The 57,671-nt window shown below is 56.6% G+C and carries 51 protein-coding genes, 1 tRNA gene and 2 pseudogenes (2 of these 54 cut by a window edge); 27 read left to right on the top strand and 27 right to left on the bottom strand.

Annotated elements, in window-relative coordinates; translation table 11 throughout:
- The 3 genes and pseudogenes from yeaW to KHQ23_RS10575 all read left to right on the top strand — a co-directional run.
- Positions 1–354: the 3' end of a carnitine monooxygenase, oxygenase subunit YeaW gene (gene yeaW, locus KHQ23_RS10585; protein WP_002898571.1), read on the top strand. It extends 771 nt beyond the left edge of the window; 354 of the gene's 1,125 nt are visible here — the last part of the coding sequence; the start codon falls outside the window, past its left edge; the stop codon is at positions 352–354.
- Positions 355–372: 18 nt separating this feature from the next.
- Positions 373–1,821, top strand: a pseudogene (locus tag KHQ23_RS10580) (NAD-dependent succinate-semialdehyde dehydrogenase).
- Positions 1,822–1,878: 57 nt separating this feature from the next.
- Positions 1,879–2,844: a PDR/VanB family oxidoreductase gene (locus tag KHQ23_RS10575; RefSeq protein ID WP_004224047.1), complete on the top strand. Its 966-nt coding sequence runs from the start codon at positions 1,879–1,881 to the stop codon at positions 2,842–2,844.
- A 169-nt stretch (positions 2,845–3,013) separates the two neighbouring features.
- On the opposite strand, the gene KHQ23_RS10570 is transcribed toward KHQ23_RS10575, so the two are convergent.
- Positions 3,014–3,202: a hypothetical protein gene (locus KHQ23_RS10570; protein ID WP_020804576.1), complete on the bottom strand. Its 189-nt coding sequence runs from the start codon at positions 3,200–3,202 to the stop codon at positions 3,014–3,016.
- A 64-nt stretch (positions 3,203–3,266) separates the two neighbouring features.
- Here KHQ23_RS10570 and KHQ23_RS26305 point away from each other — a divergent pair, with 64 nt between their 5' ends.
- Together KHQ23_RS26305 and KHQ23_RS26300 are read left to right on the top strand one after the other, a co-directional pair.
- Positions 3,267–3,554, top strand: coding sequence for a hypothetical protein (locus tag KHQ23_RS26305; RefSeq protein ID WP_004176625.1), 288 nt, complete (start codon positions 3,267–3,269; stop codon positions 3,552–3,554).
- A complete protein-coding gene (locus KHQ23_RS26300; protein WP_064141509.1) occupies positions 3,533–4,153 on the top strand; it encodes a cyclic diguanylate phosphodiesterase in 621 nt (206 codons plus the stop codon). The genes KHQ23_RS26305 and KHQ23_RS26300 overlap by 22 nt, the downstream gene beginning before the upstream one ends.
- 149 nt (positions 4,154–4,302) lie before the next feature.
- Here KHQ23_RS26300 and KHQ23_RS10560 read toward each other — a convergent pair.
- Positions 4,303–4,390 (bottom strand) — tRNA-Ser (locus KHQ23_RS10560).
- Between the two features lie 119 nt (positions 4,391–4,509).
- On the bottom strand, positions 4,510–6,162 hold the full coding sequence (locus KHQ23_RS10555) for an ABC transporter substrate-binding protein (protein WP_004210999.1): 1,653 nt from the start codon (positions 6,160–6,162) through the stop codon (positions 4,510–4,512).
- 269 nt (positions 6,163–6,431) lie between these two features.
- Between KHQ23_RS10555 and yccA the strand changes: the two genes are divergently transcribed.
- Positions 6,432–7,091 (top strand): FtsH protease modulator YccA, encoded by a 660-nt coding sequence (yccA, locus tag KHQ23_RS10550; RefSeq protein ID WP_032434248.1) that lies wholly within the window; start codon positions 6,432–6,434, stop codon positions 7,089–7,091.
- A gap of 88 nt (positions 7,092–7,179) precedes the next feature.
- Positions 7,180–7,509: a sulfurtransferase TusE gene (tusE, locus tag KHQ23_RS10545; RefSeq protein WP_002898457.1), complete on the top strand. Its 330-nt coding sequence runs from the start codon at positions 7,180–7,182 to the stop codon at positions 7,507–7,509.
- Here the strand turns inward: tusE and yccX are convergent.
- The 3 genes from yccX to KHQ23_RS10530 are packed head-to-tail and all read right to left on the bottom strand — an operon-like array spanning position 7,506 to position 9,196.
- Positions 7,506–7,787 (bottom strand): acylphosphatase, encoded by a 282-nt coding sequence (yccX, locus tag KHQ23_RS10540; RefSeq protein ID WP_004150835.1) that lies wholly within the window; start codon positions 7,785–7,787, stop codon positions 7,506–7,508. The two genes, tusE and yccX, sit on opposite strands and share 4 nt — an antisense overlap.
- A gap of 48 nt (positions 7,788–7,835) precedes the next feature.
- Positions 7,836–8,624 carry an AraC family transcriptional regulator gene (locus tag KHQ23_RS10535; RefSeq protein WP_004183586.1) on the bottom strand — a complete coding sequence of 263 codons (789 nt, stop codon included), beginning with the start codon at positions 8,622–8,624 and terminating at the stop codon, positions 7,836–7,838.
- Between the two features lie 17 nt (positions 8,625–8,641).
- Positions 8,642–9,196, bottom strand: a complete 555-nt coding sequence (locus tag KHQ23_RS10530; RefSeq protein WP_032434247.1) for a YbhB/YbcL family Raf kinase inhibitor-like protein — start codon at positions 9,194–9,196, stop codon at positions 8,642–8,644.
- A gap of 190 nt (positions 9,197–9,386) precedes the next feature.
- On the opposite strand from KHQ23_RS10530, the gene rlmI reads away from it, so the two are divergent.
- Together rlmI and hspQ are read left to right on the top strand one after the other, a co-directional pair.
- Positions 9,387–10,589, top strand: coding sequence for a 23S rRNA (cytosine(1962)-C(5))-methyltransferase RlmI (gene rlmI, locus KHQ23_RS10525; protein WP_004141630.1), 1,203 nt, complete (start codon positions 9,387–9,389; stop codon positions 10,587–10,589).
- 59 nt (positions 10,590–10,648) lie between these two features.
- Positions 10,649–10,966: a heat shock protein HspQ gene (hspQ, locus tag KHQ23_RS10520; RefSeq protein ID WP_002898441.1), complete on the top strand. Its 318-nt coding sequence runs from the start codon at positions 10,649–10,651 to the stop codon at positions 10,964–10,966.
- Positions 10,967–10,996: 30 nt separating this feature from the next.
- On the opposite strand, the gene KHQ23_RS10515 is transcribed toward hspQ, so the two are convergent.
- The gene (locus KHQ23_RS10515) at positions 10,997–11,410 is read right to left on the bottom strand and encodes a CoA-binding protein (RefSeq protein WP_004144085.1); all 414 of its coding nucleotides are present in this window, start codon (positions 11,408–11,410) and stop codon (positions 10,997–10,999) included.
- A gap of 154 nt (positions 11,411–11,564) precedes the next feature.
- Between KHQ23_RS10515 and mgsA the strand changes: the two genes are divergently transcribed.
- On the top strand, positions 11,565–12,023 hold the full coding sequence (gene mgsA / locus KHQ23_RS10510) for a methylglyoxal synthase (protein WP_002898432.1): 459 nt from the start codon (positions 11,565–11,567) through the stop codon (positions 12,021–12,023).
- A gap of 11 nt (positions 12,024–12,034) precedes the next feature.
- Here mgsA and helD read toward each other — a convergent pair whose 3' ends face one another.
- Positions 12,035–14,089, bottom strand: a complete 2,055-nt coding sequence (gene helD / locus KHQ23_RS10505) for a DNA helicase IV (protein ID WP_004179218.1) — start codon at positions 14,087–14,089, stop codon at positions 12,035–12,037.
- Positions 14,090–14,213: 124 nt separating this feature from the next.
- Here helD and KHQ23_RS10500 point away from each other — a divergent pair, with 124 nt between their 5' ends.
- Together KHQ23_RS10500 and yccS are read left to right on the top strand one after the other, a co-directional pair.
- Complete coding sequence (locus KHQ23_RS10500) at positions 14,214–14,660, top strand: YccF domain-containing protein (RefSeq protein ID WP_002898425.1); 447 nt, start codon at positions 14,214–14,216, stop codon at positions 14,658–14,660.
- Between the two features lie 17 nt (positions 14,661–14,677).
- Positions 14,678–16,813, top strand: a complete 2,136-nt coding sequence (gene yccS, locus KHQ23_RS10495; RefSeq protein ID WP_073553330.1) for a YccS family putative transporter — start codon at positions 14,678–14,680, stop codon at positions 16,811–16,813.
- A gap of 13 nt (positions 16,814–16,826) precedes the next feature.
- Here yccS and KHQ23_RS10490 read toward each other — a convergent pair whose 3' ends face one another.
- The gene (locus KHQ23_RS10490) at positions 16,827–17,423 is read right to left on the bottom strand and encodes a TfoX/Sxy family DNA transformation protein (protein ID WP_004179217.1); all 597 of its coding nucleotides are present in this window, start codon (positions 17,421–17,423) and stop codon (positions 16,827–16,829) included.
- Between the two features lie 348 nt (positions 17,424–17,771).
- Here KHQ23_RS10490 and sulA point away from each other — a divergent pair, with 348 nt between their 5' ends.
- Complete coding sequence (sulA, locus tag KHQ23_RS10485) at positions 17,772–18,281, top strand: SOS-induced cell division inhibitor SulA (RefSeq protein WP_002898418.1); 510 nt, start codon at positions 17,772–17,774, stop codon at positions 18,279–18,281.
- Between the two features lie 352 nt (positions 18,282–18,633).
- A complete protein-coding gene (gene ompA / locus KHQ23_RS10480) occupies positions 18,634–19,704 on the top strand; it encodes a porin OmpA (RefSeq protein WP_002898408.1) in 1,071 nt (356 codons plus the stop codon).
- Positions 19,705–19,835: 131 nt separating this feature from the next.
- Here the strand turns inward: ompA and matP are convergent, their stop codons facing one another.
- Positions 19,836–20,288, bottom strand: coding sequence for a macrodomain Ter protein MatP (gene matP / locus KHQ23_RS10475; protein ID WP_002898404.1), 453 nt, complete (start codon positions 20,286–20,288; stop codon positions 19,836–19,838).
- 185 nt (positions 20,289–20,473) lie between these two features.
- On the opposite strand from matP, the gene KHQ23_RS10470 reads away from it, so the two are divergent.
- Positions 20,474–22,231 (top strand): Lon protease family protein, encoded by a 1,758-nt coding sequence (locus KHQ23_RS10470; protein WP_032434243.1) that lies wholly within the window; start codon positions 20,474–20,476, stop codon positions 22,229–22,231.
- Positions 22,232–22,300: 69 nt separating this feature from the next.
- Positions 22,301–22,819: a bifunctional 3-hydroxydecanoyl-ACP dehydratase/trans-2-decenoyl-ACP isomerase gene (fabA, locus tag KHQ23_RS10465; protein WP_002898398.1), complete on the top strand. Its 519-nt coding sequence runs from the start codon at positions 22,301–22,303 to the stop codon at positions 22,817–22,819.
- Between the two features lie 68 nt (positions 22,820–22,887).
- Here fabA and rmf read toward each other — a convergent pair whose 3' ends face one another.
- The 6 genes from rmf to rlmKL form a co-directional block, all read right to left on the bottom strand.
- Positions 22,888–23,055: a ribosome modulation factor gene (gene rmf, locus KHQ23_RS10460; protein ID WP_002898396.1), complete on the bottom strand. Its 168-nt coding sequence runs from the start codon at positions 23,053–23,055 to the stop codon at positions 22,888–22,890.
- Positions 23,056–23,309: 254 nt separating this feature from the next.
- On the bottom strand, positions 23,310–23,873 hold the full coding sequence (pqiC, locus tag KHQ23_RS10455; protein ID WP_002898392.1) for a membrane integrity-associated transporter subunit PqiC: 564 nt from the start codon (positions 23,871–23,873) through the stop codon (positions 23,310–23,312).
- Positions 23,873–25,510, bottom strand: coding sequence for an intermembrane transport protein PqiB (gene pqiB, locus KHQ23_RS10450; RefSeq protein WP_002898390.1), 1,638 nt, complete (start codon positions 25,508–25,510; stop codon positions 23,873–23,875). Before pqiB ends, pqiC begins: the two co-directional genes overlap by 1 nt.
- Positions 25,500–26,768 (bottom strand): membrane integrity-associated transporter subunit PqiA, encoded by a 1,269-nt coding sequence (pqiA, locus tag KHQ23_RS10445; protein ID WP_004147849.1) that lies wholly within the window; start codon positions 26,766–26,768, stop codon positions 25,500–25,502. Before pqiA ends, pqiB begins: the two co-directional genes overlap by 11 nt.
- Before the next feature lie 14 nt (positions 26,769–26,782).
- Complete coding sequence (locus tag KHQ23_RS10440) at positions 26,783–28,690, bottom strand: ABC transporter ATP-binding protein (RefSeq protein WP_073553331.1); 1,908 nt, start codon at positions 28,688–28,690, stop codon at positions 26,783–26,785.
- Positions 28,691–28,702: 12 nt separating this feature from the next.
- Positions 28,703–30,808 (bottom strand): bifunctional 23S rRNA (guanine(2069)-N(7))-methyltransferase RlmK/23S rRNA (guanine(2445)-N(2))-methyltransferase RlmL, encoded by a 2,106-nt coding sequence (gene rlmKL / locus KHQ23_RS10435; protein WP_004147847.1) that lies wholly within the window; start codon positions 30,806–30,808, stop codon positions 28,703–28,705.
- Between the two features lie 99 nt (positions 30,809–30,907).
- Between rlmKL and KHQ23_RS10430 the strand changes: the two genes are divergently transcribed.
- The gene (locus KHQ23_RS10430; protein ID WP_032434241.1) at positions 30,908–32,017 is read left to right on the top strand and encodes a YcbX family protein; all 1,110 of its coding nucleotides are present in this window, start codon (positions 30,908–30,910) and stop codon (positions 32,015–32,017) included.
- Here KHQ23_RS10430 and zapC read toward each other — a convergent pair.
- Together zapC and pyrD are read right to left on the bottom strand one after the other, a co-directional pair.
- Complete coding sequence (gene zapC, locus KHQ23_RS10425; protein WP_002898308.1) at positions 32,014–32,556, bottom strand: cell division protein ZapC; 543 nt, start codon at positions 32,554–32,556, stop codon at positions 32,014–32,016. The genes KHQ23_RS10430 and zapC overlap by 4 nt on opposite strands.
- A gap of 169 nt (positions 32,557–32,725) precedes the next feature.
- A complete protein-coding gene (pyrD, locus tag KHQ23_RS10420; RefSeq protein ID WP_002898303.1) occupies positions 32,726–33,736 on the bottom strand; it encodes a quinone-dependent dihydroorotate dehydrogenase in 1,011 nt (336 codons plus the stop codon).
- A gap of 249 nt (positions 33,737–33,985) precedes the next feature.
- Between pyrD and ssuE the strand changes: the two genes are divergently transcribed.
- The 5 genes and pseudogenes from ssuE to ssuB all read left to right on the top strand — a co-directional run bounded on the left by ssuE (position 33,986) and on the right by ssuB (position 38,230).
- Complete coding sequence (ssuE, locus tag KHQ23_RS10415) at positions 33,986–34,561, top strand: NADPH-dependent FMN reductase (protein ID WP_002898296.1); 576 nt, start codon at positions 33,986–33,988, stop codon at positions 34,559–34,561.
- A pseudogene (locus KHQ23_RS10410) lies at positions 34,554–35,553 on the top strand (sulfonate ABC transporter substrate-binding protein). The gene ssuE and the pseudogene KHQ23_RS10410 overlap by 8 nt, the downstream one beginning before the upstream one ends.
- On the top strand, positions 35,513–36,658 hold the full coding sequence (gene ssuD, locus KHQ23_RS10405; protein ID WP_002898293.1) for an FMNH2-dependent alkanesulfonate monooxygenase: 1,146 nt from the start codon (positions 35,513–35,515) through the stop codon (positions 36,656–36,658). Before KHQ23_RS10410 ends, ssuD begins: the two are co-directional and overlap by 41 nt.
- A gap of 10 nt (positions 36,659–36,668) precedes the next feature.
- On the top strand, positions 36,669–37,460 hold the full coding sequence (gene ssuC / locus KHQ23_RS10400) for an aliphatic sulfonate ABC transporter permease SsuC (RefSeq protein ID WP_032434239.1): 792 nt from the start codon (positions 36,669–36,671) through the stop codon (positions 37,458–37,460).
- Positions 37,457–38,230 carry an aliphatic sulfonates ABC transporter ATP-binding protein gene (gene ssuB / locus KHQ23_RS10395; RefSeq protein ID WP_004150838.1) on the top strand — a complete coding sequence of 258 codons (774 nt, stop codon included), beginning with the start codon at positions 37,457–37,459 and terminating at the stop codon, positions 38,228–38,230. Before ssuC ends, ssuB begins: the two co-directional genes overlap by 4 nt.
- Positions 38,231–38,434: 204 nt before the next feature.
- Here ssuB and pepN read toward each other — a convergent pair whose 3' ends face one another.
- Positions 38,435–41,050 (bottom strand): aminopeptidase N, encoded by a 2,616-nt coding sequence (pepN, locus tag KHQ23_RS10390; protein ID WP_038989498.1) that lies wholly within the window; start codon positions 41,048–41,050, stop codon positions 38,435–38,437.
- Positions 41,051–41,376: 326 nt separating this feature from the next.
- Between pepN and pncB the strand changes: the two genes are divergently transcribed.
- Entirely contained in the window at positions 41,377–42,579 is a 1,203-nt protein-coding gene (pncB, locus tag KHQ23_RS10385; protein WP_002898217.1) for a nicotinate phosphoribosyltransferase, read from the top strand.
- Between the two features lie 42 nt (positions 42,580–42,621).
- Here the strand turns inward: pncB and KHQ23_RS10380 are convergent, their stop codons facing one another.
- The 4 genes from KHQ23_RS10380 to dpaL form a co-directional block, all read right to left on the bottom strand.
- Positions 42,622–43,788: a M20 aminoacylase family protein gene (locus tag KHQ23_RS10380; protein WP_004179190.1), complete on the bottom strand. Its 1,167-nt coding sequence runs from the start codon at positions 43,786–43,788 to the stop codon at positions 42,622–42,624.
- Positions 43,789–43,806: 18 nt separating this feature from the next.
- Positions 43,807–45,045: a Zn-dependent hydrolase gene (locus KHQ23_RS10375; RefSeq protein WP_004141764.1), complete on the bottom strand. Its 1,239-nt coding sequence runs from the start codon at positions 45,043–45,045 to the stop codon at positions 43,807–43,809.
- A gap of 24 nt (positions 45,046–45,069) precedes the next feature.
- Positions 45,070–46,359 carry an aromatic amino acid transport family protein gene (locus tag KHQ23_RS10370; RefSeq protein WP_004176676.1) on the bottom strand — a complete coding sequence of 430 codons (1,290 nt, stop codon included), beginning with the start codon at positions 46,357–46,359 and terminating at the stop codon, positions 45,070–45,072.
- Positions 46,360–46,481: 122 nt separating this feature from the next.
- Positions 46,482–47,693, bottom strand: a complete 1,212-nt coding sequence (gene dpaL, locus KHQ23_RS10365; RefSeq protein WP_004199498.1) for a diaminopropionate ammonia-lyase — start codon at positions 47,691–47,693, stop codon at positions 46,482–46,484.
- A gap of 311 nt (positions 47,694–48,004) precedes the next feature.
- On the opposite strand from dpaL, the gene KHQ23_RS10360 reads away from it, so the two are divergent.
- The 4 genes from KHQ23_RS10360 (at position 48,005) to KHQ23_RS10345 (ending at position 53,091) form a co-directional block, all read left to right on the top strand.
- Positions 48,005–48,466 carry an Lrp/AsnC family transcriptional regulator gene (locus KHQ23_RS10360; RefSeq protein WP_002898209.1) on the top strand — a complete coding sequence of 154 codons (462 nt, stop codon included), beginning with the start codon at positions 48,005–48,007 and terminating at the stop codon, positions 48,464–48,466.
- A gap of 175 nt (positions 48,467–48,641) precedes the next feature.
- A complete protein-coding gene (gene asnS, locus KHQ23_RS10355) occupies positions 48,642–50,042 on the top strand; it encodes an asparagine--tRNA ligase (RefSeq protein ID WP_004211425.1) in 1,401 nt (466 codons plus the stop codon).
- A 591-nt stretch (positions 50,043–50,633) separates the two neighbouring features.
- Positions 50,634–51,713: a porin OmpK35 gene (gene ompK35, locus KHQ23_RS10350; RefSeq protein ID WP_004141771.1), complete on the top strand. Its 1,080-nt coding sequence runs from the start codon at positions 50,634–50,636 to the stop codon at positions 51,711–51,713.
- A gap of 187 nt (positions 51,714–51,900) precedes the next feature.
- Positions 51,901–53,091, top strand: coding sequence for an amino acid aminotransferase (locus KHQ23_RS10345; RefSeq protein ID WP_002898202.1), 1,191 nt, complete (start codon positions 51,901–51,903; stop codon positions 53,089–53,091).
- A gap of 68 nt (positions 53,092–53,159) precedes the next feature.
- Here the strand turns inward: KHQ23_RS10345 and KHQ23_RS10340 are convergent, their stop codons facing one another.
- The 4 genes from KHQ23_RS10340 to mukB form a co-directional block, all read right to left on the bottom strand.
- Positions 53,160–53,807: an MBL fold metallo-hydrolase gene (locus tag KHQ23_RS10340; protein ID WP_004211427.1), complete on the bottom strand. Its 648-nt coding sequence runs from the start codon at positions 53,805–53,807 to the stop codon at positions 53,160–53,162.
- Between the two features lie 13 nt (positions 53,808–53,820).
- Positions 53,821–54,372 carry a YcbK family protein gene (locus tag KHQ23_RS10335; RefSeq protein WP_002898198.1) on the bottom strand — a complete coding sequence of 184 codons (552 nt, stop codon included), beginning with the start codon at positions 54,370–54,372 and terminating at the stop codon, positions 53,821–53,823.
- 302 nt (positions 54,373–54,674) lie between these two features.
- Positions 54,675–56,465: a L,D-transpeptidase gene (gene ldtD / locus KHQ23_RS10330; protein WP_004211429.1), complete on the bottom strand. Its 1,791-nt coding sequence runs from the start codon at positions 56,463–56,465 to the stop codon at positions 54,675–54,677.
- Between the two features lie 200 nt (positions 56,466–56,665).
- On the bottom strand, positions 56,666–57,671 hold the final stretch of the coding sequence (mukB, locus tag KHQ23_RS10325; RefSeq protein ID WP_023328689.1) for a chromosome partition protein MukB. It continues 3,443 nt past the right edge of the window; only the last 1,006 of its 4,449 coding nucleotides appear in the window; its start codon lies beyond the right edge, outside the window — the gene reads right to left on this strand; the stop codon is at positions 56,666–56,668.

Genomic DNA, 57,671 nt, shown 5'->3' with positions numbered 1-57,671 from the left:
GCCGCGTTTCACGGTTTCTGGCTGTGGCCGTGCACCATGTTCAACGTCACGCCGATCAAGGGCATGATGACCGTTATCTATGAATTCCCGGTGGATGAAGAGACCACTCTGCAGAATTACGACATCTATTTCACCAACGAAGAGCTGACTGACGATCAGAAAGCGCTGATTGAGTGGTATCGCGACGTGTTCCGCCCGGAAGATTTACGCCTGGTGGAAAGCGTACAGAAGGGGCTGAAGTCCCGCGGCTATCGCGGCCAGGGGCGCATTATGGCGGATAACAGCGGCAGCGGTATCTCCGAGCACGGGATCGCGCATTTCCACAATCTGGTCGCCCAGGTGTTCCAGCCGTAATCGTTGAAGGAGCTTGCTATGTCTGTGTTTCACTCAGATCTGTTTCGCCAGCAGGCGCTGATTGCCGGAAGCTGGCGCGACGCCGCCGACGGCACGACGCTTGCCGTCAGCAATCCTTCCACCGGCGCGACGCTCGGCCAGATCCCCAATATGGGGCGTGCGGAAGCGCAACAGGCAGTGGATGCCGCCGCGGCCGCGCTGCCGGGCTGGCGCGCGTTCACCGCCGCCCAGCGCGCCGCGCTATTGAAAAACTGGCACCGCCTGATCCTCGAAAACAAGACCGCGCTGGCGCAGATCATGACCGCCGAGCAGGGCAAGCCGCTGGCGGAAGCGGAAGGCGAAATCGCCTATGCCGCCTCGTTTATCGAGTAGTTTGCCGAACAAGGGAAACGCGCCAACGGCGAGATAATCCCCTCCCCCGGCGCCGATAAACGCCTGATGGTGATCCGCCAGGGGGTAGGCGTCTGCGCGGCGATCACCCCGTGGAACTTCCCGGCGGCGATGATCACCCGGAAGGCCGGCCCGGCGCTGGCCGCGGGTTGTACGATGGTGATTAAGCCGGCTAACGAAACGCCGTTTACCGCGCTGGCGATGGCGGAGCTGGCGAATCAGGCCGGGATCCCGCAGGGCGTCATTAACGTCGTTACCGGCCAGTCGCGAGAGATTGGCGCGGTGTTCACCGGCGATGAGCGGGTGCGTAAGCTCTCCTTTACCGGTTCGACCGAAGTTGGCCGCGTGCTGATGCGCCAGTGCGCGGAATCCATCAAAAAGCTCTCCTTAGAGCTCGGCGGTAACGCGCCGTTTATCGTCTTTGACGACGCCGATATCGATAAAGCGGTCGAGGGCGCGCTGATCGCCAAGTTCCGCAACGCCGGGCAAACCTGCGTCTGCGTCAACCGCTTCTATATTCATCGCGCCGTCTACGACCAATTCTGCGATAAGTTCGTCGCTCGCGTCGCCGCCCTGAAAGTGGGCGATGGCAGCGAGTCCGATGTACAGATTGGCCCGCTGATCAACGCCGACGCCGGGCGCAAAGTGCAGTCCCTGCTCGACGACGCCCTGAGCCGCGGCGCCACGCTGTTAACCGGCGGTAAAGCGCATCCGCTGGGCGGTAATTTCTTCACCCCTACGGTGATCGGCGACGTACAGCCGGGGTCACTGCTGCTGCAGGAAGAGATTTTCGGCCCGGTGGCGGCGCTGGTGAAATTTGACGATGAGCAGCAGGTCATCGAGCAGGCGAATAACACCATCTACGGCCTCGCCTCCTATTTTTACAGCAACGATGCCGCCCGTATCTGGCGCGTCTCCGAGCAGCTGGAATACGGCATGGTCGGCATCAATACCGGACTGATTTCCAACGAAGTCGCACCGTTTGGCGGGGTAAAGCAGTCCGGTCTTGGCCGCGAAGGGTCGGAACACGGAATCGAAGATTACCTGGAGATGAAGTATCTCTGCCAGGGGTTGTAAATGTGCTCTCCCGGCGATGGCGCTAGCCACGCCGGGATTTTTTGATGGAGTTCAGCGATGTCTGATTATCAAATGTTTGAGGCGGTCGTTCGCGATGTTGAACAGATCACCCCTCTTGTGAAGCGTTTTACGCTGGTGTCGCCGACCGGCGCCCCGCTGCCGGCATTCAGCGGCGGCAGCCATATTATCGTCCAGATGCAGGATGGCGAGCAGCGCTACAGTAACGCCTATTCGCTAATGAGCTCGCCGCTGGATACCACCAGCTGGCAGATTGCGGTGCGTCTTGAGTCGCCTTCCAAAGGCGGCTCGCGTTTTATGCACCAGCGGGTGCGCCCGGGCGATACCCTGACGGTGTCCACGCCCAACAATCTGTTCGCCATCGAACCACAGGCGCGAAAACATCTGCTGATCGCCGGCGGCATCGGCATTACGCCATTCTTATCGCATATTCCGGAACTGGAACAGCGGCAGGCCGACTGGCAGCTGCATTACTGTTTTCACGACGCCGACAGTAATGCTTTCGTCGATACGCTTCGCGCTGCGCCATGGCGCGATCGGGTCAATGTTCATGTATCAGCGCTCGGCAGCCGTCTCGACCTACCGCGCCTGTTCGCCGACCTCGAGCCAGGAACCCACGTGTATACCTGCGGCCCAGCGGCGCTTAACGAGGCGGTGAAAGCCGCCGCCGAACGCCATCAGGTGCCCGCCAGCCAGTTGCACTTTGAGCAGTTTATCCTTGAGGATAAAAGCGGAGAGGCATTTACCCTGGTGCTGGCGCGTTCCGGACGCGAATTTACCGTGCCGCAGGATATGACCATTTTGCAGGTGATCGAGAATAACAAAGCGGCAAAGGTCGAATGCCTGTGCCGAGAAGGGGTGTGCGGCACCTGCGAAACGATGATTCTGGAGGGGGAAGCCGACCACCGCGATCAGTATTACAGCGAGGAAGAGAAAGCCAGCCAGCAGAGTATGCTGATCTGCTGCTCACGCGCTAAAGGCGGCCGGTTAGTGCTGGATTTGTAAAGCGCACACCGGCAAAACGGCGGTGAGATGGACTGACCCCGCGGAATTGTTCCAACGTACTACCACTCCATGGCGACGAGGTCAGTGGCGCGGATACTATCGGCTTCATCCTCCGCCTGATTAGCTTTCTGTGCGGCACCGGCGATAGCCGGCGCCGCCTGCTCAGGGATTAGCCGCTAAATACCCGCGCCTTGCCGCTGACCGTCAGTCGCACCATCGCGCCGGGCTGCCACGCGGCCTGGCTGACGGTGCGATCGCCAAGAAACAACGCCGTCTCTTCATCCACCGGCTGCGAGTGATTGCCTTTTCCCTGGCGCTGATAGTATTTCTTGCTGGCGTGTTCGTCATTAACTGGCAACCGGGTCCTGACACTTAGCCCTGAGTCTTTGCCTGATGACCCTCTGTTACTGCTCCCGGCCAGAATGATGGTCAATAAGCGGCCGGTGCTGATCTATCAGACGCGCTTAGCGCCGATCAGGGTGATTGTCACGATCAGCGACATCCATCTGCGCGATGCGCTATATAGCGATACCGATGACAACGGGCTGGCACTCTGGGTGCAGAACCAAATGATTGCCAGATATGGCGATGTTAAGCCGCTGGCTGCGGACCCACACCAGGAGGTATTTACCTCGCCCGCTGGCAAAACAGCACGACGCCAGCGCGCTCGCCCGCGGAATTTATTCCGTTGGCCGAACGTACCGGCTTAATTATTCCCCTAACCCGCAGCCTGATGGCGCAGGTCAACGCGCAGATGAGACCACTCTTTAGTAAACTACCGGATGGGTTTCATATTGGCCTGAATATCAGCGTGTCACATATTAACGCGCCGACGTTTATCGATGACTGCCTGCACTATCAGCGCGGCTTTGAGGGTAAAGCGGTGAAGCTGATGCTGGAGATCACGGAGCAGGAGCCGCTGTTGCTCAACGGGGCGGTTGTGGACAAGCTCAATACGTTACACTCCCGCGGGTTTTCCATCGCGCTGGACAACTTTGGCACCGGCTATTCCGGGCTTTCCTGTCTCCACGAGCTGGTTTTCGACTATATCAAAATCGATCAGAGTTTTGTCGGCCGGGTAACCGGGGAGGCGCCGACAAGCAAGCTGCTGGACTGCGTGATAGAGATGGCGCGGACGCTGTCACTGCGCATCATTGCCGAGGGCGTCGAAACCGAGGCCCAACGGGATTATCTTAATCGCCAGAATATTCATCTGCTGCAGGGCTACTATTTCTGGAAGCCGATGCCCTACGTCGCGCTGGTCATGCTCCTGCTGAGCAAACCGAAGGCGCGGATTGTCGAAGAATAAGCGGGCGTTGTGAAAAGTCCTGCCATGCGACGGGCTATGTATCCGTCAGCGCTGTGGGAATGAAAACGTCGTCGGTCGCTGTCCGGGTCATGCACGACCGACCGGACAAAGCAAGAAGGGGTTACCTTTCGGTAACCCCTTCTTTTATATGGCGGAAGCGCAGAGATTCGAACTCTGGAACCCTTTCGGGTCGCCGGTTTTCAAGACCGGTGCCTTCAACCGCTCGGCCACACTTCCGGTGTGAGGCGCACTATAAACACCTCGACGGATGCTGTAAAGCATCATTTTGATCAACTGCCTTAAAAACAAACAATTTTGTGTTATTCGTCTGAATTTCAGGCAGTTTGCACAGAAAATCAACGCCCATCGCCGCTGGCGGATGGGTGTTTTTTAATGTACATGTCTTTGGTGTAGTAATACCCCAGCTTATCCGGCGTGAAGCCCCCTACCCAAGGTTTCACCAGATGGGTACGTACATAGTGATAGACCGGAATGGCGGGAACATCCTGCGCCAGCAGATCTTCCGCCTGCTGATAGTATTTGCCCCGGGTCGCCACGTCGGAGGCTTTCGCCGCGTTGCGCAGCGCCGCGTCGTAAGCCGGGTTGCTGTACTGACTGGTGTTCTCGCTATCCCCGGTACGGAAAGTATTGAGGAAGGTGGCGGCATCGTCGTAGTCGGCAATCCACGCGTAGCGGACGGCGTCGAAGTTATGCGTATGCATGGTATCCAGCATTGTCTTCCACTCCTGGTTCTGTAGCTTCGCCTCGACGCCGAGGTTTTTCTTCCACATAGAGCTGGCGGCAATGGCGATACGCTGGTGCGACTCAGAGGTGTTATAGAGCAGGGTAAAGACCAGCGGATGGCTTTCATCATACCCCGCCTGCGCCAGCAGTTTTTTCGCCTCGGCAATCCGTTTCTCACGCGGCCAGCTGGCGTAGTCCGGGTTATGCAGCGTCACGCCGCCGATATCCGGCTGACCGATCAGCCAGGCCGGGCGCTGGCCCTGGCCAAGCACTTTTCCGGCAATGATATCTTTATCAAGCGCCATATTCAGCGCGCGACGCACACGGGCGTCGTTAAACGGCGGCCGGGTAGTATTGAATTCGTAGTAATAGGTCGCCAGCTGCGGCGAAACGTCCAGCTGGTCGCCCATGGTTTTCTGCAACTGCGCAAACTGATTGATCGGCACCGTATAGACAATATCAATCTCCCCTGCTTTGTAGCGGTTGACATCAGCGGCCTCCGAAGAGATTGGCAGGTAAGTCACTTTATTAATAACGGTATGCGCATTATCCCAGTACTTTGCATTACGTTCAGCCACCAGCCGCTCATTCACCACCCATTGGGACAGCTTATACGGGCCGCTGGTGACGATATGCTCTGGTCGGGTCCATTTATCGGCATACCGCTCCACCAGCACTTTGTCGATCGGTACCAGCGAAGGGTGCGCCAGCATCGCCAGGAAGGCGGCATTCGGCTGGGTCAGAGTGACCTGCAGCGTGGTGTCGTTCAGCGCTTTCACCCCCAACGTCTCGGGTCCCTTTTGCCCGAGGGCAATCTCGCGGGCGTTGGCGATATGCATATTGCCAGGGTAGCTCGCGTAGGGGGAGGCTGTTGCCGGCGAGACCAGCCGTTGCCAGCTCCAGACGATATCCTGCGCTGTAATGGCCGTGCCGTCAGACCAGGTCAGACCGGGGCGTAAATGAAAGGTCCATAACAGGTTGTCTTTGTTTTCCCAGCGTTCCGCCAGTCGCGGCTGGATCGCCCCCGCTGGCGACACGTTAACCAGCCCTTCAAAGAGATCGCTAATGATATTGAATTCAACATCGCTCTCGACTTTATGCGGATCGAGTGACGCCGGTTCACTGCCGTTATTTCTGACCAGCTCCTGCTTTTCCGCCAGCTGGGTGCCCGGCGGCACCTGCGCCGCCAGCGCCCCGCCGCTCATAGCCAGCATACTGACAGCCAGGAGTGTTCGGGTGATGTGATTTTTTTTGTGTAATGTCATTTCCCTTTGCCTTTGACGTACGGGGTAATCCCCCTCTTCCACACTTAGTCGCAGAACCGCAATAAGGCAATATTTTTCAGTGACCTATAAGATTTCGATCGGCTCAGCGACGCGAAAAGCGAAAATATATCGCTTTTCCCTATCTATATAGAATTTTATGCCAGGCAAAAGCGGTAAAAACTAAGTAAAGATGGGTAAAAGCATTAGGGCTTCACGCTTGTTTTTCTTATTCTTTATCCCTAATTACATCTGTCATAAGAGAGTGACTCATGGATCGCATAATTACATCATCGCGTGACCGTTCCTCGCTGCTCAGCACGCACAAGGTTCTGCGTAACACCTACTTCCTGCTCAGCCTGACGCTGGCGTTTTCCACTATCACCGCCACCGCCAGCACAGTGCTGATGCTCCCTTCGCCGGGTCTCATTTTGACCCTCGTGGGGATGTACGGTCTGATGTTCCTGACCTACAAAACGGCGAATAAACCCACCGGGATTATTTCCGCCTTCGCCTTCACCGGGTTCCTCGGCTATATCCTTGGGCCGATGCTGAACGCGTATCTTTCTGCCGGCATGGGCGATTTAATCGGCCTGGCGCTGGGCGGCACGGCGCTGGTCTTCTTCTGCTGCTCGGCCTATGTGCTGACGACGCGTAAAGACATGTCATTCCTTGGCGGGATGCTGATGGCCGGCGTGGTGGTCGTCCTGATTGGTATGGTCGCTAACCTGTTCCTGCAGCTGCCGGCGCTGCACCTGGCGATTAGCGCGGTGTTCATCCTGATCTCTTCGGGTGCCATCCTGTTCGAGACCAGCAACATTATCCGCGGCGGTGAAACCAACTATATCCGCGCGACGGTCAGTCTGTATGTCTCGCTGTACAACATCTTTGTCAGCCTGCTGAGCATCCTGGGCTTCGCCAGCCGGGACTAACCGCTCCCCTGCTTAACAGAGGCCTCGCTTATGCGGGGCCTTTTTTTTTGCTACACTGCGGCCAGTTTCAGGCGGTATGTGAAAAATCATGTTTATTTTTGAAGGCAACGAAATTGAAACGGATAGCGAAGGCTATCTGAAAGATACCACCCAGTGGAGCGAGGCGATGGCGGAAGTCATTGCCGCGCAGGAGGGGATAACGCTCGCCGTTGAACACTGGGAAGTAGTGCGCTTTGTGCGCGAGTTTTACCTTGAATTTAACACCTCCCCGGCGATCCGTATGCTGGTCAAGGCGATGGCCAACAAGTTTGGCGAAGAGAAAGGCAACAGCCGCTATCTCTATCGCCTGTTTCCGAAAGGACCCGCCAAACAGGCGACTAAAATCGCCGGCTTGCCGAAGCCGGTGAAGTGCATCTAATAGAGGATCGCGAATTTGTCCCAGCTGCGGGTGGGTTGATGGGGCTCGGTTAACACTCGGTCAACCCGCGCGCTGCGCGGCCCCCCGGCTTTCAGCCAGGCGATGAGTTTTTCCACCTGCTCCGCCTCGCCGCAGGCAAGCACTTCCACCCCGCCGTCATCCAGATTACGGGCATAACCGGTCACCCCCAGCTGCAGCGCTTCCCGCTGCGTGGAATAGCGAAATCCCACGCCCTGAACCGAACCGTAAACCCATGCCATTGTGCAGATACTGGCCATAATCATCTCCTTTTCGCTCACGCTATACGCTGAGGATAGCAAATTCGCTCAGCGTACATGCTTCGGCAGTAAACCATAATGCTGACGGAAGCGCGCGGTAAAGCGCGATCCCGACTGATATCCGCTGTTCTGCGCAATTTCGCCTATTGGCCGCGAGGTGGTCTGCAGCTGCCCCAGGGCGTGGGCCATCCGCACCTCCTCGACGATCTGGCGAAAACTCTGCGATTCCTGCTGCAGCCGACGGCGCAGCGTGGACTCGCCGAGAAAGAGCATTTTCGCCACCCGCGACACGCTCCATGCCTGCGCCGGCGACAGCATAATCAGCTGCCGCACCTGCGCCGACAGATCCTGCTGCCGCTCGACGAGCAGCGGGCCCGCATAGCCAGCCTCATGCAGGGCCAGCAGCAGCCCCATGGTCTGGTGCTGCTGCAGCGCGACGGACAATCCCTCCCGCACCGCCTGCAGAACGCTTTGCCACATAAACGCCAGCTCTGTCGTCACCGGTGCGCAGAGCGAGGTCAGGCGCCCTGGCGGTGGTTCGCTGAGATAACGAGTCTTAAACCTCGTCAGCAGCTCGGGCGTCAGCGATAGCAGATCGGAGCAAAATAGGCCATTCTCCGGCTGGTTAATCACCTCCAGTTCCACGTCAGCTGGCAAAACAATCAGCTGTTGCGGAGTCGCCAGCACCCGGCTCTCCCCTTGCACAATCACTTTGCTGCCGCGTTTCACCCGACAGAGCGCCGGGGAGAACAGCCGCACGCGATGCAGTCTGCATAGCCGTCGGGTGGTGATCTCCGCCGCGGTTAAGGCGTTATGCTGAAAGTGGATACTCTCCATCAGACCGACCTTTTATTTTAACGCCCGGCCATCGCCGTCAACTGTGCGCTGGCGAGAGCATGGCTGTGTAACAGATAGCCGACCAGCGCCCCGCTGGCCCCGGCATCCACCGGCAGCGTGGGGACATCCAGCGCCCATACCGTAAAGCGATAGCGGTGCGGTTTATCTCCCGCCGGCGGACAGGCGCCGCCGAAGCCGGCATAGCCAAAATCGTTGCGGCCCTGGACCGCTCCGCCCGGCAGTGTAGCGCTGTTTTTATCTCCCGCGCCAGCGGGCAGCGAAAAGACGCTGCTGGCGATATTGACCACCGTCCAGTGCCACCAGCCGCTGCCGGTAGGCGCATCGGGATCCCGGACGGTGACCGCGAAGCTGCGCGTGCCCGCCGGGGCGTTTTTCCATGTCAGCTGCGGAGAGACATTGCCTCCGGTACAGCCGAAACCGGCAAACCAGTGCTGCTGGGCCAGCGGCTGCCCGTCACGCATATCATTGCTGCTTACGCTAAACGGCGCGGCCATCGCGCCGCTGCTCACAGCCGCTAACATCGCCACAGCCATGCGGATACCTGTTTTCATCGTCTGCTCCTCGTTGGGGTGAGAAAACAGGGTATGAGAGTCCGCACCAGTTGAATGTGCCGAAGCGCCTGCATTTTGTGCCGAAACGCTCACCTGTGCCTGCCGGGCGAAAGATGCTTGCGTGCGCCAGGTGTGCTAATCTACGCGCCATTTTTCGGTGCCGACATTCCCGTTGCTTAAAGGTAGCCCCATGACAGATTCCCTATTCCCCCGCTTAGTGTTAGCCAAAGGACGCGAGAAATCCCTGCTGCGTCGCCATCCGTGGATATTCTCCGGCGGCGTCGCCCGCATGGAAGGTAAAGCCCGCAGCGGTGAAACCATCGATATCGTTGACCATCAGGGAAAATGGCTGGCCCGCGGCGCTTACTCGCCGTCGTCGCAGATCCGCGCCCGCGTGTGGACCTTCGACCGCAATGAAGCCATCGATAGCGCCTTCTTTGAACGCCGTCTGCAGCAGGCGCAAACCTGGCGTGCCTGGCTGGCCGAGCGCGATGGCCTCGACAGCTACCGCCTGATCGCCGGCGAGTCCGATGGCCTGCCGGGCGTCACTATCGACCGCTTTGGCAACTTTTTCGTGCTGCAGCTGCTCAGCGCAGGCGCCGAATACCAGCGCGCCGCCATCATCAGCGCCCTGCAGAACCTGTTCCCGGACTGCGCCATTTACGATCGCAGCGATGTCGCCGTGCGTAAAAAAGAGGGACTGGAGCTGGCCCAGGGGCCGGTGGTGGGCGAACTGCCCCCGGCGCTGCTGCCGATCACCGAGCACGGCATGAAGCTGTTGGTCGATATCCAGGGCGGGCACAAGACCGGCTACTACCTCGACCAGCGCGACAGCCGCCTGGCCACCCGCCGCTATGTCGCGGATAAACGGGTGCTGAACTGCTTCTCCTACACCGGCGGCTTTGCGGTGTCGGCGCTGATGGGCGGCTGCCGCCAGGTCACCAGCGTGGATACCTCGCAGGAGGCGCTCGACGTTGCCCGCCAGAACGTGGAGATCAACGGACTGGATCTGTCCAAAGCGGAGTTTGTGCGCGACGACGTGTTCAAACTGCTGCGTAAATACCGCGATCAGGGAGAGAAATTCGACGTGATCGTGATGGATCCGCCGAAGTTCGTGGAAAATAAAAGCCAGCTGATGGGCGCCTGCCGCGGCTATAAAGATATCAATATGCTGGCGATCCAGTTGCTGAACCCCGGCGGCGTGCTGCTGACATTCTCCTGCTCCGGGCTGATGACCACCGATTTATTTCAGAAAATCATCGCCGATGCCGCAATTGATGCCGGGCGTGATGTACAATTTATAGAACAGTTCCGTCAGGCTGCCGACCACCCGGTGATCGCAACCTACCCGGAAGGGCTGTATCTGAAGGGGTTTGCCTGTCGCGTCATGTAACTTGAAAAACGAAACATGAGCCTCATATAGGGAGTATTCATGTTTCCCAGGAGGTGCCTATGATAGCCAGCAAATTCGGTATCGGCCAACAGGTCCGCCATACGCTCTTGGGCTACCTGGGCGTCATCGTCGATGTCGATCCCGAGTATTCGCTCGCGGAGCCGGAAGAGGATGAAATTGCCGCCAATGACGAATTGCGCGCGGCGCCCTGGTACCATGTGGTGATGGAAGATGATGATGGCCAGCCGATCCACACCTATCTGGCAGAAGCGCAGCTGAGCAGCGAAACCCGCGACGAACACCCGGAACAGCCGTCCCTTGACGAACTGGCCAAAACGATTCGTCAGCAGCTGCAGGCTCCGCGCCTTCGCAACTAAAATAAAACCCCGCTAACGCGGGGTTTTATTTTATTTCGCCAACCCTAGTCGCGGTAGTTCAATGGCCGGGCAGCGATCCATCACTACGCTCAATCCGGCTTCCCTGGCCAGCACCGCAGCCTGCTCATTGATCACCCCCAGCTGCAGCCATAGCGTTTTCGCGCCGATGGCTATCGCTTCCTGCGCTACGCCCCACGCCGCTTCTGAATTACGGAAGACATCAACCATGTCGACCTTTTCCGGAACGTCGGCGAGCGTCGCATACCCCTGTTGTCCCAGCAGCGTCTTGCCCGCCACCTTCGGCGAAACCGGGATAACGTGATACCCCTGATCCAGCAGATACTTCATGACCCGGTAGCTCGGACGGTCAGGCTTGTCGCTGGCTCCGACCAGCGCAATCGTCCGTGTCGAGGTCAGGATGCCAGCAATATCATTCTCTTTCATGGTTTCCTCCTGCTATTTCACTTAAGTGTATGCTAATCCGCAGCAGGGGGCCATCCAGCCTAACCCACAGATTCAGCAAAATTTTCATCCCCGATGCTTGCAGCGACAGCCACATTCAGTAATCTGTTTGCAGGTCAAAATGTGGAATGAAAATATGGAACTGACAACACGTACCCTGCCTGCGCAAAAACATATCGCGCTGGTGGCTCACGATCACTGCAAAGATATGCTGATGAAATGGGTTGCTCGCCATCAGGCGCTGCTGGCGCAACATATTTTGTATGCTACCGGCACTACCGGTAATCTCGTCTCCCGGGCTACCGGCCTGGAGGTTAATGCCATGCTGAGCGGTCCGATGGGCGGCGACCAGCAGGTGGGTGCCCTCATTTCAGAAGGCAAAATCGACGTGCTGATCTTCTTCTGGGATCCGCTGAACGCCGTTCCCCACGACCCGGATGTCAAAGCGTTGCTGCGCCTGGCCACCGTCTGGAACATACCGGTCGCCACTAACGTCTCCACCGCTGACTTTATTATCCAGTCGCCGCACTTCGGTCAACCGCTCGATATTCTGATCCCGGATTATCCACGCTATCTTGCCGAGCGCCTGAAATAATCGAGCCGCGATTACGGCTTCCTGGCCACGGGCACATCCAGCGCCTGCAGGATCTCGACAAACGGCGAAGGTTGCGCCTTGTTAAATAACAGCCATACCCGGTGACGAGCGCGGGTGAGCGCCACGTACAACAGTCTACGCTCCTCCGCATCCGGAAAATCTTCCGGCTGTGGCAGGAGCGCCTGCTCCATAATCGACTCGCGCGCCGGGGCCGGAAACGCATCCTCCCCATCCTGTAGTCCCAACACAATGACAAAGTCAGCCTGCTGACCTTTGCTGGCATGAATCGTCATAAAATCAAGCTGCAGGTGCGGCCAGCGCGTCGCCGCTTTGTTGAGCGCCTCAGGCTTCAGATGGTGATAACGGGCAAGCAGCAGGATGCGCTGCTCGGGCTTAACGTAACCGCTCAGCTTATCCAGAAGATCGTCCAGCTTGTCGTCGGCTAACAGCGTGACGGCCTTTTTATCACCTGCCATAAGGCTGTTCAGCGGTTTGCTTAACTGATGCGGATTTTGCTGGATAAAGCCATTGGCTATTTCGCCGATACGCCCGTTAAAGCGATAGGTGGTATCCAGCGCACAGCAATCCCCTTCGCCAAAGTAGTGGTTGAATGCGGTGGTCAGAGAAAGCTGCGCCCCGCTGAACCGGTAGATCGCCTGCCAGTCATCCCCGACGGCAAAGAGCGTGGTTTGGCTATTCTGCCGGCGTAACGCGGCCAACAGCGAGGCTCGCTGCGGCGAAATATCTTGAAATTCATCCACCAGAATGTGTTTCCATGGGCTGACGAAGCGGCCTTTATCGAGAATATTGACCGCCTGATGGATCAGGCCGGAAAAATCGACCGCATTCTCGGCCTTGAGCGCCGCCTTCCAGTCTTTCATCAGAGGCGACATCAGCTTCACCCGTTTACTGAACAGGTCGCGTACCGCTTCCGGCGCCCCGGCAATCATCTCCGCCTGGGAGCCGCCGTGCATGCGCATCAGGCTCACCCAGCGGTCAAGCCGGCTGGCCATCCGCCGCTGCACCTTTTTGTCCTGCCAGAAGTCCCCCTCCGGCAGTTGCCAGCCCATCTCTTCTTCCAGCCACAGGCGCCAACCTTTCGCCTGCGCTTTTTTCTCCTGGCACTGCTTTTGCCAGCTTTTCAGCAGCAATGCGTGGCGGGCCGCAGTATCGCTTTCCAGCTTACTGATAGTGGGCACTTTTTTGCTGCCCTGCTGAATAATATGCAACGCCAGCGAATGGAAAGTACGCGCGGTAATATCATCTGATGCCAGACGCTCGCGGATCCGCTCATCCATTTCCTGCGCCGCCTGGCGGCCGAATGCCAGCAGCAAAATTTGATCTGCCGCGGCTTCTCCCCGCGCCAGCAGCCAGCCCGCTCGCGCCACCAGCACCGAGGTTTTACCGCTGCCCGCTCCCGCCAGCACCAGCAGGGAGCGCTCGCCGTTCACTACCGCACGCGCTTGTGACGCATTGAGCGGGGACGACTCAACGCTATCAAAAAATTCGCGATATTGCTCCAGCATCGCCTCGGTAAAGGCCTGGTTATGGGCCAGACGCGTCGCTTCAATATCGCCTAACCAGCGCTGACACTCCCGCCACAGCTCCCGGCAGTTATCAAAGGCATCAAGCCGACTGGTGGGCATCGGCAAACCAGTCAACGCATGGCGTATATTATCCTGAACATCTGCCACCTGCTGACGGGTTAGCCACTTGCCTTCTGCGCGAGTGTGCTCGATCGTCGCCAGCTGCTGCTTCAGCACGCCGGCGGCGATATCGCTCATCTCCGTGCTCCACTGCTGCCAGAGCGTATGTAAATGATGATAAAAGCGCTGCGTTTCGCTCCACTCGGTACCGTGCAAACGCACGACTTTCCCGTCCGGTAGCACAAACTCCAGTTCGCCCCAGACCAGACCGCGCTTACAATGCACTGACAATAACTGATTGAAAGGGATAAGATACTCATGACGATCGCCGGAAACTTTTACCCCGGCGTTCAGTAGCTGCACCCGATCATAAGGGTGCTGAGCCATGCGTTTGCCCAATGTTGTCGCTTTAAGTTCCATATAATGTCGATTTTCAATCAGGGTGGATTGTTTTTCAGTTTAACCGCCCCGGACCAGGTGCTCCAGCGCAAAAAAACGTTACAATCATCAGGTCTTATTATCCACCGGGCAAAACCGAGGCTTTATGCGTACCATTCTGAATATTTTGAACTTTATCCTTGGCGGTTTCGCCACCACTCTAGGCTGGCTACTCGCCACCCTGGTCAGCATCATTCTGATTGTCACGCTGCCGCTGACTCGTTCCTGCTGGGAAATCACTCGCCTTTCGTTATTTCCCTACGGTAACGAGGCGATTCATGTTGACGAGCTCGAGCCGGGGCGCAAAAACGGTCTACTGAACGCCGGCGGTACCGTTCTGAACATTCTGTGGTTCATTTTTTTCGGCTGGTGGCTCTGCCTGATGCACATTTTCAGCGGTATAGCTCAGTGCCTGACTATCATAGGCATCCCGGTGGGGATCGCGAATTTCAAAATCGCCGCCATCGCCCTCTGGCCGGTGGGTCGCCGGGTCGTTTCTGTGGAAACCGCGCGTGCTGCGCGTGAAGCCAATGCGCGTCGTCGCTTTCAGTAACCGAACGGAACACGGACATGATTAGCCCCCTGCTACGCCGCTACACCTGGAACAGCGCCTGGCTTTATAACGTACGAATTTTTATCGCGCTCTGCGGCACAACGCTGTTTCCCTGGTGGATCGGCGAAGTCAAACTGACCATCCCCCTCACCCTCGGCGTCGTGGCTGCGGCTCTGACCGACCTTGACGACCGTCTGGCCGGCCGTCTGCGTAATCTTGCCATTACTCTGGTTTGCTTTTTTATCGCCTCCGCCTCCGTGGAGCTGCTGTTTCCGTGGCCGCCGCTGTTTGCCCTTGGTTTGACCGTGTCTACCATCGGCTTTATTTTGCTTGGCGGCCTCGGTCAGCGCTATGCGACCATTGCCTTCGGCGCCCTGCTTATCGCCATCTACACCATGCTCGGCGTCACGCTGTACGATCATTGGTATCTGCAGCCGTTGTTCCTGCTGGCGGGGGCAGTGTGGTACAACCTGCTGACGCTGTCCGGGCACCTGATCTTTCCGATTCGTCCATTGCAGGACAACCTGGCGCGTAGCTTTGAGCAGCTGGCCCGCTATCTTGAGCTCAAATCCCGGCTGTTTGATCCTGACCTTGAGGATGAGAGCCAGGCGCCGCTGTACGATCTGGCGCTCGCTAATGGCCAGCTGGTAGCTACGCTTAACCAAACCAAGGTCTCGCTGCTAACCCGACTGCGAGGCGATCGGGGTCAGCGCGGCACCCGCCGCACCCTGCAGTACTACTTTGTGGCCCAGGATATTCATGAACGCGCCAGCTCATCGCATATTCAGTATCAAACCCTACGCGATCAATTTCGCTATAGCGATGTGATGTTCCGTTTCCAGCGTATGCTTTCGATGCAGGCGCAGGCCTGCCAGAAGCTGGCGCGGGCGATTCTGTTACGCGAACCCTATCAGCATGATGCCCATTTTGAACGGGCGTTCATGCATCTCGATGCGGCACTTGAGCGCGTGCGCGCCGGCGGCGCATCCGACGAGCAGTTCAACGCCCTCGGGTATTTACTGAATAACCTGCGCGCTATCGATGCTCAGCTGGCCACCATTGAATCGGTGCAAACCACCGCGCCTGCCGGGAGTAATACCGAGACGCTGCTGGCCGACGACAGACTCGGCGGTCTGAGCGATATCTGGCTGCGCCTGCAGCGCAATATGTCGCCTGAGTCGGCCCTTTTCCGCCACGCAGTACGTATGTCGTTGGTGCTCTGCGCCGGCTATGCCTTTATCCAGTTTACCGGGCTCCAGCATGGCTACTGGATCCTGCTAACCAGCCTGTTCGTCTGTCAGCCGAACTATAACGCCACCCGCCATCGCCTGGCGCTAAGGATTATCGGCACGCTGGTTGGGGTGGCGATCGGCCTGCCGGTCCTGCTGCTGGTTCCCTCTGTTGAAGGGCAACTGCTGTTGATTGTCCTGACCGGCGTGCTGTTTTTTGCCTTCCGTAACGTGCAGTACGCCCATGCCACGATGTTTATTACGCTGCTGGTGCTGCTGTGCTTTAACCTGCTTGGCGAGGGCTTTGAAGTCGCGCTGCCGCGTATCATTGATACGCTGATCGGCTGCGCCATCGCCTGGGCAGCGGTCAGCTTCATCTGGCCGGACTGGAAATTCCGCAACCTGCCGCGGGTGCTGGACCGGGCAATGAACGCGAACTGCCGCTATCTGGACGCGATTCTGGAGCAGTATCATCAGGGCCGCGACAACCGGCTGGCCTACCGTGTCGCGCGTCGTGACGCCTACAACCGTGATGCTGAGCTGGCCTCCGTCGTCTCGAACTTATCGACTGAACCACGCGCGGATGCCACCCAGCGAGAAACCGCCTTTCGTCTGCTATGCCTTAACCACACGTTCACCAGCTACATCTCCGCTCTTGGCGCGCATCGGGAAAAACTGTCCACGCCGGAAATCCTCGCCCTGCTGGATGATGCAGTCTGTTATGTGGATGACGCCTTGCACCATACCCCCGCGGATGAACAGCGGGTGCAACAGGCTTTGAACAGCCTGCAAAGCCGGATCCATCATCTGGAACCGCGCGCGGACAGTAAGGAACCCTTGGTCTTACAGCAGATTGGCCTGCTGCTGGCGCTGCTGCCTGAAATCTGCCGCCTGCAGCAACGGGTCCACGCCCAAACCGAATAACAAGGCTTTTCCGCTACCGGGTAGCCGCCCATTCGAGAAGCTCCTGACGCCGTGGCGTCGGGAGCGCGGCGGCATGTACCCCGGCAATCGCCCCCTCCAGCGCCAGCAATACGCTCAGCGATAAAGAAGCATTATTTACGCGTAGCCTCAACCATGCCTCCTGCGCACCAACTTCCCGCAACGTCCTAACGTCCGGTATGCCCGCGTGAATCAGCTGCAATTCCATATGAAAGCTGATATTGGGTAAATCCTTCAGGCGGCCCGACGCCCGTCGGCAGTTTTTTTCGCGCTGCGCACTCTGCCACGACAGTAGCGATAGCCGAAAAAGCTGCTGCTCATCGCGCCATAAAGTGTCGTCAATTTGATAATACTTCAGCGGCACTATGCGGCCGTGTCGGCGCAGCGTTAACAGAGGATTACGATGTTCCACCCGATAAGCAGCGCTCTGCTCGCAGGCCTTCAGATAAATGTTCCCCTCGGCCACCATCGCAAACACCGTATCATCAATAGCCAGGCTGTAGCCGCCAAAGAGCGGACGAGTATGCAGTTGACCCAGCGGTGAGACGCAGGCCTGAAATTGCGGGAGCCGCGGACAAACTAGTTTTCTCATGATCATTCCTTTGTTAATCATGTAATTAAACTTAAGTTGTTAACGGATCCGCTAAGAGAAAACATAAGGGACTTCCCGGGCAGCAGCAAGATGATTTTCGCCGACTTTTTCACCAGAATGCGGTTTTGCGAGACGCTTTCAGAAAATCGCAAGCGTTGCAGCAATCGACAGGGAGAAATGAAACCATTAGCGCGCGTTAAGGATTGGATAATGCAGGGGCTTCTTTTGACAGATAAGGAACCACGAGAAGCGATTAAATTCCCGGCAGCAAAATGGCAAATTGCGGTTGATCTTTTCCCCTGGCGAAGATACTGTATATGCATACAGTAACTAAAGGCGGGATAGACTATGTTTACTTCAGCTCACGCAAACCGTTCAGCACAGGCTTCTGCTCCGGCAGGCCACTACGCTCATCGTTCTGGCGAACAGAACACCAATGGGCTGATCAGTGAAATTGTCTATCGTGAAGATCAACCCATGATGACGCAGTTATTGCTGCTACCTTTATTACAGCAGCTGGGTCAACAGTCGCGCTGGCAGCTGTGGCTCACGCCGCAACAAAAGCTCAGCCGCGAATGGGTTCAGTCCGCCGGTCTGCCGCTGTCCAAGGTCATGCAAATTAGCCAGCTCTCTCCCAGCCATACCATAGACTCAATGATCCGTGCCCTGCGCACGGGTAATTATAGTGTGGTTATCTGCTGGCTGGCGGAGGAGTTAACCGCTGACGAACACGAACGTCTCGTTAACGCTGCCCAGGTAGGGTCCGCGATGGGATTCATCATGCGCCCGGTGCGAAATCAGGGCACGCTCGGCAGACAACTCAGCGGGCTAAAAATTCACTCAAATTTGTATCATTGAGTGAAATTAGGATTATTCCTGGAATTTTTTTTACCGCTGGGAAAGGTACAGCGTTTTTTATGGTCTTTTTCGCGGAATGCCTGCCACACGGGGATTTCTGTCTTTTTTTCGTGTACGAAAATCAACCATATTTGTTAAATATTGTGTACACAACCCTTTTTTTTCATATGCCTGACAGAGTTCACACTTGTAAGTTTCGAACTAAGTTGTAGACTTTACATCGCCAGGGGTGATCGGCTTACGCTGCATGTATCAGCATAGTTAACAACAAGTCACGCCCCCGGTGAAGGATTTAACCGTGAGGTCTTTTGTAACTTCATGGCGAATTTTGGATGATAATGAGGCGCAAAAAATGAAAAAGACAGCTATCGCGATTGCAGTGGCACTGGCTGGCTTCGCTACCGTAGCGCAGGCCGCTCCGAAAGATAACACCTGGTATGCAGGTGGTAAACTGGGTTGGTCCCAGTATCACGACACCGGTTTCTACGGTAACGGTTTCCAGAACAACAACGGTCCGACCCGTAACGATCAGCTTGGTGCTGGTGCGTTCGGTGGTTACCAGGTTAACCCGTACCTCGGTTTCGAAATGGGTTATGACTGGCTGGGCCGTATGGCATATAAAGGCAGCGTTGACAACGGTGCTTTCAAAGCTCAGGGCGTTCAGCTGACCGCTAAACTGGGTTACCCGATCACTGACGATCTGGACATCTACACCCGTCTGGGCGGCATGGTTTGGCGCGCTGACTCCAAAGGCAACTACGCTTCTACCGGCGTTTCCCGTAGCGAACACGACACTGGCGTTTCCCCAGTATTTGCTGGCGGCGTAGAGTGGGCTGTTACTCGTGACATCGCTACCCGTCTGGAATACCAGTGGGTTAACAACATCGGCGACGCGGGCACTGTGGGTACCCGTCCTGATAACGGCATGCTGAGCCTGGGCGTTTCCTACCGCTTCGGTCAGGAAGATGCTGCACCGGTTGTTGCTCCGGCTCCGGCTCCGGCTCCGGAAGTGGCTACCAAGCACTTCACCCTGAAGTCTGACGTTCTGTTCAACTTCAACAAAGCTACCCTGAAACCGGAAGGTCAGCAGGCTCTGGATCAGCTGTACACTCAGCTGAGCAACATGGATCCGAAAGACGGTTCCGCTGTTGTTCTGGGCTACACCGACCGCATCGGTTCCGAAGCTTACAACCAGCAGCTGTCTGAGAAACGTGCTCAGTCCGTTGTTGACTACCTGGTTGCTAAAGGCATCCCGGCTGGCAAAATCTCCGCTCGCGGCATGGGTGAATCCAACCCGGTTACTGGCAACACCTGTGACAACGTGAAAGCGCGCGCTGCCCTGATCGATTGCCTGGCTCCGGATCGTCGTGTAGAGATCGAAGTTAAAGGCTACAAAGAAGTTGTAACTCAGCCGGCGGCTTAAGTTATAACCGATAAAAAAACCCGCTTCGGCGGGTTTTTTTTATGCCCTCTCGCCCACTTTAGCGGCTGAGAGCTGTGAAGCAGCCCCCGGCCAGGGCAACCACCGGCAGGCGGGTCGACGATCCTACCTGGCTATTCTTTCCCTAACAGTACCTGCAGATCGTGCTTCAGGCTCGACATTTTGCTGGCATATTTCTCTTTGTGCTCGGCATCTTCAATCAGCTGGACGATGGTTTCAGACAAGGTTTTGCCCCGCCGCTGCGCCAGGCCAGCAAGACGCTGCCAAACGACAAACTCAAGGTCGATAGACTTCTTACGCGTATGCTGATGCTCAGCGTTAAAATGGCGTTTCCGTCGCGCGCGGATAGTCTGCTTCATGCGGTTCATCAGCGCCGGATTCATATGCTGCTCAATCCAGGCATGCACCAGCACAGGTTCATTCTCGAGCGTCAGCAAGTCATCTACCGCAGCTTGCGCAGCGCTGGCCTCAATGTAGCGGGTAATCAGCTCACCTTCCCGGTGCTTCTTTACCAGATATTTCCATTTCCAGCCGCTTTCAAGATTTTCCAGTTGTTGATATTTCATTGCGATCTCAATGTGACCGTGTAACTCATTTCAGGATATCAGTTTTTTTCTGATGTGCTGAATATAAATCATTATTCGTGAAGTCTGCGACCGGGTAATCATCAGGGTAACCATAATCCTCCGTGTGCTCGGTCGCGGCATCAGGTATAATTGCGCGCTTTACATCTAACTAAAAAACAGCGACTTTGACCATTACGAAACTGACCCGAACCGACCTTGCGCCTGATCTGGAAGCTTACCAGGCGCTGTTTGCTCAAGCTGAACTTTCCCATCCGGCCCCCTCCCTCTCGGGCGATCTGCAGCCGCGTTTGTTCTATGGGCTTGAGCAGCTGCTGTACACGCCGGCAGTCTCCTCCTTCATGCTGGTGAAAGCCCCTGAAGAGCCGGAATATCTGCAATGGCTGGCGGCTGAAACCCGGACTCTGCACGAGCCTGCCGCACCGCTTTACGGCGTCCGCTATGAGGTAACCGACGCTCAGGTGACGCTCGCACCGGCGCAGGGCGCTGAGGATAATTTCGCCAGCACTGCCCCGGTCGTGATGGCCGATTGGGTAGAAGCGGAACAGCTGTTTGGCTGCGTACGCCAGTTTAACGGTGCAATCACCCTCCAGCCTGGGCTGGTCCATCAGGCCAACGGCGGCGTGCTTGTGCTTTCGCTACGTACACTGCTGGCGCAACCGCTGCTGTGGGTGCGTCTGAAAAATATGGTGACTCGTCAGCGCTTTGACTGGCTTTCTATGGATGAATCGCGTCCGCTGCCGGTCAGCATTCCCTCTATGCCGCTGAGTCTGAAAATCATCCTGGTGGGCGAACGCGAATCGCTGGCCGATTTCCAGGAAATGGAGCCGGAGCTGGCTGCGCAGGCGATCTATAGCGAGTATGAAGACACTCTGCAGTTTGCTGACGCCGACACGCTAAAGGCCTGGTGCCAGTGGGTATGGCAGAATGCGCAGCAGCTGGCGCTGCCGGGCCCGGCAGCCGATGCCTGGCCTCTGCTGATCGATGAGGGAACGCGCTATACCGGCGATCAGGAGACCCTGCCGCTCAGTCCGCTATGGATAACCCGCCAGCTGCGGGAGGCTGCCGCCTTCTGCGAAGGCGAGGAGATTACCGGCGAAGCGATGCAGACCATGCTGGCGCGCCGGGTATGGCGTGAAGGCTACCTGGCGGAGCGTATGCAGGATGAAATCCTGCAGGAACAGATCCTGATTGAAACCGAAGGCGAATGCGTCGGGCAGATCAACGCCCTCTCGGTGATCGAATTCCCCGGTCATCCACGCGCGTTCGGTGAACCTTCACGCATCAGCTGCGTCGTGCACATTGGCGATGGCGAATTTATCGACGTCGAACGTAAAGCCGAGCTGGGCGGTAACATTCATGCGAAAGGCATGATGATTATGCAGGCTTTTCTGATGTCCGAGCTGGAGCTGGAGCAGCAGCTTCCCTTCACTGCTTCGCTGACCTTTGAGCAGTCCTACAGTGAAGTGGATGGCGACAGTGCCTCCATGGCGGAACTCTGCGCCTTAATCAGCGCCCTGGCCAACGTACCGATAAATCAGAGCATCGCGATCACCGGCTCCGTCGACCAGTTTGGTCGCGTGCAGCCGGTCGGCGGCCTGAACGAGAAAATTGAAGGCTTCTTCACTATCTGTCAGCAGCGCGGTTTAACCGGCAAACAGGGAGTGATTATCCCTGCCGCCAACGTTCGTCATCTCAGCCTAAGCCACGAGCTACGTCAGGCCGTTGCCAACAACCAGTTTGCTATCTGGGCCATTGACGATATTACCGAAGCGCTGCCGATGTTGACCCAGCTGATGTGGGACGGTGAAGGACAGACGCTGCGACAAACCATTCAGGAGCGGATAGCGCAGGCGACCCAGCAAGAGACTCGCCATCGTTTTCCGTGGCCGCTACGCTGGTTAGGTGGGACAAGTTCTAACTGATCGGACTTGTTCAGCTTACACGTGTTAGCTATCCTGCGTCCCGAACTTAAAATAAGGCTTACTGAAAACATGGTAGATAAACGCGAATCCTATACAAAAGAAGATCTTCTTGCCTCTGGTCGTGGTGAACTGTTCGGCGCGAAAGGCCCGCAGTTACCGGCACCAAACATGCTGATGATGGACCGCGTCATCAAAATGACCGAAACCGGTGGTAACTACGATAAAGGTTATGTTGAGGCAGAACTCGACATCAATCCTGACCTGTGGTTCTTCGGTTGCCACTTTATCGGCGATCCGGTGATGCCGGGCTGCCTGGGCCTGGATGCTATGTGGCAGCTGGTCGGGTTCTATCTTGGCTGGCTGGGCGGCGAAGGCAAAGGCCGCGCGCTGGGCGTTGGCGAAGTGAAATTCACCGGTCAGGTTCTGCCGACCGCGAAAAAAGTCACCTACCGCATCCACTTCAAGCGCATTGTTAACCGTCGTCTGATTATGGGACTTGCGGATGGTGAAGTGCTGGTTGACGATCGTCTGATCTACACCGCGAACGATCTGAAAGTGGGTCTGTTCCAGGATACTTCCGCTTTCTGATAACATTCAGCAGCGATTAAAAGGCGAAGCCCCCGCTATGCGGAGGCTTCTTTTTTAAAGAGACAGTGTCAGGCCGTTAGTACCCTGTCCTCCATGGCTTCTCGCCAGCCTCCCAGCCACCATGAGCGTTGATTCAGGCTCTGGTATGGACACATTTCTTTCGATCTTCCCGCGATACCCGCCTGATATCCGCGTTGGTGTGCCCGTTCCAGGCGATCTCGTTTTTGTCTCTTCATGCCTCGTTTCCCTCATTCTTTGATCTGGTGGAAAAGAAAACAGTGGTCGCAAATTGTGCAGCCACGGGTTACGAATACCGCGAAAAGAAGGCAACGTCAATGCGCAAAATTCACGCCAGTGTCATATTTGTGACCTATATAAGAGTTCATTTTTTGTTCGCTCGGCGTAGCCGCCGGTAACGAACTGACCTGGCAAAAAAAAATGCCGCGCGGCCCAGGTGAACCACGCGGCAGATCATTATGATGAATTTTACTTATGGCAGACGATTAAGCTCGCTGGCAATGGCAGCCGCCTCCTGGCTCCACGCCTGCGCCAGGGTCTTGACCATCGCGTCATAACCATCCTGTTCCTGCCTGAGGACGATGTTAAACGGGCGCTTAATCAGCTGTCCCTGATGCTTCAGCAGCCACTCACCGCTAACGATAACCCGCCCGTCATAGCGACCATGAAAGCCATTGACCGCAACGTTGAGGGTATCCTGCTCGCTCCCCAGCGGCTGGGACGACACTACCCAGCCGGGTAACTGCTGGCTGAGATTTGCCACCAGCGTAGTGCGCAGCTGCTGATCCAGCGGACTGGCCCACAGATTATTATTGGCGATCACATACTGCACGTCGGTGGTCTGATAGACCACCCCGTTACCCGCCAGATAATCCGGGATGCTGACCTGCTCTACCCACAGCAGACGTGCCCCCTGACTGGCGGCGCTCTGCGCGCCGCCCTGCACAACCGGTAGCTGATAGTATGTCTTGCTTTCCCCGCCGCTACTGCACGCCGTCAGTACGCATACGGCTGCCGCCAGTAACCATTTTTTCATTATTTCGCTCCCTTCGGCTGTGGATCTTTTTTATCCTTCGCCTCAAACACCAGCGCATTGCTCTTATCATTTAGCGTTTTCAGAACCGGCTGCAGCTCACGCAGCACTTGATCCAGACGCTGCATATCGGCCACCATCTTATTGTAGGCCGCAGAGCCCGGCTGGAAGCCCTGCATGCTACGGTTCAGTTCACGCAGCGTCGTCTGCATATCGGCGGGCAGCTGCTGCATTGACTGGCTGGAGGTGATCTTATTCAGATTATCCAGCGTGGTCTGCACGTGCTGCATCGTCTTCTCGCTCTGCGCCAGGGTGCTGGTCGCCTGCTCCAGCAGCGGATTAATCGGCAGGTTATTAATCTTATCCAGCGCATCCATCAGACGCTGCTGGATCTGTGCCAGTCCACCGCTGATGGTCGGGATAATCGGATAGCCGTTAAACTCCTGTATTTTCCCGCGCGGGGGCGCCTTCGGATAGAAGTCGAGATCGATATACAGCGCGCCGGTCACCAGGTTACCGGTTTTCAGCGAGCCGCGCAGTCCGCGGTTGATCAGATCGTCAATGTGGGCGCGAATATTCGGATCGCCGCCAAGCTGATTAATCAGCCGTTGCGGTTCAACCCGCACTTCCACTGGAATACGATAGTCATCGTTCAAACGCTGCTTCAGCCCCGGAATAAAGAACGGCACTTTGCCGACGGTGCCCAGACGGATACCGCGGAACTCCACTGGCGCGCCCGGCTGCAGGCCGCGAACCGAGTCTTTGAAGAACATGACGTAATCGATATGCTCGGTAAAGACTGAATCCTGGATGCTCTTCTGATCGTCAAACAGATGGTATTCCGTTTTATTCGCCACCGGCTCGCCGAGGTCCAGTCCTTCAGGAATATCGAAGCTCACCCCGCCGCCAAACAGCGTCGACAGCGAGCCCATCTCGACGCGCATCCCCGCCGAGGTCAAATCTACAGCGATCCCGCTGTCCTTCCAGAAACGAACGTTGGTGGTCACCAGGCGATCGTTCGGCGCATTGATGAACAGCTGGTAAGTTATACGACGTTTCTGCGTGTCGAAGGTGCTGGTTTCCACTGACCCCACGCGATAGCCGCGGAACAACACCGGATCGCCCGGCGACAGCTGGCCCGCCTTGCTGCTTTCCAGCAGAATACGGATCCCCTTGGCATCCGGCGAGGCCAGCGGCGGAGAATCCAGTAGCGGATACTGCGCTGGCACCGAACCTTTCGTTCCCGGCTGCAGTTCAATATAGGCCCCGGACAACAATGTCCCAAGACCGCTGATCCCCTCGCGCCCAACCTGCGGCTTTACCACCCAGAAGACGGAATCGTTGTGCAGCAGCTTCTGCATCCCGGAATTGAGGCGGGCTTTGATTTCCACGTGGGTGAGATCGTCGGTCAGCGTCGCGCTCTCCACCACCCCAACGTCTACGCTGCGGCTCTTGATCCGGGTTTTTCCCCCTTCAATCCCTTCCGCATTGGTGGTGATCAGCGTGACCTCAGGCCCCTGATGGCTGTAATGATAAAACAGGATCCATGCCCCGATTAGCGCAGTGACGATAGGGAAGATCCACACCGGTGACCAGTTCTTCACCTTCTGCACTTTCGCTTCTCCGCTCTTATTTTCCATGTTGTTGTATTTCCTCATGGCTTGAATCTGGCTCACGATCCCACAGTAAACGGGGATCAAATGTCATGGCTGAAAACATGGTCATCACCACCACCAGCGCAAACATGACCGCGCCGATGGCTGGATAGATATTCATTAACCCTCCCATGCGGACCAGCGCAGAGAGCACGGCGATGACAAAAACGTCAATCATTGACCAGCGGCCAACAAATTCCACCACCTCATAGATCAGATGCATGCGCTCCGAATCTCGCGCGCCGTTGCCGTTGGCGTTCCAGCATAACCAGGCGATAGCGATCATCTTCAGCGTCGGCACCATAATACTGGCGATAAAGATCACCAGCGCCACCGGATATGAACCTTCGCTCCACAGTAAAATCACCCCGGCCATAATGGTCGATGGCATTTTATCGCCCAGCAGATCGGTGATCATGATCGGCATAATGTTGGCAGGGAGATAAAGGATAAATGACGTCACCAGCAGCGCCAGCGTCCACTGCAGGCTATTTTTGCGCCGCGCCGTTCCTTTACTGTTACAGCGCGGGCAGACGGTCTGATCGACCGGCAACACCGCCGTACAGCAGGCACAGGAGCGCAGCCCCTGACGGATACCGGTCACCCCGACCTTCAGCGGCTGGGTAATGGCCGGCATGGGGGCAATATCATCCCATAGCCAGCGGCGGTCGACGCACTGAAAAGTACGTAACTGCAGCAGGCAAAACATACACCAGGGAACAAAGCTCAGACCGATGCCGATATCACCGTAGGCCATCAGCTTGACGAAGCTCACCAGCACGCCGGCAAGAAAGATCTCCGCCATGCCCCAGGTTTTCAGTTGAAAGAGAATTCGCGCAAGGAACGTCTTCAGGCCGGCAGGCATTCTGACCCGATTAACCAGCAGCAAAATGGTGACCAGGCAAAACGCCGGCACTAATTGAACAAAGAGTAAAAAGAAAGTCCCGAGACTGGCGTAATCCTCGGTAAACAGTACGTTGGGAATTTCCAGCAGCTCTATTTCGCTACTGATGCCGCCCACTTTCATATAGATAAAAGGGAACAGGTTGGCCAGCAGCAGCATAAACAGCGCGACCAGCGCATACGCCGTGGGACGCTGGCGAGGCGCGTCCCACGTGGTGGTTAACGTTGTACCGCAGCGCGGGCAGGCGGCTTTCTGGCGATGCTCAAGCTGCGGCAAAGCCACCAGCAAATCACATTGGGGACATAGAATATGTCGCGCAGCATGATGATGATCGCACATGACAACTCCTCGGCTCAGGCGCCGTTCTTTAATCCTTCGAGATATTCCCAGCGTTCAAAGGCCGCTTCCAGCGCCTGCTCCGCTTCGGCCAGCTGCGCCAGCACCTGCTGCGTGCGATCGTGCGGTTGCCCGAAGAAATCGGGATCGGCAACCTGATCCTGCAGCGTCTGCAGTTCGGCCTCGAGAGCCTCCAGCTTCTGCGGCAGTTGTTCCAGCTCGCGCTGCAGGTTATAGCTTAGTTTGTTCCCGCCGCGTTTGACAGTTTCTGCTTTTGGCTGAGCGACTTCCGTCGTTTTTTTAACGACCGTCTGCTTTTGCGCCAAAGACTGGGCCTGCTGACCGCGTGCGTCGTGATAGCCGCCGACGTACTGGCCAATACGACCGCCGCCTTCGAAGATCCAGCACTCGGTCACGGTATTGTCGACAAACTGACGATCGTGGCTCACCAGCATCACGGTCCCCTGATAGCCATCGATCAGCTCTTCCAGCAGCTCCAGCGTTTCAACATCGAGGTCGTTAGTCGGTTCATCAAGGATCAGCAGATTGCTGGGTTTCAGGAACAGCCGGGCCAGCAGCAGGCGGTTACGTTCCCCTCCGGAAAGCGCACGTACCGGGGTCATCGCTCGTTTCGGATGGAACAGGAAGTCCTGTAGATAACCCAGCACATGACGTGGCTTACCGTTAACCATTACCTCCTGTTTGCCTTCCGCCAGGTTGTCCATCACCGTTTTATCCGGATCCAACTCCGCGCGGTGCTGGTCGAAGTAGGCGACCTCCAGCTTGGTGCCAACATGGATCCGCCCGCTGTCGGCCTGCAGCTGGCCGAGCATCAGCTTCAGCAACGTGGTTTTCCCGCAGCCGTTGGGGCCGATCAGGGCGATCTTGTCGCCGCGCTGGATCTGTGCGGAGAAATCCTTCACCAGCACTTTGCCGTCAACCTGATAGTTGACGTTTTCCATCTCAAAGACGATTTTGCCGGAACGGGAAGCCTCCTCAACCTGCATCTTCGCGCTGCCCATCACTTCCCGGCGCTCACCGCGCTCGCGGCGCATCGCCTTCAGCGCGCGGACTCGGCCTTCGTTACGGGTCCGGCGCGCTTTGATACCCTGACGGATCCACACCTCTTCCTGGGCCAGCTTGCGGTCAAATTCCGCATTCTGCAGTTCTTCGACCCGCAGGGTTTCTTCTTTATCGAGGAGATACTGATCGTAATTTCCCGGATAGGTCACCAGCTTGCCACGATCGAGGTCGACAATGCGCGTCGCCATATTGCGGATAAAGGAACGGTCATGCGAAATAAAGATAATCGTGCCTTTAAAGGTTTTCAGGAAACCTTCCAGCCAGTCGATGGTTTCGATATCGAGGTGGTTAGTGGGCTCATCCAGCAGCAGCACGCGCGGCCCACTGACCAGGGCGCGGCCCAGCGCCGCTTTACGTAGCCAGCCACCGGACAGCGACGCCAGCTGCACATTGGCGTCAAGGCCCAGCTGCTCAATCACTTCGTTAATGCGGCTGTCCAGCTGCCATAGTCCCAGGTTATCGAGCTGCTCCTGCAGGCGCGCCAGTTCATTTAAATTTTTGTCGCTCGGATCGGTCATCACCTGATGCGACACGTCATGGTAGGCTTTCAGATAAGCCGCCTGCTCGGCGATCCCTTCGGCGACAAAATCGTACACCGTACCAGCAACGTTCCGCGGCGGATCCTGCTGCAGACGCGCCACGATCAGGTCCTGTTCATAAATGATGCGTCCGTCATCCAGCCCCTGTTCGCGGTTGAGGATCTTCATCAGGGTAGATTTACCGGCGCCGTTGCGTCCGACGAGGCAGACGCGTTCGTTATCTTCAATATGCAGCTCGGCATTATCCAGCAGCGGCGCATCGCTGAAGGAAAGCCAGGCGCCGTGCATACTAATCAGTGACATTATTTATTCCTTTCAGGCTGCGGTAATCAGCCAGCAGTTGTGGATCTGACGGTTGCGGGCAAAATCCTGCGACAGCGTTTTTTGCGAAATCTCTTGCGCCTTCAGGCCAAGCGCCGCCAGCCCGTCATGATCCATACGGAAACCGCGTTTGTTATTCGAGAACATAATGGTGCCGCCTTTACGCAGCAGACGTTTTAGATCGGTCATCAGGCGAATGTGATCGCGCTGGACGTCAAACGCATCTTCCATTCGTTTGGAGTTGGAAAAGGTCGGCGGATCGATAAAGATCAGATCGAACTGCTCGGTGCTCTCCCGCAGCCAACCCAGCACGTCCGCCTGCATCAGGCGATGCGCGCGGCCGGTCAGGCCATTGAGACGCAGGTTGCGTTCCGCCCACTCCAGGTAGGTGCGTGACATATCCACCGTGGTGGTGGATCGCGCACCGCCGAGGCCTGCGTGGACGCTGGCGCTGCCGGTATAGGAGAACAGGTTCAGGAAGTCCTTACCTTTACTCATCTGGCCGAGCATGCGACGGGCGATACGGTGGTCGAGGAACAGACCGGTATCCAGGTAGTCGGTGAGGTTGACCCACAGGCGCGCGTTATACTCCTGTACCTCAATAAAGTCGCCCTTCTCCGCCATCTTCTGATACTGGTTTTTCCCCTTCTGCCGTTCACGGGTTTTCAGCACCAGCTTGTTAGGCGCCATGTCCAGTACGGCGATAGTCGCAGCGATGATGTCGAACAGACGCTGGCGCGCCTTATGCGCGTCGACGGTTTTCGGCGGGGCATACTCCTGGACCACCACCCAGTCGGCATAGCGGTCAATGGCCACGTTGTATTCCGGTAGATCAGCATCGTACAGGCGATAGCATTCAATTCCTTCCTGGCGGGCCCATTTTTCAAACTTCTTCAGGTTCTTACGCAGACGGTTAGCAAAATCCTCCGCCAACATCGCCGGCTTGCCGCCTTCGCTCTCCGCCAGGTGATAATTCTTCTGCACGCAGTCCAGCGGGCCGTTCTTGGCTTTAAACTGCTTGTCGGCACGCAGCTGCAGGCAACTCAGCAGCTCCGGCGAAGCGCTGAATACCGACAGGTTCCAGCCGCCAAACTGACTTTTCATTATCCGGCCAAGCAGGCTGTGCAGAGCGATCAGCGCTGGCTCGCTTTCCAGACGTTCGCCGTACGGCGGGTTACTGATCACCGTCCCGTACGGGCCTTTCGGCAGCGGGTTGTTCAGTTGGGCGACGTCTTTCACGTCAAAATCGATCAGCTCGCCAATGCCGGCGCGGCGGGCGTTGCGGCGCGCGCGCTCGATTACGCGCGCGTCGACGTCTGAGCCGTAGAAGCGTGACTCATACGCTGCCAATCCCTGACGAGCGCGGGTTTGCGCTTCCGCCTTCACCTCTTTCCAGATGGCGTCATCGTGCTGCGCCCAGCCGCCAAAGCCCCAGTGGCCGCGGTGCAGGCCCGGCGCGCGGTCGGTCGCCAGCATCGCCGCTTCAATCAGCAGGGTACCGGAGCCGCACATCGGATCGAGCAGCGGCGTACCCGGTACCCAGCCAGAGCGCATGACGATCGCCGCCGCGAGGTTTTCTTTGATCGGCGCCATTCCGGTACCATCGCGATAGCCGCGCAGGTGCAGGCCTTCGCCGCTCAGATCCAGCGAGATGTGCGCCGTCTCTTTGTTCAGCCAGACGTTGATCCGCAGATCGGGCGACTCACGATCGACGTTCGGGCGCGGTAGATTCTTACGGGTGAAGCTGTCGACAATGGCGTCTTTAACCTTCAGCGCGCCGTACTGGCTGTTACGGATCTCGTCATTGAGGCCGCTAAAATGCACCGCGAAGGTGGCGCCAGGGTTGAACATCTCCGTCCACGGAATGGCCTGTACGCCGAGGTACAGATCCAGATCGCTGTATACGCGACATTCGCCCAGCGGCAGCATGATGCGCGAAGCCAGCCGGCTCCACATCAGGCTTTGATACAGCAGGCGCGTATCCCCCTGAAAATGGACCCCGCCCTGGACTACCTGGCAGTCCGTCGCGCCAAGCCCTTCCAGTTCAGTTTTTAACAGCTCTTCCAGCCCACGAGCCGTACTGGCAAACAGAGAATTCATATCGTCACTTTTACTTAAAGAAAATTGGTGCGCATTATAGCCAATATGTGCCCTATGTCATAAAGTTATAGGCTTATTTTTGGAACCCGGAGGCAGCGTATGGTAACGCTATCGCGACTTTTTATTCATCCTGTTAAATCCATGCGCGGCATAGGCCTGACCCACGCCTTTGCTGATATCAGCGGCCTGGCCTTCGATCGCCTGTTTATGGTCACCGAAACCGACGGGACCTTTATTACCGCTCGCCAGTTTCCGCAAATGGTGAAATTTATTCCGGCGCCGCTGCATGATGGCCTTCACCTGACCGCACCGGACGGCAGCAGCGCCGTGGTGCGTTTTAGCGATTTCGCCACGCAGGCCGAGCCGACCGAAGTCTGGGGCAACCATTTTACCGCCCTCATCGCGCCCGCCGCCGTTAACCAGTGGCTCAGCGGCTTTTTCAAGCGCGATGTCCAGCTGCGCTGGCTGGGGCCGCAGCTAACCCGCCGGGTAAAGCGCCATGATGCGGTGCCGCTCTCCTTCGCCGACGGCTACCCTTACCTGCTGGCTAACGAGGCCTCCCTGCGCGATCTGCAACAGCGCTGCCCGGCCAGCGTAAGCATAGAACAGTTTCGCCCTAACCTTGTGGTCACCGGCGCGGCGGCCTGGGATGAAGATAGCTGGAAAGTGATCCGCATCGGCGAGGTGGTGTTTGACGTCGCTAAGCCGTGCAGCCGCTGCATTTTTACCACCGTCAGCCCGGAGCGCGGTCAGAAGCATCCCGCCGGGGAGCCGCTGGAAACCTTAAAGCGTTTTCGTACCGCGCTGGACAATGGCGATGTCGATTTTGGCCAGAACCTGATTGCCCGCAACAGCGGGGTGATCCGGGTGGGAGATGAAGTGGAAATCCTTACCCGCGGCCCGGCGAAAGCCTACGGGGCAGGTGAAAGCGACGATACCCCGGCTCCCGAGGCGCAGCAGCAGGCTACGGTTGCCATCGAATGGCAGGGTCAACAGTTTACCGGCAATAACCAGCAGGTGCTGCTGGAGCAACTGGAACAACAGGGCATTCGCGTACCCTATTCGTGTCGGGCGGGGATCTGCGGCAGCTGCCGCATCCAGCTGGAAGAGGGAGAAGTGAGTCCGTTAAAGAAAAACGCGGTTGCCGGGGATGGCACTATTCTCGCCTGCAGCTGTGTACCGAAAACAGCGCTACGCCTGGCGCCTTAAACCGCCTGCCCCAGACTGTAGCTGACCGCGCTCTGCGCCGGCTGCAGTCTGTCATTCATGATTTTAATGACATCGCCCAGCTGCATGACGCGGCCGGCAAGGGTGAGACCCGGCTGAGCCAACAGACAGAGCGCGGCGTTATCGCCCGGCTCCACCACCAGTAAATTCACCTGCTCGCCGGTATCGCTCAGCCAAACGCAGGCGGCGTCGCCGCCGCTCGGCTGCCAGTGATGGGTATGGGCGATAAAGTGCCAGCTTTTCGGCATCTGCGGTTTGAGAAAACGGATGGCGGTGAGCGCGTTAAGGACTAATTCCGCCCGCTGCTCTTTCGATAGCTCGAGATCACGACATTTTTCTTCAAAAGAGAAATAGAGCGCGGCGTCATCAACGCAAAATCCCGAAGGGGCAAAGGCATCCGGAGTCAGCATGCGCCGGGCGAAGCGCGAGCGAAATAACATGCCATTGGCCAGATCGAGCATCATGCGGTCGTGCTCTTCATCGTAATACCAACGCCAGTTATCGTCAGGTTTAATCCGCATTTTTCCCCCTGTCCCCTTTCATACGCCTCTGCAAAGTTGTTGCGACTTACCGCAGAATATTTTCTAAAATTAAGAAAAGTCTAAAATGTTTAAATAAGCAACAGTGAGGGAATATAAAACAACCAGGGCCGGAAATAAAGCCCTGGGTGGGATTCAGAGGAGGAAAAGATTAGATGTGGGTAACAATTTCTTTAATCAGCGGCGGACCTTTAAAAATAAATCCAGAATAGATCTGCACCAGCGATGCCCCGGCGGCAATCTTTTCCCGCGCGGCAATCACCGAATCAATGCCGCCCACGCCGATGATAGGCAAACGGCCATTCAGCTCAGCGGAGAGCATACGGATAATTTCAGTGCTTTTTAATTGTAATGGACGACCGCTAAGCCCGCCGGTCTCATCGCAATGTTTCATTCCCTGAACCAGGGAACGATCGAGGGTGGTATTGGTTGCAATCACGCCATCAATATTATGACGCACGAGGCTATCGGCAACCTGGATCAATTCCTCAGGCAAAAGATCCGGCGCGATCTTTACGGCGACCGGGACATATTTTTGATGCTTCTGCTGCAGCTCGAGCTGCTTATTTTTAATACCGGAGAGTAAATCATCCAGCGCTTCGCCGTATTGCAGCGTGCGCAGCCCTGGGGTATTCGGCGAGGAGATATTAATGGCGATATACCCGGCGTACGGATAGACTTTTTCCATACAAATCAGGTAATCATCTTTCCCGTGCTCAACCGGCGTATCTTTATTTTTGCCGATATTGATACCCAGCACGCCGTCAAAATGCGCCTTTTTCACATTCTCAACCAGGTTATCGACGCCATGGTTATTAAAGCCCATGCGGTTGATCAATCCCTCGGCATCAACCAGACGGAAGATCCTTGGCTTATCGTTGCCCGGCTGCGGACGCGGCGTCACGGTGCCGATCTCGATCGAACCAAACCCCATCGCGCCCAGCGCGTCAATGCATTCCCCATTTTTATCCAGCCCGGCCGCCAGACCCAGCGGGTTTTTAAAGGTTAGCCCCATGCAGGTGACAGGCCTGGCCGGTACCTTCTGGCGAACCAGCATTTCCAGCGGCGTCCCGGTGACACGGCGTAATTGTTGAAAGGTAACTTCATGAGCGCGCTCAGGATCGAGCTGAAAAAGGGCTTTACGAACGAAGGGGTAGTACATGAACTCTCCTGGATTCCCGGTGTGCAAACCGGGGGCGTATTATGTGCGATCTGTTGCGGAAAGGGAATTGACCTGCGACAAAAAATCCCCCATCAGCGCAAACGATTACCTACCCCGCGCGCCATTATGCGCTTTTCGGCTATCTAACCGCGGATAAATCATTTAGGGAAATAATGGCCCTCTGTCACACTCACTATAAATGTTATCAATTATAGATAAATGCAAACATTTAGTTATAAGGAGAGAGAGATGCGCGTCATTACCCTTGCGGGCAGCCCGCGTTACCCTTCCCGTTCCAGCGCTTTGCTGGAATACGCCAGAGAGACGCTCACCGCCGCCGATATCGAAGTCTGCCACTGGCATCTGCAGAACTTTGCCCCGGAAGACCTCTTGTACGCTCGTTTTGACAACCCGGCGCTGCAGACGCTCAATGAACAGCTGGCCGGGGCTGATGGCCTGATCATCGCCACGCCGGTGTATAAAGCCTCGTTCTCCGGAGCGCTGAAAACGCTGCTCGACCTGCTGCCTGAGCGAGCGCTGGAGGGCAAAATTGTGCTGCCGCTGGCCACCGGCGGCACCATCGCTCACATGCTGGCGGTGGACTACGCACTGAAGCCAGTGCTGAATGCCCTCAAGGCCCAGGAGATCCTCCATGGCGTCTTCGCTGATGACAGCCAGGTGACCGATTACCAGCATAAGCCGCAGTTTACCGCGAATCTGCAGCGGCGCCTTGATGACGCCCTGGAGACCTTCTGGCAGGCGCTGCATCGCCCCAGCAGCCGTGCGCCGTCGTTAACATCTCTGCGTGGGGTGGAGCATGCTTAATCCTCTCCGCGCCCTGACTCTGGGCGGACTGCTGCTATTCTCTACGCTGGGTCACGCCGCCCCGGCGGCGCCTGACGCTCTGCGCATCGGCTACCAGAAAGGCAGCGTCAGCATGGTGCTGGCGAAGAGCCATCAGCTGCTGGAGCAGCGCTATCCGCAAACCCATATCTCGTGGATTGAGTTCCCGGCCGGTCCGCAGATGCTGGAGGCGCTGAACGTCGGCAGCATTGATATCGGCAGTACCGGCGATATTCCGCCTATCTTTGCCCAGGCGGCAGGCGCCGATTTGGTCTATATCGGCGCGGAGCCGCCCAAGCCCAAGGCGGAGGTGATCCTGGTGGCGCAGGGCAGCCCGATTCATAACGTTGCTGAGTTAAAAGGGAAAAAGGTCGCTTTTCAGAAAGGCTCCAGCTCCCACAATCTGCTGCTGCGCGCCCTGCAGCTCGCAGGTCTGAAATTTAGCGATATTCAGCCGGTTTACCTTGCCCCCGCCGATGCGCGCGCCGCCTTCCAGCAGGGCAATGTCGACGCATGGGCTATCTGGGATCCGTACTACTCCGCCGCGCTGCTGCAGGGCGGCGCCCGGGTACTCACTGACGGAACCGATCTGAAACAGACGGGATCCTTCTATCTTGCTTCCCGGCCCTACGCTGAACGCAATGGCGCTTTCATTGAAGGCGTACTCGACACCTTTACTCAGGCCGATGCCCTGACCCACAGCCAACGCGCGCAAAGCATTACGCTGCTGGCGAAAACGATGGGCTTACCGGAGGCGGTGATCGCCAGCTATCTGGACCATCGTCCCCCCACCGCGGTTACCCCGGTGAGCGCCGAAACCGCCGCTCGCCAGCAGCAGACGGCAGACCTGTTCTACGAGAACAAGCTGGTGCCAAAAAAAGTTGATATCCGGGCCCGCATCTGGCAGCCCACCGCCACACAAGGAGCGAAATCATGAGTCTGAATATGTTCTGGTTTTTACCGACCCATGGTGATGGTCGTTATCTGGGTACCGAAGAGGGTGCCCGTCCGGTCGATTATGGCTATCTGCAGCAAATCGCGCAGACGGCGGATCGGCTGGGCTTCACCGGCGTGCTGATCCCGACCGGACGCTCTTGTGAGGATGCGTGGCTGGTCGCGGCCTCAATGATCCCGGTGACGCAGCGGCTGAAGTTCCTTGTCGCCCTCAGGCCAAGCGTGGTATCGCCGACGGTGGCCGCGCGTCAGGCGGCGACCCTGGACCGGCTGTCAAACGGCCGGGCGCTGTTCAATCTGGTCACCGGCAGCGATCCTGCCGAACTGGCAGGCGACGGCGTCTTCCTCGACCACACCGAGCGCTATGAGGCCTCGGCTGAATTTACCCACATCTGGCGCAAGCTGATGGAGGGAGAAACCGTCACCTTTAACGGCAAGCATCAGCGCGTTCGCGACGCCAAACTGCTGTTTCCGCCACTGCAGCAGCCGCGTCCACCGCTCTATTTCGGCGGCTCGTCTGAGGTGGCGCAGGAGCTGGCCGCTGAGCAGGTCGATCTTTATCTTACCTGGGGAGAACCGCCGGCCCAGGTGGCAGAGAAAATAGCTCAGGTGCGAGAGAAAGCCGCCCGGCATGGTCGCCAGGTGCGTTTTGGCATCCGTCTGCACGTGATCGTCAGGGAAACCAACGAGGAAGCGTGGCAGGCGGCGGACAGCCTTATCTCCCATCTTGACGACGAGACGATCGCCCGCGCCCAGGCGGCTTTCGCCAGAACCGACTCCGTCGGCCAGCAAAGGATGGCGGCCCTGCACAACGGGCGACGCGATAAGCTGGAAATCAGCCCCAACCTGTGGGCTGGCGTGGGTTTAGCGCGCGGCGGCGCCGGGACCGCGCTGGTGGGCGATGCCGCCACCGTTGCCGAACGGATCAATGAATACGCCGCGCTGGGTATCGATAGCTTTATCTTTTCCGGCTATCCGCATCTGGAAGAGGCGTACCGGGTCGGAGAGCTGCTGTTCCCCCTGCTTGACGTCGCGGTGCCGTCCATCCCGCAGCCGCAAAACCTGCGCCTGCAGGGGGAAGCGGTCGCCAACGAGTTTATTCCGCGTAAAGTAGCGCAAAGCTGAGGAGACCGTGATGGCAAAATCACCCCATCCCCTGTTGTTACGCCTCGCCCCCTGGCTGCTGCCGGTAGGGACGGTCATTGTCTGGCAGCTGGCCTCGTCCGTCGGCTGGCTGTCGACGCGGGTGCTGCCCTCGCCGGAGGGGGTATTGAAAGCGTTCTGGACCCTCTCGGCCAGCGGTGAGCTGTGGCAGCATCTGGCCATCAGCTCATGGCGGGCGCTGGTCGGCTTCGCCATCGGCGGCTCGATCGGGCTAATACTCGGCCTGATCAGCGGCCTGTCTCGCTGGGGCGAGCGTCTGCTGGATACCTCGATCCAGATGCTGCGCAATGTCCCGCATCTGGCGCTGATCCCGCTGGTGATCTTGTGGTTCGGCATCGATGAGACCGCCAAGATCTTCCTTGTCTCGCTGGGCACCCTGTTCCCGATCTATATCAACACCTGGCACGGGATACGCAATATTGACCGTGGGCTGGTTGAGATGGCGCGCAGCTATGGCTTATCCGGCTTCGACCTGTTCCGTCACGTGATATTACCCGGCGCCCTGCCCTCAGTTATGGTCGGCGTGCGTTTTGCCCTTGGTCTGATGTGGCTGACGCTTATTGTCGCCGAAACTATCTCGGCGAATGCCGGCATCGGTTATCTGGCGATGAACGCGCGTGAATTTCTGCAAACCGACGTGGTGGTAGTGGCGATCATTCTTTACGCCATCCTTGGCAAACTGGCCGACGTCTGCGCCCAGCTGCTGGAACGGCTCTGGCTGCGCTGGAATCCGGCGTATCATCTTCAGGAGGCTAACGCATGAACACTGCCCGTCTCAACCCAGGTATCCCGCTGCTGCTGAACGGGGTGACGAAACGCTATGGCGACAACACCATTCTTAACGAGCTGGATCTGCATATTCCCAGCGGCCAGTTTGTGGCGGTGGTGGGCCGCAGCGGCGGCGGCAAAAGTACCCTGCTGCGCCTGCTGGCAGGTCTGGAAAAACCAAACGCCGGCGAACTGCTGGCTGGCGCGACGCCCCTGGCGGCGATCCAGGACGACACCCGGATGATGTTTCAGGATGCGCGCCTGCTGCCGTGGAAAACAGTGATTGATAACGTGGGGCTGGGGCTAAAAGGCGCCTGGCGCGACGCCGCCCTGCAGGCGTTGGCCAGCGTCGGACTTGAAAGCCGCGCACAGGAGTGGCCGGCCGCGCTGTCGGGTGGGCAGAAGCAGCGCGTTGCGCTGGCCCGCGCGCTGATCCATCGCCCGCGCCTGCTGCTGCTGGACGAACCGCTGGGGGCGCTGGATGCCCTCACCCGTCTGGAGATGCAGGAGCTGATCGTCTCCCTGTGGCAGGAGCATGGCTTTACGGTCCTGCTGGTCACGCACGACGTCAGTGAAGCGGTGGCCATGGCCGATCGGGTGCTGTTAATTGAAGAGAAGAAGATTGGCCTCGATTTAAGCGTGGATATCCCGCGACCGCGGCGCACCGGTTCGGCGAAGCTGGCCGAGCTGGAGGCTGAAGTACTGGATCGGGTGATGAAACGCGGCGACAGCGAGCGTGCGCCGCGTTTGTTTAGTCATGGCTGACCGGAGTAACTGTCTGCTGTCTGAACGGGGGCATATCGTCATCCGACATGTCCCCGGCTCGCGCGTTGCACAGCCGGGCTACCAACGCCAAATCAGCCGTGTATTCCAGGTCGGGTAAGCATCGCGCCGCCCGACAACATCACCACGCTAACGGGTAACCCGGACAGGGCGCAAGGCGCGCCGCAATCCGGGGTTATGGCACCGTTACGCCAGCGCCTTACTGATTTTCTCGAACAGGTCGCCAGAGAGATTCTCCAGCCCCTTCAGCTGCTCCAGCGCGGCGCGCATCAGCGCCTGTCGCTTCTCATCATAACGCTTCAGACGAATCAACGGCTCAATCAGGCGCGACGCCACCTGCGGGTTACGCTGGTTAAGCTCGGTCAGCATCTCCACCAGGAACTGATAGCCGCTGCCATCTTCAGCATGGAACGCCGCCGGGTTGCTGCTGGCGAAAGCGCCGATTAACGAGCGCACACGGTTCGGGTTGCTCATGCTGAACGAACGGTGGTTCAGCAGACCGCGCACGGTTTCCACCACGTTGGCTGCCGGGCTGGTGGACTGCAGGATAAACCACTTATCCATCACCAGACCGTCCTGATGCCATTTGTCATCGTACTCCTGCATCAGCGCATCGCGGCACGGCAACTCAGCGGCAACCGCCGCCGACAGGGCGGCCAGCGCGTCGGTCATGTTATCTGCCTGGTGATACTGCGTCGCCACCAGCTTATCGCCCAGCGTCGGTTCCGCAAACGCCAGATAGCGCAGGCAGGTATTGCGCAGAGCACGTTTACCAATATCGGCGTGCTCCACCCGATAGCTGTCGAGCTTATTGGCGTTATAAACCGCGAGGAATTCGTCCGCCAGTTCGTTCGCCAGGGTGCGGGTGAGCGCTTCGCGCACGGCGGCGATGGCGATCGGATCGATAATCGCGAACATCTCGGCGATTTCGTTGGCTGACGGCAGGGTTAAGATCTCAGCGGCCAGCGCCGGATCAATCTTCTCATCCAGCAGGATGGCGCGGAAGGCATCCGCTACGTGCACCGGCAGCGACAGCGGCTGCCCCTGCTGATGGCGGTTGACGTTCAGCTTGATGTAAGTCGCCAGCAGGCTCTGCGCCGCATCCCAGCGCGAGAAATCATTCCGCGCGTGACGCATCAGGAAGGTCAGCTGCTGATCGCTCCACTTGTATTCCAGTTTCACAGGCGCTGAAAATTCGCACAGCAGCGCCGGCACCGGCTGGAAATAAACGTTTTCGAAGACAAACGTCTGCTCGGCCTGGGTCACATTAAGCACCGGGTGTACCGGGTGACCGCCCTTCTGCAGGGGGATCACCTTGCCCTCGTTATCGTACAGCTCAATGGCAAACGGGATATGCAGCGGCTGCTTCTCGGCCTGCTCGGCGGTCGGCGGCGTACGCTGGCTGATGGTCAACGTATACTGCTCGGTCTCCGGATTATAGTCGTCATGCACGGTGACGATTGGCGTACCGGACTGGCTGTACCAGAGGCGGAAGTGCGACAGGTCGACGTTAGAGGCATCTTCCATCGCCTGCACGAAATCGTCGCAGGTGGCGGCGCTGCCGTCATGGCGTTCAAAGTACAGCTGCATCCCTTTCTGGAAGTTTTCTTCACCCAGCAGGGTGTGCAACATGCGGATCACTTCGGCACCCTTTTCATAGACCGTCAGGGTGTAGAAGTTGTTCATCTCGATAACCATATCCGGACGGATCGGGTGCGCCATCGGGCTGGCGTCTTCGGCAAACTGCAGCCCGCGCATGGTGCGCACGTTGTTGATGCGGTTCACCGCCCGTGAGCCGAGGTCGGAACTGAACTCCTGATCGCGGAACACGGTCAGCCCCTCTTTCAGGCTGAGCTGGAACCAGTCACGACAGGTGACGCGGTTGCCGGTCCAGTTATGGAAATATTCATGACCAATCACGCGCTCAATATCGAGGTAGTCTTTATCGGTGGCGGTATCGGTACGAGCCAGAACATATTTGGAGTTAAAGACGTTGAGTCCTTTGTTCTCCATGGCACCCATATTAAAGAAGTCGACGGCGACAATCATATAGATATCGAGGTCGTACTCGAGGCCAAAGCGCTCCTCATCCCACTTCATAGAGTTTTTCAGCGAGGTCATCGCCCAGGGCGCGCGATCGAGGTTGCCGCGATCGACGTACAGCTCCAGCGCCACTTCGCGGCCAGAGCGGGTGCGGAATGAATCGCGCAGGACGTCAAAATCACCGGCCACCAGCGCAAACAGGTAGCACGGCTTCGGGAACGGATCCTGCCACTGTACCCAGTGACGACCATTCTCCAGCTCCCCTTCCGCCATACGGTTGCCGTTGGAAAGCAGGAACGGGTATTTCGCTTTATCGGCGATAATTTTGGTGGTAAAGCGCGCCAGCACATCCGGACGGTCCAGATACCAGGTGATATGGCGGAAACCTTCCGCTTCGCACTGGGTGCACAGCGCTTCGCCTGACTGATACAGGCCTTCCAGCGCGGTGTTCGCCGCCGGGCTGATCTCATTGACGATGGTCAGGGTGAAATGCTCCGGCAGGCCGCCGATCACCAGCTGATTGTTTTCTTCTTTATAGTCACTCCACGGCTGGCCGTTCACCTGCAGAGCGATCAGGGTCAGATCTTCGCCGTCCAGGCGCAATGGCACATCAGACGCAGCCGCGTGGCGGGAGACCTTGCTCTCGGCCGTAACAACGGTTTTTGCGGCATCCAGGTCAAAGGTCAAATCGATATCGCTAATCAGATACTCCGGCGCACGATAGTCGTGGCGGTATTTGGCTTGGGGCTGTTGTGTCATAAAAAACCTTTAGCATCTTCGGTAAAGTGTCGTCCCAGTCTATTCCTGTTGTGTCAATCGCGCTATGCAGAATCTTCATCTTTTCAACGTGAAACACGGAAATCGCTACATTTTGTTAACACTCGCGGCACGAAATGCCCTCGACCCGACGCAAAGCTTGTGGTGTGATCCATGTTCAATATATTAAACTAGGCCTCGCAAATGACCGTCAGCGTCACCATTGCTCGCCATCGCGGGACAGAGTCGGGTAATAAAGGTATACTCCGCCTCCATTTTCCGCGTTGGTTTCGATGGAACGCTCCAGTGAGAGGATGCTACTGCGCACCATGACACAATTCACTTCTCCTGTACTGCACTCGCTGCTTGATACGGATGCCTATAAGCTGCACATGCAGCAGGCTGTCTTCCACCGCTACGGCGATGTGCATGTGGCGGCGGAGTTTCGCTGCCGCGGAGACGACCTGCTCGGCATCTATGCCGACGCGATCCGCGAGCAGGTGGAGTCCATGCGCGACCTGAGGCTGCGGGATGATGAATATCGCTGGCTGTCCACCCTTCCCTTTTTTCGCCAGGATTACCTCAACTGGCTGCGCGATTTTCGCTATGACCCGAGCCAGGTCACGGTCAGCAATGACAATGGTAAGCTGAACATTCGCCTTACCGGCCCATGGCGGGAAGCCATCATGTGGGAAGTCCCGCTGCTGGCGGTGATAAGCGAGTTGGTCCATCGCTATCGTTCACCAGAGATGGGCGTCGATCAGGCGCTCAACACGCTGGAACATAAGCTAGGCGACTTCGCCACCATGACCGCTGACCTCGATATGAGCGCCTTCCGTCTGATGGACTTCGGCACCCGCCGTCGTTTTTCACGCGAGGTGCAGGAAGGTATTGTGCGGCGTCTGCAGCAGGAACCATGGTTTGTCGGCACCAGCAATTACGATCTGGCGCGCCGTCTGAATTTAACCCCGATGGGTACCCAGGCCCATGAGTGGTTCCAGGCCCACCAGCAGATCAGCCCCAGCCTTGCCAGCAGCCAGCGGGCGGCCCTTGCCGCCTGGCTGGAAGAGTATCCCGACCAGCTGGGGATCGCGCTGACCGACTGCATCACTATGGATGCGTTCCTGCGCGATTTCGGTCCGGAATTCGCCACCCGCTATCAGGGGTTGCGCCACGATTCCGGCGACCCGGTGGAATGGGGAGAAAAAGCTATCGCCCATTATCAGAAGCTGGGTATCGATCCGCTGAGCAAAGTGCTGGTCTTCTCCGATAATCTCGACCTGGCCAAAGCCGTCGATCTGTATCGCCACTTCGCCTCGCGGGTGAAGCTCAGCTTTGGGATCGGCACCCGTTTAACCTGCGATCTGCCGCAGGTTAAACCGCTCAATATCGTGATTAAGCTGGTGGAATGTAACGGCAAGCCGGTGGCGAAACTCTCCGACAGCCCGGGGAAAACCATCTGCCACGATAAGGCCTTCGTCCGCGCCCTGCGCGAGGCTTTCGACCTGCCGCCGATTAAAAAGGCAAGCTAAAAAACATGGCCCGACGGCATTCTGCTATCGGGCCAATCAATATCACTCCTGCGGCAGACGGGTTCTGACGACCTCGGCAAAATACTCCGCGCCAGTTAGCAATATCTCATCATTAAAGTCGTAGCAGGCATTATGCAACGGTGTATTGCCCTGAGCATCTGAACTATCGCCGTTGCCTAAAAAGATGAAACAGCCGGGGATTTTTTGCAGAAAAGCGCCAAAATCCTCCGAAATCATCATCTGTGCGACGTTGCCGTCCACCTTCTCAGCCCCTACCACGTTAATCGCAGCGGTGACCGCCACATCAACGCATTGCTGCCAGTTCACCGTTGGCGCAAATTCATGGGTATAGCTGAACTGGCACGTCGCACCGTGCATCGCGCAAATCGCTTCGCTAATGGTACGCATTCGTTCTTCGAGCAGCATCTGCACCTCCGGTGCAAAGCTGCGCGTATCCCCTTTGATTTCGACGTGCGTCGGAATCGCATTGCGGATGCCATCGGTGTGCAGTTCAGTACAGGAAATGACCGCTGGCACGTTCGGATCAACATTTCGCGAAACAATTGTCTGCAAAGCCAGGATGATTTCCGCCGCAATGACCAGCGGATCTTTCGCCATATGCGGCCGCGCCGCATGCGCTCCCTGCCCTTTAATACGAATAATAAAGTTATCTTCACTGGCCATAATGCCACCGACTCGCGTGGCGATAGTCCCGGCTTTCATACCCGGCATATTATGCAGACCGTAGATTTCCTCTATGCCAAAGCGTTCAATAACGCCATCGTCCATCATCGCTCTGGCGCCATAGCCAGGTTCCTCAGCAGGCTGAAAAACAAAGCAGACCGTGCCGTTAAAATTCTGCCGCTGCAATAGCAACTGCGCCGCGCCCAGCGCAATGCAGGTATGACCATCATGTCCGCAGCCGTGCATCCGCTCGGCGGTCATGGAGCGGTAAGACCAGTCTCCCTGTTCGGTCAATTGAATGGCATCGATATCGGCACGAATAGCGATAACGCCCTTCCCGTCGCCGCATTTCAATCTCCCCACCACCCCGGTTTTGCCAATATCGCGGTGCACCTCAATGCCCATAGCTTCGAGCTTTTCGGCAATAAACCGTGAAGTATTCTGCTCCTCGAAGGCGCTTTCCGGATGGGCATGCAAATAGTGACGCCAGGCGATAAGCTGCTGCTTTAGCTGTTGCTGATTCATTCTCTGCTCCTGTAAACATTAGTCCATACGCTGGGCGCGCTGTAAAACCACCTGCAGCAGCACATTGGCGCCAGCAATCAGATCTTTGGCTGCGCTATGTTCTTTGACGTTATGGCTAATGCCATCGACGCAGGGGACAAAAATCATCCCGGCGGGACATACCGACGCCATAAATTGTGCATCGTGTCCGGCGCCGCTTGGCAAACGTCGGTAACTGAGCGCCTGACGCTCCGCCTCGGCTTCCACCGCATTGACGATCTCATCGGCAAAAATGACCGGATTAAAGCGCACCAGTGAGCGGCTGGTTATCTCCACGCCCTCTTCCTGCGACGTTTTCGCGACAAATTCGGCCAATTGTTGCTCCGCCAGACATAAGATCGCATTATCGGTATTGCGGAGATCCACTGACATGACGACATGGTTGGGAATGACGTTGATCAGATTAGGCTTTACGCTGAAATGTCCAACGGTAGCTACCTGATTACCACCAAGGCTTAGCGCCAGCTCACGGGCAAAAACAGCGATTTTCGCAGCCGCCAGCCCGGCATCACGTCTCATGGACATTGGGGTAGTACCCGCATGATTCGATACGCCTCTCAGGGTAAATTCCTGCCACGAAATACCCTGTACGCCGGTAACCACGCCAATATCAATCTGCTCTTTATCAAGAATTGGTCCCTGTTCGATATGCAGCTCAACGTAGCTATCTACCGCCATATCTCCCGGCTGACGTTCGCCTTTATAACCAATGTTACGCAGCGCTTCATCGAGCGTGATACCGTCGAGATCTTTTGCCGCGAGCGCCTGCGCCAACGGATACTCGCCGGCAAACACCACGCTGCCCATCATATCGGGCTGAAATCGCACCCCCTCCTCGTTAGTAAAGAAGGTTACCGCCAACGGTCGTCGGGTGCGGATCCCGGCATCCTGGAGGGTGGCAATCACCTCAAGGCCGGCCATAACGCCGTAGTTGCCATCGTATAACCCACCGGTGGCGACGGTATCGATATGTGACCCCATCATCACCATCGGCAACGTCTCCTCGCCGTGATAAACGCCGGTGACATTGCCGATAGCATCAATTGACACGCTCAGGCCCAGCGCCTTCATGCGGGCTACAACAAAGTCCCTGCCGGCTTTATCTTCGGCAGTCGCTGCCAGGCGGCATACGCCGCCGCCTGGCAGCGCACCATGTTCGCCAAGTGCATACAGGGAATCGATAAGCCGTTGGCCGTTAATCTGCAGATAATGACTCATATAACATCTCGCTAATAATGGTGGTTATTGGAACATGCCGTAAAAAATGGCAGATACGGTGATAAGACCGATCAGGGTGACGAAAACGTTGCTCGCTTTACCGCGCCAGGGGGCAAGCACCGGTAATTTATGAATGGCGTACATAGGCAACAGCAGCAGAATTGCCGCCCCGGTGGGACCGCTGATGCATTCGATAATACCGAGGATACTGGGGTTCTTGTACGCGGCGAACCAGCAGGTAAGCACCATAAACACCAGGATGACCGCGTCGACGAGGCGAATACCGGGTTTTTTCCCGCGTGCGGCGGCGGCCTCCAGAATCAGGTCGCGCAGCGATTCATAGGCGCCGATGTAGTGGCCAAGAAATGATTTAGTAATAGCGACAAAGGCGATAATCGGCGATAGCCAGGCAATAATCGGTGTATCGTACTGATTGGCAAGATAGGACAAAATCGACAGATTCTGGGCTTTGGCTTCCGCCAGTTGCTGCGGCGACAGGCTTAACACGCAGCTGAGAACAAAAAACAGCACCACCACCGTCATGAGCAGGATACCGTAGCGCTGGATCTGCGCACATTTACCCTCAGCGAGCGCCAGACCGTAACGCTGCTTCTGGCGCACCACCATCGGCGAAATGATGGGATAGTGGTTAAACGACATCACCAGTACCGGGAAGGTCATCCACAGGGATAACATGATCCCCTGCCCATCGCCCGTGGCGCTGAAGCTTACGGTTTGCAAAATTGCGCCGTTCCAGTGCGGAATCAGAAAAAGTGCCATAAAAATAAGCGAGATGATGAAGGGATAAACCAGGGTGCTCATCACCCGCATTATCAAACGCTGTCCGAAACGGACGATAAACATCAGCCCGAGGATCAGAACGATGGCCACCAGCGACCGGGGAGGCTCGGCCATTGCCAACTGGTGGGTGATAAAGCTCTGCGCGGTGTTGGTGATAGCCACCGCATACATAATCAGAATGGTATAGACGGCGAAGAAATAGATGACGGTAAATACTTTTCCCGCCAGCGCGCCAAAATGCTCGCCAATAACATCGGTAATACTGCTTTCCGGCGTATTGGAAGAGTAAATGAATCTCGCCAGACCGCGGTGAGCCAGATAAGTAATAGGAAAAGCGAGGACAAAAACAATCAGCAGCGGCCAGAAGCCGCCAATTCCGGCATTAATCGGCAGAAACAGCACCCCGGCGCCAATGGCGGTACCGAACAGGCCAAGGACCCAAACGGTATCTTCGCTATGCCACTTTGCGGGATCGGAATATCCTTTATTGATAATTATATTTTCAGTATTCATCGGTCAGGTTCTCTCTATGCATGACGCGAAAGCGCGTATGTTTTCGTTATGAGTCAGAACGCTTGTCATACCGAGGGCTTGTAGGGTAGGTAAGATGGCCCCCTTGTTATTGTCGATAGCGCTCAACCATTACGGCCAAACCAGACGATGTCTTCATAGACATCGGGTGATGTATCTCCTTCCGTGCTGATTAACAGAACCTGTGCATCGGCATTCAGGCGCAGCGATTCGGCAAGCTCGCGATACGCCGGTTGAGTCATCAGCGCATAAAGCACTCCTGTGCCAATAGCGCCGGATTCCCCGGAGACAAAAGGTTCGTCAGTACCTGGTCGCGGAGCGGCCAACAGGCGCATGCCGTTGGCCGCCAGACAATCGTCGGCGGAAATAAAACAGGTGGCATGGTCGCGGAGCATTGGCCAGCTGGTGATGTTAGGTTCACCACAGGCAAGCCCGGCCATCAGAGTTGACATATCCCCGCCGACGCTGTGCGGCAGTCCGTCATTAATGGTTGCCGAGCGATACAGGCAGTTCGCCTTGTGCGGCTCAACGATGATGATGGTGGGAGCCTGCTGCTGCATCTTTTCGATGAAATATCCCATGATGCTACCGGCAAACGACCCGACCCCGGCTTGTAAAAACAGATGCGTCGGCATCGGCGCTCCGCTTTCTGCCAGCTGCTGCCAGATTTCAACAGCGAGGGTCATATAGCCTTGCATGATCCATGTGGGGATCTGCTCGTAGCCCTGCCAGGCGGTATCCTGGAGTAGAACCCATCCCTGCTCGCGCGCGGTTTTGGCCGCCAGCCGAACTGTGTCGTCGTAGTTCAGTTCAGTAATCGTGCATTCGGCGCCATGCCGGCGAATATTCTGCGCGCGTACCGGTGACGAGCCCTTTGGCATATACACCACCGCACGCAGCCCAAGCTGCTCAGCCGCCCACGCCACGCCACGTCCGTGGTTACCGTCGGTAGCAGTCACAAATACGATGTCCTTGATACGCGCCTTAATCACTGGTGAATTAAGCTCGGCAAAGCTCAACGTATTAATATCTCGCTCAAGCAGAGCGGCGAGATATTTCCCCATCGCATAAGATCCGCCTAATCCTTTAAACGCATTCAAACCGAATCGCTGCGCTTCATCTTTTATATGGATCGATCCCAGCCCCAGCCGCTGGCTTAAAAATTCCAGCTTACGCAGCGGCGTGACCCGGTAATCAGGAAATTTTTGATGGAATGCCAGCACTTCGTTCCCCACGCTTTCATTCAGCAGACTCAAGTCTGCTCCCTGGCCATAGGGCTGCCGCCGGGCGTTAAGTTGAAATTTAATTGTGTCCACTATTCAGGCACCTCTATTTTCATATCGTCCTGCGACGATAACGTTATTTGCGACCATTCCGCCTAAACAACGGGTGCACGGATCCGTGCGGCCTGAGACAGGACGGTCGCTTTAAATTGGTTAAGTCAGAATGTGAGAGGCTTTTTGTCGCGATATACCGCTTTCCCACTGCCTGTGATGGTACACTGCGCCCGGCGGTTAATTGGCGCAAAGTTGCCCATCGCGCCGCAATTTTCACTCTGTTTTATCATTCTCACGCAACAACGTTGCATTAGTGAGGTTGATCACAGGCTTGCAGGACGAGATATATGATGAAACTTGACGCATGGGATAAAAAAATTCTTACGCTCTTGCAGCGTAATAATCGCTTGTCGCAACGGGAGATCGCCGATCGGATCAGCCTGTCTCCTTCGGCAGTCAATCGGCGTATCGCTGCACTGGAGGATGCAGGAGTGATTAAAGGCAGTGTTAGCTTAGTGGACGCCAGTAAAGTGGGAAGACCAATCACCATTATGGTGCAGGTGACCATTGAGAATGAACGTCTCGATCTGCTTGAGGAGGATAAACAGCGTTTCGTAACCTGTCCGCAAGTGCAGCAGGTCTACTATGTCACTGGCGACTTCGATTTTCTGCTCGTGATCAACGTCCGTGATATGGCGGAATACGAAGCGCTAACCCGTGAACTCTTTTTTGCCTCGGGAAATATCAAGTCTTTCCGGACCATCGTGTCGATGCAAAATGCGAAGCAGGAAATGACGGTCATTATCGAGTAAGTCGTGTAAAAGTCGACATGGGGAGCCAAAGAACGCCCCGGAGGTGTATTTATTTCCGAAATCCACCCTTCCCTGTGCGAAATCTACTTGTCTGATGGAAGATGACAGGTAACATAGATATCCCCCCGCTGTTGGGGGAAGAGACTTTTTTATTGGACTACATAGAGAGATTATTATGAGCGTTGTGCCTGTAGCCGACGTACTCCAGGGCCGCGTTGCCGTTGACAGCGAAGTCACGGTCCGCGGATGGGTGCGTACCCGCCGAGATTCTAAAGCTGGCTTTTCTTTCCTCGCCGTCTATGACGGTTCCTGCTTTGATCCTGTACAGGCCGTTATTAATAATTCTCTGCCCAATTACAATCAGGAAGTGCTGCGTCTGACCACCGGCTGCTCGGTGATTGTCACCGGTAAAGTCGTGGCTTCTCAGGGTCAGGGTCAAAGCTTTGAGATCCAGGCGACCAGCGTGGAAGTGACCGGCTGGGTGGAAGACCCGGACACCTACCCGATGGCGGCCAAGCGCCACAGCATCGAGTATCTGCGTGAAGTAGCGCACCTGCGTCCGCGCACCAACCTGATTGGCGCGGTAGCCCGCGTGCGTCACACCCTGGCGCAGGCGCTGCACCGCTTCTTCAACGAACAGGGCTTCTTCTGGGTTTCCACCCCGCTGATCACCGCCTCCGATACCGAAGGCGCCGGCGAAATGTTCCGCGTGTCGACGCTGGATCTGGAAAACCTGCCGCGTAACGATCAGGGCAAAGTCGATTTCGACAAAGACTTCTTCGGTAAAGAGTCGTTCCTGACCGTTTCCGGCCAACTGAACGGCGAAACCTACGCCTGTGCGCTGTCGAAGATTTATACCTTCGGCCCGACCTTCCGCGCCGAGAACTCCAACACCAGCCGCCACCTGGCGGAATTCTGGATGCTGGAGCCGGAAGTGGCCTTCGCCAACCTGAACGACGTTGCCGGCCTGGCGGAAGCGATGCTCAAGTACGTCTTCAAAGCGGTACTGGAAGAGCGTGCGGACGACATGCAGTTCTTCGCCGAGCGCGTGGATAAAGACGCTATCGACCGTCTGCAGCGCTTTATCACCGCTGATTTTGCCCAGGTGGATTACACCGACGCCGTCACCATTCTGGAAAACTGCGGCAAACAGTTCGAGAACCCGGTGTTCTGGGGCGTGGATCTCTCCTCTGAGCACGAACGTTACCTGGCCGAAGAGCACTTCAAAGCGCCGGTGGTGGTGAAAAACTACCCGAAAGACATTAAAGCGTTCTATATGCGCCTTAACGAAGACGGTAAAACCGTCGCGGCAATGGACGTTCTGGCGCCGGGCATCGGCGAGATTATCGGCGGTTCCCAGCGTGAAGAGCGTCTCGACGTGCTTGACGCGCGTATGGCAGAGATGGGGCTTAACAAAGAAGACTACTGGTGGTATCGCGACCTGCGTCGCTACGGCACCGTGCCGCATTCCGGCTTCGGTCTGGGCTTCGAACGCCTCATCGCTTACGTCACCGGCGTGCAGAACGTCCGCGATGTTATTCCGTTCCCGCGGACGCCGCGCAACGCGACATTCTAAATTTTTCTGACATCAATCTGAAAGGCCAGCGCAAGCTGGCCTTTTTTTATGTCAATTACTGTTAGTAAAATTCAACAACCTTAAACATCAAGACCCGGAAATCACAATTATGTTACGCACTGTTTCGGTGCATCCTGGTGATGTAGATCGCACTTTATGTTCATAACTGAGCAAAACCGCTGATAAATTTGCTCATTTTTTGACCTTTACCCGCACATCTTGCAAAGATAGAGACTGAATAAAAAGAATACGAATTCAATACACAAAATGAACGAATTGCCGCTTAGCCAAATTAATCATAAATAATTCATATAGATAGATAAGTAATGGCGTTTGCCCTTATCCGGTGGAACGGAATTTTGATTAAGTTCACAAAGTTCCGTTAAATACACATTTAGTTACATGATTTTTCGTTTTGTTACTCATATGAGATATTCGTAGCATTTTCCGGCTAGCGAAACGTTGTCGCGGATGGAAAGATGCCTTCAGACACCAAACTCTCATCAATGGTTCTGTAAGTTTTTATTGACAGAACTTATTGACGGCAGTGGCACGTGTTCATATAAAAAATATTAATGAGGGTAATAAATAATGATGAAGCGCAATATTCTGGCAGTGGTGATCCCTGCCCTGCTGGTAGCCGGTGCAGCCAACGCTGCAGAAATCTATAACAAAAACGGCAACAAACTGGACTTCTATGGAAAAATGGTCGGCGAGCACGTCTGGACCACCAATGGCGACACCAGTAGCGACGATACCACCTATGCCCGTATCGGCCTGAAAGGCGAAACTCAGATCAACGATCAGCTGATCGGCTACGGCCAGTGGGAATACAACATGGACGCGTCCAATGTTGAAGGTTCCCAGACCACAAAAACCCGTCTGGCGTTCGCGGGCCTGAAAGCGGGCGAATACGGTTCATTCGACTATGGCCGTAACTACGGCGCGATCTACGACGTCGAAGCGGCAACCGATATGCTGGTTGAATGGGGCGGTGACGGCTGGAACTATACCGACAACTACATGACCGGTCGTACCAACGGCGTCGCAACCTACCGTAACTCCGACTTCTTCGGTCTGGTTGACGGTCTGAGCTTCGCGCTGCAGTACCAGGGTAAAAACGACCATGACCGTGCGATTCGCAAGCAGAATGGCGACGGCTTCAGCACCGCAGCCACCTACGCGTTCGACAACGGTATCGCACTGTCTGCAGGCTACTCCAGCTCTAACCGTAGCGTCGATCAGAAAGCTGACGGCAATGGCGACAAAGCCGAAGCCTGGGCGACCTCTGCAAAATATGACGCTAACAACATCTATGCGGCCGTCATGTACTCCCAGACTTACAACATGACTCCGGAAGAAGATAACCACTTCGCTGGTAAAACTCAGAACTTTGAAGCAGTTGTACAGTATCAGTTTGACTTCGGCCTGCGTCCGTCCATCGGCTACGTACAGACCAAAGGCAAGGACCTGCAGTCGCGTGCTGGCTTCTCCGGCGGCGATGCGGATCTGGTTAAATACATCGAAGTGGGTACCTGGTACTACTTTAACAAGAACATGAACGTCTACGCTGCGTATAAATTCAACCAGCTGGACGACAACGATTACACCAAAGCGGCTGGTGTCGCCACTGACGACCAGGCGGCCGTGGGTATCGTTTACCAGTTCTAATCTGCAGTACACCCCTTCGTGATATGCCTTCAAAGCAGGACTTCGGTCCTGCTTTTCTGTATTCGTGAGACAAAGATCGTCTCTTTCGAAAACCTTCGCGCTTTTTGTCGCAAACGGTTGGCAATTCGTTATTCTCCCGTTAACCTGATAGCGGATTTCCCTTCAGTAATCACAATGGAACCTCGTCATGTTTGAGAACATTACCGCCGCCCCAGCCGACCCGATTTTAGGTCTGGCCGATCTGTTTCGTGCCGATGACCGCCCTGAAAAAATTAACCTCGGAATTGGTGTTTACAAGGATGAAACCGGTAAAACGCCCGTTCTGACCAGCGTCAAAAAAGCAGAGCAGTATCTGCTGGAAAATGAAACGACTAAAAACTATCTGGGCATCGATGGTATTCCTGAATTTGGTCGCTGCACCCAGGAGCTGCTGTTCGGTAAAGGCAATGCGATTATCGCTGATAAACGCGCCCGCACCGCGCAGACACCGGGCGGTACCGGTGCGCTGCGTGTCGCCGCAGACTTCCTCGCCAAAAACACCGACGTGAAACGTGTGTGGGTAAGTAATCCGAGCTGGCCGAACCATAAAAGCGTATTCACCTCTGCCGGGCTGGAAGTGCGCGAATACGCATACTACGACGCGGCTAACCACGCGCTGGACTTTGATGGTCTGCTGGCCAGCCTGAACGAAGCCCAGGCGGGCGACGTGGTACTGTTCCACGGCTGCTGCCACAACCCGACCGGTATCGATCCGACGCTCGATCAGTGGCAGCAGCTGGCGCAGCTGTCGGTGGAAAAAGGCTGGCTACCGCTGTTCGATTTCGCCTACCAGGGCTTCGCCCGCGGTCTGGAAGAAGATGCTGAAGGGCTACGCGCTTTTGCTGCTCTACATAAAGAGCTGCTGGTCGCCAGCTCCTACTCGAAAAACTTTGGCCTGTACAACGAGCGCGTCGGCGCCTGCACTCTGGTCGCCGCGGATCAGGAGACTGTAGACCGCGCCTTCAGTCAGATGAAGTCGGTGATCCGCGCCAACTACTCCAACCCGCCTGCGCATGGCGCCTCCGTGGTCGCCACCATTCTGAGCAACGATGCGCTGCGGGCAATCTGGGAGCAGGAACTGACCGATATGCGCCAGCGCATCCAGCGTATGCGTCTGCTGTTCGTCAATACCCTGCAGGAGAAAGGCGCGAGCCGCGACTTCAGCTTTATCAGCCAGCAGAACGGCATGTTCTCATTCAGCGGCCTGACTAAAGAGCAGGTGCTGCGCCTGCGTGAAGAGTTCGCCATCTATGCGGTAGCTTCCGGACGTATCAACGTGGCCGGGATGACGCCTGACAATATGGCGCCGCTGTGCGAAGCCATCGTCGCCGTACTGTAAGCGATAGTATTCGGTATAAAGAAAAAGGCCGCGAATGCGGCCTTTTTTATGTGTTCGCGTCATGTCTGTTACCAGACCGGCATCTCATCCTGCAGAAACGGGTTATTACGGCGTTCCTCACCCAGCGTCGACAGCGGACCATGGCCGGGAATAAAGGTCACATCATCGCCCAGCGGCAACAGCTTTTCCTTGATAGCCGCAATCAGCTGCCCATGGTCGCCGCGCGGAAAATCGCTGCGTCCCACCCCGCCTTTGAAAATCACGTCTCCGGAGATCAGCAGTCGGGAGGCGTCATCAAAAAAGACCACATGGCCCGGCGTATGGCCCGGGCAGTGCAGCACCTGCAGCGCCACATTCCCCACATTGACCACATCGCCTTCATTGAGCCAGCGATCCGGACACAGCGGTTGGCAATCCTCCAGGCCGAACATCCGGCTTTGCGCCGGTAATCCTTCCAGCCAGAACTCATCCTCTTTTTCCGGACCAATAACCGGTACGCCATAATGCTGCGCCAGTTCAGCCGCGGCGCCAACGTGATCGAGGTGGCCATGCGTCAGCAGGATCTGCATCAGCGTGACGCCAGCCTCCGCCACCACCGCTTTGATACGTTCAGCATCGCCGCCAGGATCGACCAGCGCCGCCAGCCGGGTTTGCCCGCACCAGATAAGAGAACAGTTCTGCGCGAACGCGGTAACCGGAATAATACGATAGTTCATGACGCTCCTTTCGTTACCAGTGCCTTACGGGACCGGTATCAATATGCACAAAGTTACTACGTGGGTAATATCCTACACCACCTGCGCGCATAGATAACGCCGCTTTGCGAATATTGCTTAACGAAATACCTTCAATATGGAAATCCATCGCCTGCCCCTTGGTGTGATAGCTGTGTTTCGCTACACCACGGCTTCGTGCGCGAAGCTCATCGTTGGTATCAAGGGAACGATAGCCAGAGATAAGCTGGACAGGTTTGTTGGTGCCAAGTAGTCCCTGCAACCGATAAAGATGATCGAACAGATTTGGATCGATGGACTTAATTTTATTCGCGCGATAGTCACGGAAAAAATGGTTAAGTCTTGCTAATTCATCCTGAATATAGCCTCTGCCATCGAAAAACTCCGCCCTGAGCGATTCACCGGTATGCAGGTTATTCAGCGTCAAAATACGCGGACGGGGGGTCGAGAGGGTGGCAAATGCCGGCGCAGGGAGAATGGCGGCAGCACCCAGCGCAGCGCCACCCAACGCCAGCAATCTGCGGCGATTAGCGTCAAATTTGTCCATGATAATCAGGTCTACAGTCAATGAATCGTTATATACTTTTTCCGCTTTGCGCGATGCCAGGATCAGCTCGCTATCGCTCGCCACGACCGAGATGTTGCCCGGCAAAGGAGAGCGTTCGCGCTAACCGCGCTACGCATTGAGCGGAATGATATGTATATGCACTTCTGGCGCACGAAAGGCACCTTACCGGGCATTATTGCCAACGTCAAGGCAGCCTCACCCCAGGAAAAAAGGGCGCTGCAGAGGTGCAGCGCCCTTTTTTACCCAGTGCTAGGACAACAAAATCCATTGAACTACTTCATTTACCTGATTAATTGTTCCGCTTTCGTCAGAATTTGTGCGCTGGATCGCGCGGTGATATCGTAATTGTAAATATCTGTTCGATATTGTGTACGTCCATCAGCGTCCACAAACGCCGTTAAGTAATATAAATTCACCGGTATATTTTGCCGAATATTGACATAGCGCGTATCCCCCTGCTTCAGGGCGTCGGATATGCGCGTGTCATTCCAGCCCGCGTCCTGCAGCAGCATATTGGCCAGCTCCGAGGCTTTATTGACCCTGACGCAGCCGGAACTGAGCGCACGGACATCCTTCTGAAACAGATTATGATTCGGCGTATCGTGCAGATAGATAGCATCCGAACTCGGCATATTAAACTTGTAACGCCCCAGTGAATTACGTGCCCCAGGCGCCTGCTGAAAACGGAACGGTAAATTGTTCTCGGTGATGGTTGACCAGTCAACCCGGTAAGGATCGATGGTCTCTTTACTGTTCCAGCCGCGCATCACGGTGTAGCCATGCTGCTCCAGATAGCCAGGATTATTACGCACCTTCGGCAGAATATCTTTGCGCGCCAGGGTGGGCGGTACGTTCCACGGCGGATTGACCACTACGTTGTTCAGCGCGCTGCTCATCATCGGCGTCTTGCGGTCCGGACGTCCGACGATCACCCGCGAGGCCAGCACCTGACTGCCGTCCTGGTAATAGACCAGCGAAAACGCGGGAATATTCACCATGATACCGGTCGATAGTTTGCCTGGCAGCAGACGTAGACGCTGAATGTTCAGCGCCAGCACGCCAGCGCGCTGCGCCGATGAGACATTGAGCCAGTCACGGGTGGATTGGCCGATGACCCCATCCGCCCCCAGCCCCTGCATGGCCTGAAAGCGCTTAACGCCCTCCACCAGCTGGCGATCGTACACACCGCGCGCCGCGGGCTTGCTCTTTTTCTTCGCCGAAGGACTCACCACGTCGCCGGGCAGAACGATATTGGCGGAATTTTCCAACATCCCGGTACGCTGGAGGATCTCGCGCAGCGCGCCGATATCATTGCTCCATTCTCCCGGGCGCAGCGAGCCGCTGCCGGTCATCTGCGGCCATGGACGTGAATCAGCCACCAGCGCCAGCAGCGACTGGTGCATGGCCTCATACTGCGGATGACGCGGAGCCAGGCCGGCGATAAACGCCGGCAGGGAGCCATTATCCAGCGCCAGCTGCCACTGGTTAATCACCGACAGCGGCGGGGTCGCCATCTTGTACGGTGTCGAGCTATATAACCAGCGGGTCCCCTGGGTGGGGATGCCGCTGATAAAGTGCAGATAGCCCATCATGGCATCAGACAACACCACATCGCGCGCCATGCCGCTGACGGCAGGATCGGTCAGCAGACTGACCCAGGTGGTAAACTGCGGCTGAAAACCGGCGATGGCGATCTCCGCCAGCTGCTGCTGGAACGCCTGCACCGCCTCGCGGTTTTCCCACATCGGTTTCATATCCCTGGCGGCGTATAGCGAGACCAGCGGATTCATAAAGACGGGTTTGTAGCCAGCCGGCAATAGCGCTTCGATCTGGGCGCGACTGTTCGCCGCGGCTTCCATCGACAGCGGCTGCTCACCGGCCAGCTTCGCGACCGCCGGCGATTGCCCGTCGCTTTGCGACAGCGCGACGGAAAGCTCTCCAGGCGTAGCGGAGCTATCACCTGGTACGACTTCAGGCTCTGCGGCCTGGACATTGAACAGCGGAGCAAATGCCATTGCCAGGCTCAGACTGAGCGCTGACAATGGACGACCATACCGTTTCTTAAGCAACATCCCTTGCCCCCTGTTGTCACACATTGCCGCCCACAAATTCGTGGGCTTTAACACAGTATATAAAGACGAAAAGGCTTTTGCCTTACCTAATGTAAAGAAGCTTAAAGATTATACCACCCTCGCATAGCAAGCTGGATAGCAAAAAGGGCAACTTAACGTTGCCCTTTTCAGCGCTTACCCGCCAGTAGTGAGCTGCATCGTCAGGAGGCGTCGGCCGTTCCCGGCAGCGCTTCCGGCAGCGGCGCGGCAAACCCGCGCAGCCCCACGACGTGCACATGTTCGTGATTATTGAACACCTTACGCACCAGTTTATAGGTAGTGCCTTTTTCCGGACTGATGTTCTCCGGCGCTGCGATAATCAGCTGCATCTCCAGACGTTCGCACAGCTCGAACAGGGTGGCGATGGAGCGGGCGTCGAGACGCGCCGCTTCATCGAGGAACAGCAGACGGCAAGGCGAGATATCCTTGCCGCGCAGGCGACGGGATTCATCTTCCCAACTCTGCACCACCATCACCAGAATCGACATCCCGGTACCGATAGCTTCCCCGGTAGACAGCGCGCCGGACTCCGCGCGCAGCCAGCCGTCGGAGCCGCGGTTAACTTCCACTTCCATCTCCAGATAGTTGCGGTAGTCGAGCAGCTCTTCACCGATGGTTTGTGGCGTGCGCTGCCCCATGTCGATCTGTGGGTTGAGACGCTGATAGAGCTTGGCCAGCGCCTCAGAGAAGGTCAGACGATTGCTGTTAAACAGATCCTGGTGCTGCTCATGCTGCTCGGAGAGCACGTCGAGCAGCATCGAGTGGGTCTCACGCACATTGACGTTCAGACGCACGCTGTTGACCTGGCCGAAGGAGACGCTCTGCAGACCCTGGTTGAGCATCCGGATACGGTTCTGCTCGCGCTGAATGGTTTTGCGAATAATGTTGGCCACGCTGCGGGAACTGATCGCCAGCTTCTGTTCACGGTTGGTCAGCTCTTCGGTCAGGCGGCTGAGCTCGATCTCCATCTGCTCGATCGCTTCCACCGGATCATCGGTGCGAATAATATCCTGACGAATACGCTCGCGCAGATGCTGGTATACGGCAACGAAGAACTGAATTTTGCGCTCCGGACGCTTCGGATCTTCCGAGATACGCAGCACGTCACGCAGATGTTCGTTATCGGCGACCGCCAGACGCAGCGCCCCCAGCGCCTTATCCGACATT

Source organism: Klebsiella sp. 64 (assembly GCF_018223915.1).
In the GTDB taxonomy this organism is placed as follows: Bacteria; Pseudomonadota; Gammaproteobacteria; order Enterobacterales; family Enterobacteriaceae; genus Klebsiella; species Klebsiella pneumoniae.
This window is presented reverse-complemented; position numbering and strand designations above follow the sequence as displayed.

Bases quoted from the DNA above. Each gene is read 5' to 3' on its own strand.
- ldtD (WP_004211429.1), bottom strand. From the start codon at position 56,465: ATGTTGCTTAAGAAACGGTATGGTCGTCCATTGTCAGCGCTCAGTCTG.
- sulA (WP_002898418.1), top strand. From the start codon at position 17,772: ATGTTTACTTCAGCTCACGCAAACCGTTCAGCACAGGCTTCTGCTCCG.
- KHQ23_RS10490 (WP_004179217.1), bottom strand. From the start codon at position 17,423: ATGAGAAAACTAGTTTGTCCGCGGCTCCCGCAATTTCAGGCCTGCGTC.
- KHQ23_RS10575 (WP_004224047.1), top strand. From the start codon at position 1,879: ATGTCTGATTATCAAATGTTTGAGGCGGTCGTTCGCGATGTTGAACAG.
- KHQ23_RS10515 (WP_004144085.1), bottom strand. From the start codon at position 11,410: ATGAAAGAGAATGATATTGCTGGCATCCTGACCTCGACACGGACGATT.
- yccS (WP_073553330.1), top strand. From the start codon at position 14,678: ATGATTAGCCCCCTGCTACGCCGCTACACCTGGAACAGCGCCTGGCTT.
- rlmI (WP_004141630.1), top strand. From the start codon at position 9,387: ATGACAGATTCCCTATTCCCCCGCTTAGTGTTAGCCAAAGGACGCGAG.
- helD (WP_004179218.1), bottom strand. From the start codon at position 14,089: ATGGAACTTAAAGCGACAACATTGGGCAAACGCATGGCTCAGCACCCT.
- KHQ23_RS10440 (WP_073553331.1), bottom strand. From the start codon at position 28,690: ATGTCACTGATTAGTATGCACGGCGCCTGGCTTTCCTTCAGCGATGCG.
- KHQ23_RS10375 (WP_004141764.1), bottom strand. From the start codon at position 45,045: ATGAGTCATTATCTGCAGATTAACGGCCAACGGCTTATCGATTCCCTG.
- ssuE (WP_002898296.1), top strand. From the start codon at position 33,986: ATGCGCGTCATTACCCTTGCGGGCAGCCCGCGTTACCCTTCCCGTTCC.
- tusE (WP_002898457.1), top strand. From the start codon at position 7,180: ATGTTTATTTTTGAAGGCAACGAAATTGAAACGGATAGCGAAGGCTAT.
- mgsA (WP_002898432.1), top strand. From the start codon at position 11,565: ATGGAACTGACAACACGTACCCTGCCTGCGCAAAAACATATCGCGCTG.
- KHQ23_RS10340 (WP_004211427.1), bottom strand. From the start codon at position 53,807: ATGAACTATCGTATTATTCCGGTTACCGCGTTCGCGCAGAACTGTTCT.
- pyrD (WP_002898303.1), bottom strand. From the start codon at position 33,736: ATGTACTACCCCTTCGTTCGTAAAGCCCTTTTTCAGCTCGATCCTGAG.
- KHQ23_RS10555 (WP_004210999.1), bottom strand. From the start codon at position 6,162: ATGACATTACACAAAAAAAATCACATCACCCGAACACTCCTGGCTGTC.
- ssuC (WP_032434239.1), top strand. From the start codon at position 36,669: ATGGCAAAATCACCCCATCCCCTGTTGTTACGCCTCGCCCCCTGGCTG.
- pepN (WP_038989498.1), bottom strand. From the start codon at position 41,050: ATGACACAACAGCCCCAAGCCAAATACCGCCACGACTATCGTGCGCCG.
- KHQ23_RS10500 (WP_002898425.1), top strand. From the start codon at position 14,214: ATGCGTACCATTCTGAATATTTTGAACTTTATCCTTGGCGGTTTCGCC.
- pncB (WP_002898217.1), top strand. From the start codon at position 41,377: ATGACACAATTCACTTCTCCTGTACTGCACTCGCTGCTTGATACGGAT.
- KHQ23_RS10360 (WP_002898209.1), top strand. From the start codon at position 48,005: ATGAAACTTGACGCATGGGATAAAAAAATTCTTACGCTCTTGCAGCGT.
- ompK35 (WP_004141771.1), top strand. From the start codon at position 50,634: ATGATGAAGCGCAATATTCTGGCAGTGGTGATCCCTGCCCTGCTGGTA.
- rlmKL (WP_004147847.1), bottom strand. From the start codon at position 30,808: ATGAATTCTCTGTTTGCCAGTACGGCTCGTGGGCTGGAAGAGCTGTTA.
- KHQ23_RS10535 (WP_004183586.1), bottom strand. From the start codon at position 8,624: ATGGAGAGTATCCACTTTCAGCATAACGCCTTAACCGCGGCGGAGATC.
- KHQ23_RS10335 (WP_002898198.1), bottom strand. From the start codon at position 54,372: ATGGACAAATTTGACGCTAATCGCCGCAGATTGCTGGCGTTGGGTGGC.
- ompA (WP_002898408.1), top strand. From the start codon at position 18,634: ATGAAAAAGACAGCTATCGCGATTGCAGTGGCACTGGCTGGCTTCGCT.
- pqiA (WP_004147849.1), bottom strand. From the start codon at position 26,768: ATGTGCGATCATCATCATGCTGCGCGACATATTCTATGTCCCCAATGT.
- hspQ (WP_002898441.1), top strand. From the start codon at position 10,649: ATGATAGCCAGCAAATTCGGTATCGGCCAACAGGTCCGCCATACGCTC.
- pqiB (WP_002898390.1), bottom strand. From the start codon at position 25,510: ATGGAAAATAAGAGCGGAGAAGCGAAAGTGCAGAAGGTGAAGAACTGG.
- matP (WP_002898404.1), bottom strand. From the start codon at position 20,288: ATGAAATATCAACAACTGGAAAATCTTGAAAGCGGCTGGAAATGGAAA.
- KHQ23_RS10380 (WP_004179190.1), bottom strand. From the start codon at position 43,788: ATGAATCAGCAACAGCTAAAGCAGCAGCTTATCGCCTGGCGTCACTAT.
- zapC (WP_002898308.1), bottom strand. From the start codon at position 32,556: ATGCGGATTAAACCTGACGATAACTGGCGTTGGTATTACGATGAAGAG.
- KHQ23_RS10530 (WP_032434247.1), bottom strand. From the start codon at position 9,196: ATGAAAACAGGTATCCGCATGGCTGTGGCGATGTTAGCGGCTGTGAGC.
- ssuB (WP_004150838.1), top strand. From the start codon at position 37,457: ATGAACACTGCCCGTCTCAACCCAGGTATCCCGCTGCTGCTGAACGGG.
- KHQ23_RS10430 (WP_032434241.1), top strand. From the start codon at position 30,908: ATGGTAACGCTATCGCGACTTTTTATTCATCCTGTTAAATCCATGCGC.
- fabA (WP_002898398.1), top strand. From the start codon at position 22,301: ATGGTAGATAAACGCGAATCCTATACAAAAGAAGATCTTCTTGCCTCT.
- pqiC (WP_002898392.1), bottom strand. From the start codon at position 23,873: ATGAAAAAATGGTTACTGGCGGCAGCCGTATGCGTACTGACGGCGTGC.
- KHQ23_RS10345 (WP_002898202.1), top strand. From the start codon at position 51,901: ATGTTTGAGAACATTACCGCCGCCCCAGCCGACCCGATTTTAGGTCTG.
- rmf (WP_002898396.1), bottom strand. From the start codon at position 23,055: ATGAAGAGACAAAAACGAGATCGCCTGGAACGGGCACACCAACGCGGA.
- KHQ23_RS10370 (WP_004176676.1), bottom strand. From the start codon at position 46,359: ATGAATACTGAAAATATAATTATCAATAAAGGATATTCCGATCCCGCA.
- asnS (WP_004211425.1), top strand. From the start codon at position 48,642: ATGAGCGTTGTGCCTGTAGCCGACGTACTCCAGGGCCGCGTTGCCGTT.
- ssuD (WP_002898293.1), top strand. From the start codon at position 35,513: ATGAGTCTGAATATGTTCTGGTTTTTACCGACCCATGGTGATGGTCGT.
- yccA (WP_032434248.1), top strand. From the start codon at position 6,432: ATGGATCGCATAATTACATCATCGCGTGACCGTTCCTCGCTGCTCAGC.
- yccX (WP_004150835.1), bottom strand. From the start codon at position 7,787: ATGGCCAGTATCTGCACAATGGCATGGGTTTACGGTTCGGTTCAGGGC.
- KHQ23_RS26305 (WP_004176625.1), top strand. From the start codon at position 3,267: ATGATGGTCAATAAGCGGCCGGTGCTGATCTATCAGACGCGCTTAGCG.